The sequence below is a fragment of the Bacteroides sp. D2 genome (genome assembly GCF_025147085.1).
GTDB lineage: Bacteria > Bacteroidota > Bacteroidia > Bacteroidales > Bacteroidaceae > Bacteroides.
Genome location: NZ_CP102261.1, coordinates 6,228,253 through 6,285,923 on the forward strand (window position 1 = coordinate 6,228,253; position 57,671 = coordinate 6,285,923).

Consider the following 57,671-nt stretch of genomic DNA (forward strand, 5'->3'; position numbering starts at 1 on the left):
CGGCCGTTTTGTTCGTACCGTAGCCAGTTTCGAATCTGTTTTGAAATGATGCGAAACTCCGGGTTCGGCAAAAACAGCAAGTCGGTCATTAATCTTATAGTTGATTCCAATACCGGCAGTCACTGCCAGCTGGATAGGTTCTTCTTTAAAACTGTTGTCCGGTGCACCGGCAATACATTTATCGGCTACTCCTCCTACAGTAGCGTAAAGGTCGATTTTTTTCGTATCTACCAACGTCACGTTCACTTTAACGGGGATTCCCAGATAGTGCAAGTGCTGCCCTGCAGAACGGAGGTTCGAATAGAGCAATCCAGTTTCTATGCCAAGAAAATCGTTCAACTTACGCTCTACCGTCACCCCTGCGGAAACCGGCATTTTATAAGTACCGTTATCTGCCGGAAGTGCTGTACCCACTTGAACTTTCATCGCCCAGCGATGCTTTTTCACTGCTTTGGGTTGAGACATATCGACATTCGACTGTTCTTCCGAAGCGACAGATGATCCTGTATTACCGTTTGTTGCCTGCCAATAACCATTATGCCCCTGATTACCATATCTGTTGCCATTTCCCGTAGAAGTAGTGGAAGAAAAAGAAAACGACATAGAGAAAGTGATAGAAAGAGAATCTTCTTCCTCCGTATATTGCGACAGCATACCGTAAGATTTCGGAGCCGGTTTCGGCAACACCGGTTCTACCGGCAACGGCAACTGATTGACGCGTATTCCATCTCCATCCATCTGTCCTCCATTCGTCACGGCTATCTTTGTAAATGCTTCTTCCATTTCCTCCTTTGGAGAGAAATACAAGAAAGTAGCCGACGAGGCTGCCAAAACAAGCAATACAGATGCCGCAGCCGCTACACGGAAGAGCAGAATCCGACGACGATGCTGGCAAGCCACAGGAATTTCCTGCGAGAGCTCTTCCCAAAAGCCATCCCGTACACTCATCCCGGCATCAGCGAGACGCGTGCGAAACAGATCGGTTATTTCATCATTTTCTTTCTTCATGATTTCTATACTCTTTAATTCTTTTTGCTAACAAATATTTGGCCCGGTGCAGCTGCGAAGTAGATGAATGCTCTTTAATATGAAGCATCTTGGCTATCTCCTTGTGCGATTTCTCTTCAAACACATAAAGGTTGAAAACGGTTCGGCAACCATCCGGCAATTCGGCAATAAAAGCCATCAACTGCTCTTCGGAGATTCCAGCCCCTCCTCCCGAATCCGATATATCCGGTATATCGGGAAGCTGCTCTTCATGCACTACCAACTGGCTGACTCGCTTCTCCCGTCGCAGGAAATCGAGTGATTGAGTAACCATCACCCGGGTAATCCATGTACAAAGTGAAGACTCACCCCGGAACGAAAAGTTGGTAAAAATCTTGATGAAACCGTCATGCAGTACATCGTGCGCCGCATCCATATCGCCCGTATAGCGGAAACATACCGCCAGCATCTGCTTGGAATAGAGAGTGTAAAGTTCCTTTCGGGCTGAATCCTTTCCTGCCCGACAGCCCTTTATAAGTTCTATCTCGTTTTCCAAAGTCAATTACTTTTTTTAAAATCGAACGTATGTCTGCGTCGTTTGCTCATTAGACGCGAGAGTTTGAGGAATGCTGCAAGGAATATTGCTAAAAGAAGTTAAAGGATAGAAATAATAAACGGGAAAGAAAAAACGGTGAACGATAAACGGTAAATGATGAACAAAGCTGCGCATAATCATGCTACAAAATATCCACCGTTTACTGTTTATCGTTCACCGCTTACAGTTCACCGCTTATTATACTATCAGCATGCTTTGAAACTCATGTCCAGTCCTTTCACTGAATGAGTCAAAGCTCCTACAGAGATGAAGTCTACGCCACATTCGGCATACTCACGAAGAGTATCAAAGGTGATACCACCCGAAGATTCGGTTTCGTATTTGCCTGCTACCATCTCTACTGCTTTCTTTGTCATTTCGGGAGTGAAGTTATCAAACATGATACGGTCTACTCCGCCGAGATCAAGAACTTGCTGCAGTTCGTCGAAGCTGCGGACTTCTATTTCTATTTTCAGGTCTTTACCTTTTTCCTTGCAATATTCTTTGGCACGAGTGATTGCTTTGTCGATACCTCCGGCAAAGTCCACATGATTGTCTTTCAGAAGAATCATGTCGAACAGACCAATACGATGGTTTACTCCGCCACCGATTTTCACTGCCATTTTTTCGAGGATACGCATACCGGGAGTTGTTTTGCGGGTATCAAGCACACGGGTATTTGTTCCTTCCAATACCTTTGCATATTTACGCGTCATTGTTGCAATACCGCTCATACGCTGCATCACGTTCAACATCAGGCGTTCGGTTTGAAGTAAAGATTGCACTTTTCCTTCCACTACCATTGCTACATCACCCGGTTTCACTTCTGTTCCGTCATTAATAAACACTTCCACTTTCATGGTAGGATCAAAACGGTTGAAGATTTCTTTAGCTACTTCGATGCCAGCCAACACACCGGCTTCTTTGATAAGCAATTTTGATTTTCCCATTGCCGTAGCGGGAATACATGAAAGGGTGGTATGATCGCCATCACCTATATCTTCTGCAAAAGCAAGATCGATCAACTTGTCGATCAGTTCTTTTTCCTTATTCATTGATCTTGTCAATTCTTATTTGATGTATTAAATATTGATTCTGTACTTTCTTCAGGAAGCAGTTCACACGAAAGTTCCCATTAGTAGTAGCCAACGTACCGATAACGAAACTCGATTCGTCTCGTTTTCCCTGATGGTTCACGTTAAATCCGCTGACTTTATTCTCCGTAAAGAATTCCTGCATCATAGCTGTTGCTTTCTGCTTGTCAACGCTTGTCGAGCGACCTTGGAGCACCAGATTTACCTTGTCCCCCATATACTTACTTAGCTCTTGCGAGCTTCCTCTTTTAAATGCCGTTATCACTCCTGCCGGTATCTCTTGTGCCATCAGCAACGAGAGAGAAAGAAGCAAAGTGGCCATTCCTACGAGCACTCGTTTTTTCATAAATACAAGCTTTTAAGTTGTAGTTTAAAGGCTTAAACTTTCAACTAATGATAGGCAAAGGTAAGCATTAATTGCAGAATAACATAAAAAATGCCTATTTTTGTGCAATAATCAGAATTGTAGACGTATGAAAACAACCTTGCTCGTCGTAGGACGAACCGTAGAACAACACTATATAACTGCCATCAATGACTATATCCAGCGCACCAAACGGTCTATCACTTTTGATATGGAAGTGATTCCCGAACTGAAAAACACCAAGAGTCTTTCAATGGAAGTGCAGAAAGAAAAGGAAGGGGAACTGATATTAAAAGCTCTCCAACCGGGCGACGTGGTGGTATTGCTCGATGAGCACGGAAAAGAAATGCGTTCTCTGGAGTTTGCCGAATATATGAAGCGAAAAATGAACACGGTCAACAAACGACTGGTATTCATTATCGGAGGGCCTTATGGCTTTTCAGAAAAGGTTTATCAAGCGGCACACGAAAAGATTTCAATGTCGAAGATGACTTTCTCTCATCAGATGATCCGGCTGATATTCGTTGAGCAGATTTATCGGGCGATGACTATATTGAATGGAGGGCCGTATCATCATGAATAAACTACATCCACAAAGATGCACCGTGAAAAATGAATTATACAATAAAGAAGATGGATATCATTATCCATTCTTCTCTTCTATATAAAGTTTATTAAATACCTGCCGGAGTTCGTCTTCATTAGTAATCAAATTCCGAAGTTCTGCCAACCGTCCGGCATTATCCGATTGGGGTATCCATAACTTCAGATACCCTCCTTCTGCATATTTTTCAGTTAGATGTTTCCGAAAACGGGCATATTGCTCTTCTTTATCCATCTCCGGATAATGAGACAGCCCATATTGTACGGTACGACGTAAAGTAACTTCGGGATCAATAATTCGGTCAGCCTCGGCAACAATCATTCCATAGATTGTTCTGGGAGCCTGTTTATTGGAAGCCCGATGATCTTCTATCGCCTCTTTCATCTGCAACAGCTGCTCATCCGTAAACCAACGCCGCAAAGTTTCGTCGGCTAGCAACACTTTGCCGGAGGTTATATGATGAAATTCACGTCCTTCATACAACCCCAGGTCATGATAAGCAGCGATGACATAAACCATCGAATAATCGACTTCATAATGCGTCGCTAATTTCAGACTTTCCTCAATTACCTTTTCTACATGGTCAATTTGATGCGCTTTATCAAAGTTAGCGTATTGAGGAATAATACTTTGCCGAACATAGTTTTGTAATTCAGCAGGCACATGATGAGTCATATTCGATCTTTTTAGCTAGTGAATTCTTTTATTTATATTATTCCCGATTCATCAAACGATGTTCTGCCATCTGTTCGAACTTTGTTCCCGGACGACCATAATTGGCATACGGATAAATGGAAATACCACCACGAGGAGTAAATATTCCCGTTACTTCTATGTATTTGGGACTCATCAATCGGATAAGATCTTTCATTATGATATTCACACAATCTTCATGAAAGGCTCCATGACTGCGGAAACTGAAAAGATAGAGTTTCAAACTCTTACTTTCTACCATTTTTATATCAGGAATGTAGCTGATACGTATTTCGGCAAAGTCCGGCTGTCCGGTAATAGGACACAGACTTGTGAACTCCGGGCAGTTGAAACGTACCCAGTAATCATTTTCAGGATGCTTATTATCAAAGGCTTCCAGTACTTCAGGAGCATAATCTTGTTTATACTCGGTTTTTCTTCCTAATAAGGAAAGTTGGTCTTTTAATTCTGTCATTGCACTCATTAACTACAACCTCTACTCTAAACAAAAAAACGCATTTCTTCTTTCACCTATCACCGTCCTGCCTCAAACGCCTTATTCATCGAGGTTTTAGTGGTGAAGGATTCATTTCACAACCTATCACCGCATCTATCACCTATCACCATCAACTCTTATCCTACGTTTGCTTTCTCCTCATCTTACTTGTTACGGTGTGTTTCATTGCCTGAAACAATGTGTTTCCCGCCTTGAAACAAAGTGTTTCATTACTTGGAACAAACTGTTTCAAGTCTTGGAACTTATAGTTTCAAGCGTTAGAAACTTTAGTTTCCTACCGTTGAAACTTTAGTTTCTCACTGATGAAACAACAGTTTCAAGCTGTTGAAACTAATCTAAGCCAATACATTCCGGACAGAAACTACTATCATTTATTAATTAGAACTTACCGGTGACAATAGATGTGACGGCAAAATGTCAAATTTAGCTGCTGTCACTACTTGCTGTCACAAACTAGAAATCTTATAATCAAACATTTATCTACAACAATGTGACAGATGACAGCAAAAAAACGCATTTTAATCTCTATGTAGAGATATTATTGATTCTTACTTTTTAAATACTTTTCCAATCCTTCCCGACGCAATGTACAAGCCGGGCAATGTCCGCAACCATCTCCCTGAACGCCATTATAACAGGTCAAAGTCTCGGTGCGAATCAGTTCCAATACCCCCAGTTCGTCGGCCAATGCCCATGTTTCTGCCTTATCAATCCACATCAAAGGGGTATGAATCACAAATTGTTCATCCATAGCCAGATTGAGAGTTACATTAAGAGATTTGATAAAGGCATCACGGCAATCGGGATAACCGCTGAAATCTGTTTGAGAAACTCCCGTTACCAAATGATTAATACCACGTTCACGGGCATATACTGCTGCGATACTTAGAAAAAACAGATTACGTCCCGGAACAAAGGTATTAGGAACGCTATCTGCAGGTTTTTCCTGATCCATCACCATCGTAGTATCGGTCAATGAATTATGACCTAACTGTCCGATAAAGGAAACATCCATCACATCAAATTCCACTTCCGCTTTCCGGGCTATCTCCCGTGCAAGCTCCACTTCTTTCTGATGCTTCTGACCATAAAGAAAACTCAAGGCATATACTTTCTTAAAGTTGCGTTTTGCCCAAAACAAACAAGTGGTAGAATCCTGCCCACCACTAAACACAACCAATGCTGCTTCTCTATTCATATTCTATATTAAATATCTTTGACTTTCAATACATTATAAGAGATATTGGTGTCGTAAACATCGCTACCGTCTATTTTCTTGATTGCTTTCACCACACGAATTGTCACCGGAAGGATAATAACTTCATACATGGATTTCAGCACAATCTGAATCCCCATCATGATAAGCAGTTCTTTCCAGGCAATAACTCCACCAAAAGCTACCGGGAAGAAAATCAATGAATCGGCAGTCTCACCTACAACAGTCGACCAGATGGCACGGGCCGAAAAGTTACGCCCCTGACTGGCTACTTTCATCTTACTCATCACATACGCATTGAGAAATGAGCCTACCAGAAAAGCCATCAGACTGGCAGCCACAATACGGGGAGCCATGCCGAACACAAAATTGAAATGTTCCTCGCCCTCCCAGAAAGGAGCAGCCGGAATGGCAACAGCTATCAACCCAAGAGCAACCACGAAGAAGTTCATGGCAAAACCGCTCCAAATGATGAGCCGCGCTTTCTTGAATCCCCAAACCTCGGCGATACAATCATTAATAATATAAGAAATAGGAAAAACCAATAATCCGGCTGTCACGGTCAGACTACCTACCTGAATTACTTTTGTTTCAAGAAGATTGGCTGCAATGAGACAGACATTAAACAGAATGCCCAGCAGCATAAAGGGTACAGATACTTTTTCTTTCATAATTCCTGTTTTTTACGTGGTGTTCTAGAATACACGACCGCTATTCACGGCATCATACATTTTTTATTCTTTCGGAGTGCAAAGGTAAAAAATAAAACTGGAATTATCACATTCATCTTACCAGAATCTGTCTTCCCGATAATTGAAGAAAAAATAAGCCTCCCTGTCAGTCGTCGTATTCTGACAGGAAGGCTCATCACTTTGACCTTAAAAACACATCACTCAATCAGGCATCCGCATCAAGAGGAGAAGTCTTTCAATTCCTCTTTCAACCGCTTACGGATGAAAAACAAACGGCTCTTTACCGTTCCCATCGGCAAGCCTAATTTTTCGGCAATTTCTCTATACTTAAATCCGGCTACAAACATCTGAAAAGGCACTTTCATCTCTTCCGGTATGGAATGTATCACCCGGTACAACTGTTTCATATCATACGTAAACTCGAATCTATCAGCATCTTCATCTTCTATCAGATGTTGTTGATTGATGGAGTAACTATCATCAATCAGGTTCATTTCACGAACTGTGCGACGGTAGTTGTTCACGAAAATATTACGCATAAGCGTATACATCCATCCCTTCAGATTTTTGCTATACGTAAACTTCTCCTGATTATCTAATGCCTGCAACAAACAATCCTGAACCAAATCATTAGCAGATTCGCGGTCTGCCGTCAATTTATATGCGAAGCGATGCAAATCCGGTTGTATCGCTAATATTCCTTGAGTAAAATCAACTTTTTCCATCGTCGTATTTCCTTTATCTAATTAGTACGATACAAAGGTCCGTTTTTTTAGAATCATTATAAATAGCAATTCTTCCGATTAGTTTGGCAATTTTTCCTTTGCCCCTCTCAACCATTTCTTTTTTTAGTTGTTCATTGGGCATTCACCTAAAACTTAACTGATAATGAAAACAAGCTTTAAAATGGTAGCTATGCTACTGGGGATAGGAATTTTCCCCCTCTGTGCCTATGCACAACAGAAGGTAGTCATCGAAGATGAAGAACCGAATTCTATCATGTTTGTTTCGAAAAACAAAGCAGGAGATGAAATCATCCGAATCATGAACGACCGTTCGCAGATGCGTTTCCACGACCCGAATGCTCCCCGTTTCCTGCTAACCGACCAGAAAGGGAAATTTGCCCTGGGTATCGGAGGATATGTTCGTGCAACAGCAGAGTATGACTTTAACGGTATCGTAAATGATGTCGATTTCTATCCGGCATTGATTCCACAACGCGGAAGCGGCAATTTTGCCAAGAATCAATTCCAGATGGACATCACCACTTCTACCCTATTCCTCAAACTGGTAGGACGTACGAAACATCTGGGAGACTTCGTTGTCTACACAGCCGGAAACTTCCGGGGTGACGGAAAAACCTTTGAATTGCAGAATGCTTATGCGCAATTCCTCGGTTTCACGATCGGATACAGCTACGGTTCGTTCATGGACCTCTCCGCACTGCCTCCTACCATCGACTTTGCAGGTCCTAACGGATCAGCCTTTTACCGCACTACGCAATTGAGCTATATGTGCGATAAGTTGAAAAACTGGAAATTCGGTGTTTCGATGGAAATGCCTTCAGTAGACGGTACAACCAACAATGACTTGTCTATCAACACCCAACGAATGCCGGACTTTGCCACTTCCGTACAGTATAACTGGAATAGTAGCAGTCACGTTAAATTAGGTGCCATTGTCCGTAGTATGACCTACTCAAGTAATGTACATGAGAAAGCCTATTCCGCCACCGGCTTCGGTCTGCAAGCATCTACAACTTTCAATATTACGAAGAAATTACAGGCATTCGGACAGTTTAATTATGGAAAAGGTATCGGATCTTACCTGAACGATTTAAGTAATCTGAACGTAGATATCGTTCCCGATCCTGATAATGAGGGAAAAATGCAGGTTCTCCCAATGCTGGGATGGTATGCAGGGTTGCAATACAACCTTTGTCCGAGCATCTTTATATCCGGTACATATAGTTTATCCAGACTTTATTCTGAAAACGGATATCCAAGTGAAAATCCGGAATCCTATCGCAAAGGACAATACCTGGTAGCTAATGCTTTCTGGAATGTAAGCAGTAACCTGCAAGTCGGTGTTGAATATTTAAGAGGATGGCGCACTGATTTCAGTTCCGCAACTCGTCACGCTAACCGGTTGAATATGCTGGTACAGTATTCTTTCTAAATAAACATAGAACAGTAAAACAAAAAAGCCGTCTCAACATCATGTCCGAGACGGCTTTTCTATACATATAAAGGATTAGAAATTTAGAACTTGTAGTTCACGCTCACGCCAAATACTTTATTGGTACGGCTATAAACGTCTTTATCTACTAATGATGCCATTGATTCAGGCAAACCACCCCGTCGTGGATTTTCTTTGGTATAATCACTGTATGTAGTCCAAAAATAAGCAACATCAAGGCTCAATGCCTGTGTGAAATTAATGCGACCTCCGAAACCTACAGAATAAGAATCACAAGAGAAACTTGTATCTGATTGAAAAGCATCGCTCAATCCGTAGTCTGTTTTCTGATAACCTCCACTGACTGTGAACAGTTTATTGATATCCCATTCAACACCGGCCAAGTACTCGTGTGTACCATGTTTCAGTGTCTTCTGTTTGCCATCCGCCATACCGGCATTCTTATCATCAAAGAAATGGTATTCTACCGACGCTCTCAACGATGGCAAAAATTCATAACTTGCTGCTACAGAAAGCATAGAAGGAAGGTCGCTCGGCGTGTTCACACCATTCGCATAAGGTGCCATAAAATCCGCAGCTGCATCCGGAAACTCACGCGTATGCGTATCATTTTCAATATTCATATTAGCCTTAAATTCGTACTTCGCTGCCAAATTCAACTTTCCGAATTTAGCATCTACACCGATAATAGGCGTCAATCCCCAACCTGTCTGGTCACAATCAAGCTCAATCTTTGTATCATCCAGTTTTTGAAGCAAAGGACCCGATTGTGCCTGAGCTGCCAGAGTTGCTTGTTCCAAACTCATACCAGGATTAGCAGCCATGATTTGTTGTACTATAGCAGCACCCAACTGTTGAGCCACACCCTCTTTCAGACTAATATTTAAGTGCCCCTTATATCCACCAGTAAAATAATTCATACGCGCACCAGCAAAAACAGAGAAGTGTTCATTAATCTTATAACTTGCTCCTAACTGAAAACCATAGATGTACTGACGACCTTCCATAGCCGAATTAATATTGTACATATTAGGTTTCAGCATCCCTCCACTCGCAGAATTTGCCAAACTAATAGCAGCCGCATCAAACATAGGCAATCCTGTGTTGAAAGAAGCTTTTCCACCACCACCTACAATGGCAAAGCTACCGGAAAACGCCCAATCACCTTTTTTATAGACAGCATGTATGGAAGGAATAACGGGAGCAGAAGCCGTCCCTTCATAATTACGCACAGTAGTCTGTCCATCCATGGTCCATAAAGGACTTGTTGCAGCAATATCACGGGTCTGATATGCACTTTGAATAGTAAGTGCTACTTGAAGACCATCTTTGGGAAGAAATGCCAGTCCGGCAGGATTACTATAAACTCCATCAACATCGATGGAAGCGCCGCGGGCTATCATGCGTAAGAAAGCAGCATTCTGATTCGTATTGGTTAGATAATCTCCGGCAAAAGTTGGAATTGAAACGATCAACATTGCAAGACCAATCAACGAAATTTTTCTCATCTAAATCTTTTTTAAAATTATTTCGGCGCAAAGATATAACAATATTGCACAGGGAGCACATATTTGTGCACTTATTTTCATTTATCCGCCATTTTAATTGAAAAATCAAACTGTTTCTAATGAAACAATCTATTTTTCGAATGATGGATTGATTAAACAAATTCACCTGTTCCAACGTTTAATATTATATAATTTATAGAATAATATTATGGCCTATACAATTGCATTTTTCGGCACAAAGCCTTATGATGAGTCCTCTTTCAATGACAAAAACAAAGAGTTCGGATTTGAGATACGCTACTACAAAGGGCATCTGAATAAGAACAACGTACTACTGACACAAGGAGTGGATGCTGTCTGCATCTTTGTGAACGACGTTGCCGACGCAGAAGTAATCCGTGTGATGGCAGCCAACGGAGTAAAACTATTGGCACTACGCTGTGCCGGATTTAATAATGTAGATTTAGATGCTGCCGCCGCTGCCGGAATTACCGTAGTACGGGTTCCTGCCTACTCTCCTTATGCCGTTGCAGAGTACACCGTAGCTCTTATGCTATCGCTAAACCGGAAAATTCCCCGTGCTTCCTGGCGTACCAAAGATGGTAATTTCTCCCTGCACGGTCTGATGGGATTCGATATGCACGGAAAAACAGCAGGCATCATCGGTACAGGAAAAATCGCGAAAATACTGATTCACATCTTAAAAGGGTTTGGAATGAACATATTGGCTTACGACCTCTATCCGGACCATAACTTCGCCCGTGAAGAACAAATAGTTTATACTTCACTGGACGAACTATATCACAATTCGGATATCATCTCTTTGCATTGCCCGCTCACCGAAGCGACCAAGTATCTGATTAACGACTACTCTATCAGCAAAATGAAAGACGGAGTTATGATTATCAATACCGGCCGTGGACAGCTGATTCATACCAATGCATTGATTGAAGGGTTGAAGAACAAGAAAATAGGTTCCGCAGGACTGGACGTATATGAGGAAGAAAGCGAATACTTTTATGAAGATCAATCCGACCGCATCATCGACGATGATGTACTCGCCCGCTTACTTTCATTCAACAATGTGATAGTCACTTCTCATCAAGCTTTTTTCACACATGAAGCGATGGAGAATATTGCGGCGACCACCCTGCAAAACATAAAAGATTTTATCAATCATAAGCCTTTGCTAAATGAAGTGAAGAAATAAAACTTTTAAGCTCCTTTCTTTGTTTACAAAACATATAAACAAATAAGAGAAAGGACAGATTTTATGAAAAAAGTAATACATAAAGCAGATACAAGAGGACATTCCCAGTACGATTGGTTGGATAGTTACCATACTTTTAGTTTTGACGAATACTTCGACTCCAATCGTATCAACTTTGGTGCCCTTCGCGTATTGAATGATGACAAAGTTGCACCCGGAGAAGGTTTTCAGACTCACCCGCATAAGAATATGGAAATCATCTCCATCCCTCTGAAAGGACATCTGCAACATGGAGACAGCAAGAAGAACAGCCGCATCATTACTGTTGGAGAAATTCAGACAATGAGTGCCGGAACGGGAATCTTCCACAGTGAAGTGAATGCAAGCCCTGTAGAACCGGTAGAATTCCTGCAAATCTGGATTATGCCAAGAGAACGGAACACCCGTCCCGTTTATCAGGATTTCAGTATCACAGAGTTGGAACGTCCGAATGAACTGGCAGTCATCGTATCTCCCGACGGCAGTACACCTGCTTCCCTTTTGCAAGACACCTGGTTCTCAATCGGTAAAGTAGAAGCCGGAAAGAAACTGGGTTATCACATGCATCAAAGTCATGCAGGCGTCTATATTTTCCTCATTGAAGGAGAAATTGTAGTAGATGGCGAAGTGTTGAAACGCCGGGACGGTATGGGTGTTTACGATACCAACAGTTTCGAACTGGAGACACTGAAAGATTCACATATTCTATTAATAGAAGTACCTATGTGATTCCATCATTAGAAATTAAGAACTAAAACTGCCAGATAATCTTATGGCGAAATTAAACATAGCAGATATCCGACAGGAATATACGAAAGGCGGGTTGCGGGAAAATGAACTTCCGGGCGACCCGCTTTCGCTTTTCAACCGTTGGCTACAAGAAGCAATTGACGCAGAGGTGGATGAACCAACTGCTGTCATTGTAGGAACCGTATCCCCTGAAGGGAGACCGTCCACGCGTACCGTATTATTAAAAGGGCTCCATGATGGAAAATTTGTCTTCTATACCAATTATGAAAGCCGTAAAGGCAGGCAATTGGCACAAAATCCGTATATCTCCCTCTCTTTTGTGTGGCACGCCCTCGAAAGACAAATACATATAGAGGGAATAGCGACGAAAGTTCCTCCGGAAGAATCGGATGAATATTTCCGGAAACGTCCTTATAAAAGTCGGGTCGGTGCACGAATTTCTCCCCAAAGTCAACCTATAACAAGCCGAATGCAATTAATACGGTCTTTTGTCAGGGAGGCAGCCCGGTGGATCGGAAAAGAAGTGGAGAGGCCCGATAATTGGGGCGGATATGCCGTTACCCCTACAAGGATTGAATTCTGGCAAGGACGCCCCAACCGTCTGCATGACCGTTTTCTATATACCCTGCAACCGGACGGGGAATGGAAAATCAGTCGTCTTGCTCCTTGATTTCGTCGATTTTTCTTGGCAACTCCAACTAGAATACGTAATATTGCAATTATAAAATAGTCAGCTTATGACACTGGATTATATTTATCACAGCGGTTTCGCCATCGAAATGGAAGGTGTAACCGTTATCATCGATTACTACAAAGATTCTTCCGAAACGGAACATAACCGGGGAATCGTACATGATTATCTCCTGCAAAGGCCGGGTAAACTATATGTATTGGCCACCCATTTCCATCCCGACCACTTTAACCGTGAGATATTGACCTGGAAAGAACAACGCCCCGACATTCAATATATTTTCTCCAAAGATATCTTGAAATCCCATCGTGCCAAAGCCGAAGATGCTTTCTATATTAAAAAAGGAGAAACATACGAAGACGAGACAATTCGTATCGATGCTTTCGGCTCAACGGATGTCGGCAGTTCGTTCCTGCTTCACCTGCAAGATTGGAGTATTTTCCATGCCGGCGACTTGAACAACTGGCATTGGAGTGAGGAATCTACTGAAGAAGAGATCCGAAAAGCCAATGGTGATTTCCTTGCAGAAGTTAAATATTTAAAAGAAAAAGCGCCAAACATCGATTTAGTACTATTCCCGGTGGATCGGAGAATGGGAAAAGATTACATGAAAGGGGCAAAACAGTTCATCGAACAAATAAAAACTACTATATTTGTGCCCATGCACTTCAGTGAAGATTATGAGGGGGGGAATGCGCTTTGTAGTTTTGCTGAAAATGCCGGATGCCGTTTTATCAGCATCACCCATCGGGGCGAAAGTTTTGAGATTACCAAATAAACACATGATAATTATGAATAAATTTACGATTCTGTTTCTTACCCTGTTCCTTGCATTGCCGATGGCGATGAAGGCAGATTCTGCAAAAGAGAAGAAAGATGACACCAGGTACCTTGTAGGAGCTGTTCCTGAAGTAGATGGTAAAGTAGTATTTTCCAAAGAGTTCCAGATTCCCGGAATGAGTCAGGCACAAATCTACGACACAATGACAAAGTGGATGAACGAACGTCTGAAAGAAAATAAAAATATTGATAGCCGCATTGTTTTCTCTGACGAAGCAAAGGGAACAATTGCCGGTGTTGGAGAAGAATGGATTGTTTTCAGTTCCAGTGCTCTGTCATTAGACCGTACACTGGTCAACTATCAGATTACCGTTACCTGTAAACCCGGCAACTGCCTAGTAGAGCTTGAGAAAATCCGTTTCACTTATCGCGAAACAGAGAAATACAAAGCGGAAGAATGGATTACTGATAAATATGCGCTCAATAAAGCAAAGACCAAATTAGTGCGCGGCCTGGCTAAATGGCGTAGAAAAACTGTAGACTTCGCAGATGATATGTTTATGGATGTAGCAGTAGCTTTCGGAGCACCTGATACTCGTCCGAAGACAGAGAAAAAGAAGAAAGAAGAAGAGCAACAAACTCCATCAATCGTTGCAGCCGCAGGCCCGATTATCATTGGTGGCACAGATAAAAAGACTGATATTAAAGTGACGACCGCCGAACCCGTTCAAACTACAGTTCCTGCTGCGACTCTCACTCCTGCTACTCCAGTAGGCAAAGCTTCCACAGATATGCCGGGTTATACAGAAATTGATTTGAAACAAATTCCGGGCGAAGTATATGCCTTAATGGGAAGTGGTAAATTAGTAATCAGTATTGGAAAAGATGAGTTCAACATGACCAATATGACTGCAAATGCAGGTGGTGCATTAGGTTATCAATCAGGAAAAGCTGTTGCGTATTGCACACTTTCACCCGACCAACCTTATGAGGCAATAGAAAAGGCAGACAGCTATACACTGAAATTGTATGCCCCGAACCAGACAACTCCTTCAGCTGTTATCGAATGTAAGAAAATGCCTTCACAGACAACTCCGCAAGCCGGACAACCCCGTACCTATGTTGGAGAAATTGTGAAACTCTTAATGAAAAAATAAGGAAAATTGCAACAATGGAAATAAAAAGTAAATTTGACCATTTTAATATCAACGTTACAAATCTGGAGCGGAGTATCGCTTTTTATGAGAAAGCACTCGGCTTAAAAGAACATCATCGGAAAGAAGCATCCGACGGTTCATTCACACTAGTTTACCTGACAGATAATGAAACAGGTTTCCTATTGGAATTGACATGGCTCAAAGATCATACTGCTCCATACGAACTGGGGGAAAACGAAAGTCACCTATGTTTTCGTGTAGCCGGTGATTACGATGCAATCAGGGCCTATCACAAAGAAATGAATTGTGTATGTTTTGAGAACACTGCCATGGGGCTTTATTTCATTAATGACCCGGATGATTACTGGATTGAAATACTCCCACAGAAGTGATTTTATATAAAAAGTGGGGGCAGGATAATTATCCTGCCCCCACTTTTTATGTAGAATATATGATCTATCAAACACATAGTATATATACCTAAAACAACAAATACTATAAATATGTATCCGAAAATAAACACCACCTTGCCAGTTGCTTAATCAGAAAAAAGCCACTCCTCAATGACTAAAAGGCAACCGGATTGATGATCCGTTTATTGCTACAGCCTTTATTTTTTATGTCGGCTAGCTCTTTTCTTCCGGATATCTGCTTTCATCTTCGCTGCACCCGAACCATGTTGTCCACGAATATACGTCGCTTTTTTCGCTTTCGTTTTCACCTTTTCCTCTTCTTTGGGCTTATCTTTCTTACCTTTAAAAACGATGCCACCCATGATTGCTTCTTCTATACTCATATAATCATTTATTAGTATTCAACATTTCCGATGGCAAAGATAACCCTTTTCTACGGATTTATTTATCTTTGCAAAGTTAACAATCGTAACCACCAATGGCAATAACAATTCTTTCTGCAGAAAAGGACCCGATGGGAGCCGCTATTTCTGACTATTTCAACCATCATAGAGCTGATCGTTTGCGGGTATTTTCTTCTCAATTCGAAGAAGATGAAATTCCCGTCAAAGAACTGTTTCGTCGTATACAGTCTATGCCTGTACTAGAGCGCACCGCCCTGCAAATGGCTACTGGACGGATTTTGGATGTAGGTGCCGGAAGTGGTTGCCATGCGCTCGCACTTCAGGAAATGGGAAAAGACGTATGCGCCATTGATATTTCTCCTTTATCTGTCGAAGTAATGAAACAACGTGGAGTGAACGATCCTCGTCTCATCAACCTTTTTGATGAAACATTTTCCGAAACATTCGATACGATCCTAATGCTCATGAATGGTTCCGGAATCATCGGACGGCTGAATAATATGCCCGAATTTTTCCAACGGATGAAACGTATTCTCCGCCCCGGTGGATGCATATTTATGGATTCCAGTGATTTGCGTTATCTTTTTGAAGAGGAAGACGGTAGCATAGTCATCGATCTGGCCGGAGATTACTACGGAGAGATCGACTTCCAAATGCAATATAAAGATGTAAAAGGAGACACATTCGACTGGTTATATGTAGATTTCCAGACTCTTAGCTTATATGCTTCCGAATGTGGTTTTAAGGCAGAATTGATAAAAGAAGGAAAGCATTACGATTACCTGGTCAAACTTAGCATTGCTTGAAAATGCATCATCATATAGTGACGGTATGTACTCCGGATAGCGTCACTATATAACCAAAATAGTAACGCCATCACATCAGGATAGCGTTACTATTTTTATATACTCATATATGTTCCGTTGGAAACATCTGATGAAGGTTCTCTTTTATTTCAGCATTTCATTAATTGCCTGCACAAGAGAAGCAAACTCTTCCTCATTATATAAACGAGTCAGCTTTACAATTTTTCCTTCCTTATCAATCAACACGTTTCTCGTTATTCCGGATTCACGTAATGCATATTTCGCAAAGATATCAGCTCCCGGATCCAGTCCTAACGGATAAGTGACTCCGGTAGATTTTGCAAAAGCCAGTACTTTGTCAAGCGGTTCGTCACGGTCAATGCCAATCAGAGCAAAGTCTGCATTATTTTTATGCTTCAACCAAATATCCTTCTCGATAAACGGCATTTCTTTACGGCAAACTCCACACCAGCTTGCAGTGAACTGCAACATGACAACTTTACCACGAAGGGAAGATAAACTCACTTGCTTCCCATCTGTCAAGGTAATTGTGAAATCCGGAGCCATCTCTCCTACCCGAACAATATATCCTGTACTATCTGCCTGAACTGATTTTGCATCCGCAGTTACTTCTACACTATCTGTTGCAACTTCAACATTCGCCGTTCCTTTCTTCTGTCCGGAACAAGCCCATATACCTATGGCTAAAAGCGCCACACTACATACATTCATAATTTTCATTTTCATCTAATCATTGGTAACTTTGCAAATATAAAAAAAGTATGCGATGTATTTGCATTTTTAAAAGAAATTCATACCTTTGCACCCGCAAAAGAAAAACGCCTCTTTAGCTCAGTTGGCCAGAGCACGTGATTTGTAATCTCGGGGTCGTTGGTTCGAATCCGACAAGAGGCTCTCCAGAATGAATGCTGTTTATCACATCAGATAAGCAGCATTTTTTATTAATATCTTCTTTAAGATTTTTGCTTACGAAATACTACCATACCCACAGCCAACAAAATCAAAAGAATTCCAATAACACTATTCAGGGTAAACAGTTCTTTAAAAACAAAGACACCGATCACAACGGCTGTCAGTGGTTCCATCGCACCTAAAATAGAAGTCAGTGTAGGTCCCGCATACTTAATTGCCCGTACCAAAGTTATATTGGAAATAGCCGTAGCCGGCAATGCAAGTCCTAAAATAATCAGCCATATATAACCGTCTGTCACCAGATGAAGCCCGAAAGTTGCCATAGCTCCTATCAGATAGAGAACAGCTCCCATCCCCATAACATAACATGTCAGTACAGTGGAATTGATTTGAGCGGCTCGTGTTGTTCGAACCCCAATGATGTATCCTCCGTAAGAAAAGACAGAAATACAAGCCGCCACCAATCCTACTATTGTATCACAACTTTTCGCCTCCAACTCTCCCGATGACAGTAAAGCAGCACCAAACAAAGACATTAAAACAGCAAGCATCACCAAAAGAGATTTCTTTTCATGAAAGAAAAACATCATTGCCAATGATACAGCCAACGGATACATAAAATGAATAGTCGATGCTACCCCCGTGGCTATATTCTGATAGGCAATGAGCAAACTGAATGAGGTGGTTGCCCGCAACAAACTTAATAAAAAAAACGACTAACAAATCTTTCTTTGCCAGCCGGAAATTACATCCCGAACACCATCCAAACAGTGTCAATACAATAGCAGCCACTCCCCAACGATAAGAAAGCACCTCGAAAGCCGAAAAACCAGCTAACAACAGAGTTATAGAAAAAAACGGAGCCAGCCCAAAAGTGGAGGAGGATACCGCCGCATAAAGTATACCTTTAATACGATTCATCGATATATTCAACTAATTCCAGATATTCACAATGCAAAGATTATAAATATTTCTTTAATGCCACCATTAATTTCATTTTTTCAAGCGGCTTAACCAGATATTCATTACAGCCGACCTTTATTGCAGCAATCCGGTCAGAATCGAAAGCATGGGCGGTAAGTGCGACGATAGGTAAGCTAGCATTAAACTTACGTATTTCAGCTGTAGCCTTCAATCCATCCAGTACAGGCATTTTCATATCCATCAACAACAAATCGACATGTTGGCTACGCGCTATTTCCACTGCCTTTTGCCCATTCTCCGCATGCAGTAAATCATAATGATCCTTCAGGATAGTAGACACCAGCTGATAATTACTTTGTATATCTTCAGCTATGAGAATTGTTTTCCGACCGGCACTCTTCTCCATCACTTCGTCATTCGCACCAAACTCTCCTCCGGAGATATTCTCTTCTTTCTTCTCTTCTACCATAGAAAGTGTATCGACTTCACAAGGTAAAAATGCCCAAAACAGCGATCCTTCATTGTGTACCGATTCAAAGCCGACTTTACCTCCCATAGCTTCTGCAATTGCCTTGCAAATAGAAAGTCCAAGTCCGGTACCTTGGGCAAACTCATCAAGTTTCTCAAAACGCTGGAATACTTTTCCTTTTTTATCATCAGCTATACCAATACCGGTATCTTTCACATAAAAATAGACGCCTCCATCCTTACATGCATATCCCATTTTAATAGAACCTTTTGAAGTATATTTGATAGCATTAGTGACATAATTCGTTATAATTTGTGCCACGCGATTACGGTCCAGAGTTACCTGACAACAGTGATAAGGATTGATTTCAGTTAACACGATATCCGGATTCTTCAGGCGCTGCTTCATGGAAGTAAACATGTTTTCAAAATGTTCGGATAAGTCGAACGGTTCGTATTTCAGTTCTACCGAACCGGCTTCCAGCTTGGATAAATCAAGTATATCATTTATCAGTTTTAGCAATAACTCATTATTACTATTAATAATCTGGATATAGTCCGCCTTTTCTTCTTCTCCGGCATAAGCCATCAACTCCGAAAAACCTACAATAGCATTCAAGGGAGTACGGATTTCATGACTCATATTCGCCAGGAACGCAGATTTCAATTTATCAGACTGCTCTGCCTGATGTTTGGCTTCCTGCAATTCCTTAATCATTTTTTCACGCTCCGTTACATCATCCACGCGAATTACAACACCATCCACAGATCCATCTTCAAGAACTACGGGAGTGGCAAACACTTCAACGGTATGCGCACTGTCCAACGAAAACTTCATCTGTTCCGTCTGTAATGAAACAAAAGCACGTTGCATCACACAATTTTCACAGGGAGAAGTACGATTATATGTACTTTTATAGCAAAGTTCACCTTTTTTGTAGGCTTCAAAAGAAAGACTTTTTGAACATAACGAAATATTTTCCCATTGAACCATATATTCCTTCGTGATGTAGGCCAACCCTGAATTCGTATTGTTAAGAACCAGTTCATTCTGTCGTACCAAAGCGTCCTGTATTTCTTTATTCTTTAGTAAGGTCAATTCAGTCTGCTTATAGGAATCGATATTTTGCGTCATACCGAACAAATACTTATAAGGAGCATCGTTCAAAGTTGTGGTTTCAACAAGGCCACGCGTTTCCCACCATTGATACATGCCATCTCCTTTAAAGTCAATGCGATATTCCACATCCCATACACCGCTTCCTAGTTCTACCGCCTTTTGCAAAGTTTCAGCAAACTTTTGTCGGTCATCAGGATGTACGAGAGTCAGATATTTCTCGACCGAATTAATTTCTGATGCCTTCTTCCCATTTTTATCAAAACCTTCACCGAAACTCACCCTGTTCTTAGCCGGCTCAAAAAACCAGGTGAAGGCATTCATCGCTTCCATAGTGACAGTTAACAGCTGTGCACGACGCTTCAGTTCATTTTGTAAACTCTGATCCCAGCGGGTATTTAACAGAAAGCGTTTGCCATCATCTTCAATTATACTTTTGCGAACAATAGTATCATAGCTGCGTCCATCCTTCAGTATAATACGTTCCATGCCGAAATAAGGGTTCCCAGTATTGTATACCTCTAAATCAGTCTTCTGAATACGCTCTACTTCTTCTTCACTCAGCACATCATAAGTAGTTTTATCTTCGCTGGTACCAAACATGAGCTTACTCTCTTCATTGCAAAAAACATAGCGGAAATCATTCTCTACATCTTTGATATGAACAGATAACGGAAGATTATTTAATATATTATAGAAGAACTGCTCCTTTTTCTGCACCTCCGTATTATTCTTTCGGGTACCAACATATTTCAATACCTTCTTATTAGAATCAAATTCATAAGGAGCACCGCTTATCGTACAAAATTGCCAGGTTGAGCTATCCGGTAACATAACCCTGCTATCAAAAGAAAAAGAAAAATCTTCCCCATTGCTCATTCTTTCCATTACTTCAGTAACCTGACTACGGTCATCCGGATGCAAAGTCTCCAGATATAGTGCCATACTAACTGGCTTAGACTGATCGTATCCATTCAGCGGTTCATTATCACTATAAAATAATTTGGGCACTGCATCAAATTCCCAAAACATGATGTTGGCTGCCTTCATAGCAAGCTCCGTTTTCCGGCGACTTTGACGGAGTACCTCTTCACTTTTCACCGTTTCTGTAATATCTTCAAAGATAAAAATGTAATTAACAAACTTGCCATCATTATCATAAAGAGGATTACCATTACATTTCAAATAGCAGGTCCGGGTACGCGTAGAGAAAAAACGTTTATCGGTTCTCTGTTTATCGAAATCATACAAAAAACTCATCTGTACCGGAACACAACGACGAACTGCTTCCTTCACCACGTCAGGAACCACAGAATTTTCATTTATGTTGAGTTTATTACCAAGAAGCGTTTGCGAGTCAGCGCCAAAAATTCGGCAGAAGCTTTCATTGCATCTTACCAGAGTGCCATCGGCTGTGAAGAAACCTATTCCAACAGGAAGTGAATTAAATACAGTTAGTAATTGTTTGTGTTCCATTTCTTTATCCTTGAATAACTTAGAAATAAATATTTTATCTCCGCACTATGCAAATATATACACTTTTACGATTATAATATGATTTTATAGCGAACATATTATTGCCAGGTTATAACATACAATAAGGGGCTATCCACGATATTGTGAATAACCCCTATCTCAAATGACATCCCATATATTATCATTTTAAAAAGTACATTTTAATACTCCTCAATGACTGTATTTCCAAAAATATCCTTTTTAATAATTTTCCCATGACCGTTACCATATTCAATTATTTCGTTTCCAAAAATATCTTTTTTAATAGTTGTTCTATTCCCCTTATCATCCTCGATAATAGTATTCCCAAAGATATCTTTTGTAATCGTCTTTCTATTACCTTTGTCATCGCGAATAATAGTATTTCCCAGAATATCTTTCTCTATAGTTTTTCTATTACCCTTATCGTCCCGGATAATGGTATTTCCTAGAATATCTTCTTCAATAGTCTTTCTATTACCTTTATCATCACGAACAATGAAATTTCCTAAAATATCCTCTTCGATAGTCGTTCTATTGCCTCTATCATCACGGATAATGATGTTCCCCAAAATATCCTTTTCAATAGTCTTTCTATTGCCTTTATCATCACGAATGATGATATTCCCTAAGATATCCTTTTCAATAGTCTTTCTATTACCATTATCATCACGGATAATGATATTACCTAAAATATCCTTTTCAACAGTCTCTCTCCCTTGGTCAACTCCCGAATACTCATAATTATCTTCAACAAGATTTGCACCATAGCCCTTTATTATATAAGGAGCCAAAATAAACTGGGCAACAAACAGGATAAATAAAATCTTTTTCATGGCGTTTTTCTTTTGGTTTAGAACAAAAGTAACGCAGGAAAATCAGAATTAATAAGTGAATTCCATAATTGTCAGTAGGGAAAAACCTAAAATAAAAAGGATTAGCGCATGCAGTAACGGTATATCCATAATATACTACCTAATTGGTCCCCAGAATGGTCCCCCCAAAAAGAAATTCCTTGAAAGTACTTGACTTTCAAGGAATTCAAAGTGTTACTTGAGGTTCCTGGCGGATTCGAACCGCCGTACACGGTTTTGCAGACCGCTGACTAAGCCACTCATCCAAGGAACCATTATTTCTCGTTTGCGGTTGCAAAGGTAGTACAAATTTTGAAACTACCAACTATCCGCAGCAATTTTTCTTTGTACTTTTTTTCTTTACATCGCACTCTCCGCGTTTCTTATCCATCATATCCTTTAGTTCACAGCCACTTACACAGCTGTCACAAGGATTCTGATTTTCTCGCGTACGACGAAAAAAACGAAATATTCCATATATGACGCGGGCAATGCAGAGTACAACCAGTACTCCGACTACCCAATCTTGCCAATTATTCATACAAACAATCCTCCAATCTGATAAACAGCAAATGATACAAGCCAAGCCAATCCCGTTGTGTAACAAGCAGCAAAAAGCGCCCATTTCCAACTACCCGATTCCTGTTTTATAGCCGCTATCGCCGCAATACACGGGAAGTAAATCAATACAAACAACATATAACAGAAAGCAACCAATGGAGTAATCGGAATTCGTTCTGCCAAACTTACTGAATCAGCATCCGGATCATCTGCATATAAGACACCTAATGTACTTACTACCAATTCTTTCGCTCCCACACCGGAAAGCAAGCCAATACCTAGTTTCCAATCAAATCCCAGTGGTTTTATAACTGGCTCTATACCACGTCCCAACTGGCCGATATAAGAATTTTCCTGCTGCTCGGCAACTGTTTCATAAGCATCATGATTCGGATAATACCCCAAGAACCAGATTATAATAGAAGCAATCATAATAATGCCTCCCATCTTTTTCAAATACTGCGCTCCCTTTTCCCATGTGTGACGGAAGATCGATTTTGCTGTCGGCATCCGGTAAGGTGGAAGTTCCATCACAAATGGAGTATCATCACCCTTCACCAGAAACTTGCTAAACAAGCGGGCCATTACCACAGCCAGTACAATACCAATCACATAAATACTTAACAACACCAGACTTGCATTGTTCGGGAAGAAAGCACCCACCAACAATAAATAAATTGGCAGACGCGCACTGCAAGACATCAAAGGATTTACCAACATTGTAATAAGACGGCTCTTCCGGTTCTCAATAGTACGGGAAGCTATAATAGCAGGTACATTGCATCCAAATCCCATAATCAAAGGAATGAATGATTTTCCGTGCAATCCCATTTTATGCATGATTTTATCCATGATAAAAGCTGCACGAGCCATATAACCCGAATCTTCCATAAGAGAAATGCAGAAATACAAAATCAAGATATTCGGCAAAAAGACAATAACCGCTCCTACCCCACCAATAATTCCATCAATCAGCAAATCTTTAAATGGACCTTCCGCCATATTATTGCGTAACAAGTCACCAATCTGCTCGACAAGCCATTCAATCCCCATCATCGGATATTCTCCAATGACAAACGTACCCTCAAACATCAGATACATAAAAAGGAAGAAAATAGGAAATCCCCAGACACGGTGAGTTACGATCGAATCCAGCACTTTTGTTGTCTGCGCCTGCTCCAAGTGATTATCTGTGAATGTCTCCTTCAGTGCACCACTGATAAATCCATATTTAGCATCCGTAATAGCCGATTCACAATCCTCATTCATTGTGTCCTGAACACGCTTCGACATCTTATCACGGACATGGAATATCTCATCCGCATTTGGTAATGTCCGCACAATGCGCTCAATGTCAGGATCATTCTCCAACAATTTAATGGATAGGAAACGGGTAGAATATTTATGACGGATAAATTCGTTTTTGGACACTTCACTTTTTACAGCTTCAATCGCTTTTTCGATATCAGGACCATGATTGATATGAATATGCCGGAAGACACGCCCCGTCTTTTTATGTTCACGTACATAATCTTCCAAATGCTCTTCCTCGTGGTTCTTACGATCTTCCAGAGAATCATGCCATTCGGTCAAATCCTTAAGAACTTCCGGATTCATATTTCCCTGTTTATCAAAGAAGTCTACTCCTTCATACAGATTGATAACAACATGAAACAAGGTATCCAATCCACGATTTTTCTTACTGACAGTAGGCAACATCGGCACCCCGAACAACTTACTCAACAGATGATAATCCAATGTATTTCCACTGGCTTCCAACTCATCATAAATATTCAGAGCTACCACCATGCGGACATTCATATCTATCAATTGAGTAGTCAGATATAAGTTTCGCTCCAGATTAGAGGAATCGACTACATTAATAATCACGTCCGGAGTTTCATCGATAATATGACGACGCACATAGATTTCTTCCGGCGTATAAGCAGACAAAGAATAAGTTCCCGGCAAATCGACAATACGGAAATGATAGCCTTCGAAATCAAAATAACCTTCTTTGGCATCCACGGTTACGCCGCTGTAGTTTCCAACATGCTCATGAGCACCGGATGCAAGATTAAATAAAGAAGTCTTGCCACTGTTCGGGTTTCCGACCAAAGCAACATTAATGGTACGGCGTTTACCTAACGCCAACCGTTTCATATCTTCTTCTTTTACTGAAAGGTCTTCAGGCAATCCTTCATGATAAACGGTCTTCTCGGCCAGTTTCTTTGCTTCCTCTTCGCTGATAACTTCGATCATTTCAGCTTCCTGACGACGAAGAGAAATTTCATAACCTAAAACTTTATATTTTATGGGATCTTTTAGCGGAGCATTCAACAGCACTTCAACCGTTTTACCTTTAATGAAGCCCATCTCCACAATACGTTTACGAAAACCACCGTGCCCCAATACCTTTACAATAACACCTTTTTCTCCTGTTTTTAATTCGGACAAACGCATAACTCTCAAAATTTTTGGCAAAGATAATTCATAACTTCGGAGCATGCAAATTATTTAGAATGTTTTTAAATAACAGTTTTTTTCATCCTCTAAAAGATTCAGAAAAAATAAAAAAACTTATTGATAAACTCGTATCTTTGCAGGTATGATACAACAACGCGTTACAAAATATATAGAAAAGGAACATTTATTCTCACCGGATGATAAAATCCTGGTCGCATTGAGTGGTGGTGCCGACTCGGTGGCATTACTATATATTCTGCATACAGCAGGCTATCATTGCGAAGCCGCACATTGTAATTTCCACCTGCGAGGCAAAGAGTCAGACCGGGACGAGTTATTTGTCCGCCAACTTTGCGAAAGAATGGAAATCCATTTACATACCATTGATTTCAACACGACCCAATATGCAACGGAAAAACATATTTCGATTGAAATGGCCGCACGGGAACTCCGCTACCAATGGTTCGAGAAAATTAGAAAAGAATGTCAGGCAGATGTTGTCGCTGTGGCCCATCACCAGGATGATAGCATAGAAACTATACTACTTAACCTGATTCGGGGAACAGGAATTACCGGTCTGTTAGGAATCCGCCCCCGTAATGGAACCATCGTACGCCCTCTGCTTTGTATCAACCGGGAAGAGATAATTCGTTACCTGCAAAACATCGGACAAGATTATGTGACAGACAGCACCAATCTGGAAGACGAATATACCCGTAATAAAATCCGACTCAACCTCCTTCCCCTCATGCAGGAAATTAATCCGTCAGTCAAAAACACTCTGATAGATACGAGTAATTATCTGAATGATGTAGCCACTATATATAATAAATGTATAGAGGAAACTAAAAAGAAAATCATTACAGCAGAAGGTATCCGAATCAGTGATTTAGTAAAGGAACCGGCACCCGAAGCCATCTTATTCGAAGTCCTGCATCCTCTAGGATTCAATTCCGCACAAATCAAAGATATCACCCATTCGCTTCATAGCCAACCGGGCAAGCAATTCTGTAGCAAAGAATGGAGAGTGATAAAAGACAGAGAATTCCTATTAATAGAAACAGCTGAATCTGAAAATGAGACTCTTCCTCCTTTTCAAATTATCAAAGAAGAAAAAGAATACACCCCGGATTTTCTCATTCCACGTGAAAAGGAAATTGCCTGTTTTGATGCCGACAAACTGAATGGAGAAATTCATTACCGGAAATGGCAGCCGGGAGACACTTTTATTCCTTTTGGAATGAAAGGAAAGAAAAAAATAAGCGATTATCTGACCGACCGTAAATTTTCTATCAGCCAAAAAGAACGCCAATGGGTACTCTGCTGTGGAGAACACATCGCATGGCTGATAGGCGAACGAACAGACAACCGCTTTCGTATTGATGAAACGACTAAGCGCGTCGTGATTTACAAAATAGTCTGAGGCAACTTCTGTTTCTTGAAACAATCTGATAACAAAGCTGCAAAAGGAGTTTCATACACCCTTGCTTTCCTAACGCAAGCTTTTACACAAGCGCAACATTTGATACATTTAGCCTCATCCGTATGTAGCTCATCCCCTTTCGTTATAGCCCCTGCCGGACAACGGACCACACATAACCCGCAATGGGTACACAAATCCTCATCTTCCACCCAAGGAACGCGGGGAAGCGGTGTACCACTTTTACGTAACTTGATGACTTTCCTCAAAAAACGGAACAAAGGAAAGAATGGCTGACTCGGACGTTTGATAGCACGTACATCCACCGGATAAAGGGTATCCATACTATCAGCTGTCTGTATTTTTTCCATGATTTTCTTCCCAAACTCCGCAGCAAAAGCTAAATCCGATTCATCTGGACGTCCCACTGCAATCGGGTATTTGTCGGTACTATATGAATGTTCTCCAATAAAAGTTGCCCCGGCAATTACTTTAAATCCATGAGGAATAGCAAAAGCATCCAATTCCATTAAAGCTTTTTCATAAGCGCGATTTCCGTAAACCACTACCAAAACGGTAGAAGTATCCACTCCACGGATATACTGTAAACGTTCCATTGCCAAAGGAGCGACATGTCCTCCATACACAGGCACTACAATAATAGCCAAAGAAGATGTAGGAATCACAATTTCATCCGCAATCTGCTGCGTCACATTAATAGGAAAAATATTTTTTATGCCCGTCCCGTGAACAATCGCCTCCGCAACTTGTTTAGATGTGTGTGTAGGCGAAAAATAAATTAAATGAGCTTCATTTACTGTCATACTATTTTCTTTTATGTAGCAAAGATACACTTTTACGTGGAAAAAAATGTTTGATTGTTCATGAAACCAAAAAAAATTATTATCTTTGCCCCGTTGAAACATTCTACGATTCAACATATACATCCCTAATTCAGAATAAAAAACAAAACGTATGCTCGCATATCTGTAGCCATGAGCTGTAGTAATGCTGTCCATAATTCAGCAAAAAAAAGAAATATTAATAACTTACCATACTATATGTATAACATTATCCAATTAAACGACAAAAATCTGTCGGAACTTCAAGTTATTGCCAAAGAGTTAGGCATAAAAAAAGCAGACTCATACAAAAAAGAAGACCTTGTTTATAAAATACTCGATGAACAGGCCATTGTAGGAGCTACAAAGAAAGTTGCCGCAGATAAGCTAAAAGAAGAACGCAAAAATGAAGAACAAAAGAAAAAGCGTTCACGGGTAGCTCCTACCAAAAAAGAAGACAAAGTGGTTTCCGCAACAAAGAGTGAAGAGGCTAACAAGACAAAAGAGACCGCTCCTGTAAAAGCTGCACCACAACCTTCCAAGAAAGAAGAAAGTACAAACAAAGAAAAAGAAACTGTTGTTGTAGAAGCTAAAGCGGAAAACACTGCTACTCCCAAGCGTAAAGTAGGCCGTCCTCGTAAGAGCTCTGATGCAGAAGAGAAAAAAGAAGTAGAAAATGCAAAACCGGCAGCACCCAAAGTAGTGGAACCTAAACCTGTTGTTGCAGAGAAAGCTACTGGTGCTACGGAAAAGCCAGCTCCGGTACAACAGCAAACAGCTGAGAAGAAAGCAAAAAACAAACCAGCTGCAGAAGCAAATAAACCTGTTGCAGAAACAAATAAACCGGCTACTGAACCTAACAAACCTGTTGTAGAGAAAAAGGTAATAGATAAACCACAAAAGAAAGCTACACCCGTTATCGACGAGGAAAGTAATATCTTATCCAGCGTTGACGACGATGATTTTATTCCAATCGAAGATCTGCCTTCTGAAAAAATAGAGCTTCCTACCGAATTATTCGGAAAATTCGAAGCTACTAAAACAGAATCAGCACAGACAGCACCGGAACAGCCATCTCATCCTCAACAGCAACAACAATCTCAACAGCAGCAGTCCCAGCAGCAACGTCCGCGTATTGTTCGCTCACGCGACAATAACAACGGTAATAACAATGCTAACAACAATGGAAATAATGGCAATAACGCCAATAATAATTTCCAGCGTAACAACAATAACCAGAATCAGGTTCAGAACCCAAATCAAAATCAGAATCAGAACCAGAACCAACAACGCTTACCGATGCCACGTGCCGCTCAGCAGAACAATGCGGGTGAAAATCTTCCGGTACAACAGCAGCAGGAACGTAAGGTTATTGAACGCGAAAAGCCTTATGAATTCGACGATATTCTCAACGGAGTAGGTGTTCTGGAAATTATGCAGGATGGATACGGATTCCTCCGTTCTTCCGACTATAACTACCTTTCTTCTCCGGACGATATTTACGTATCACAGTCTCAAATCAAACTATTTGGTCTGAAAACCGGTGATGTAGTAGAAGGAGTTATCCGTCCACCCAAAGAAGGAGAAAAATATTTCCCATTGGTAAAGGTTTCGAAGATCAACGGACGTGATGCAGCTTTCGTTCGCGACCGTGTTCCTTTCGAACATCTGACACCTCTCTTCCCGGATGAAAAGTTTAAACTTTGCAAAGGCGGTTATTCAGACTCTATGTCTGCCCGTGTCGTCGATCTTTTCGCTCCTATCGGTAAAGGCCAGCGTGCATTGATCGTTGCCCAGCCAAAGACAGGTAAGACCATCTTAATGAAAGATATCGCAAACGCTATCGCAGCCAACCACCCGGAAGTTTACATGATTATGCTGCTGATTGACGAACGCCCGGAAGAAGTAACAGACATGGCGCGCAGCGTTAATGCAGAAGTAATTGCTTCTACTTTCGACGAACCGGCAGAACGCCACGTAAAAATTGCAGGTATCGTATTGGAAAAGGCAAAACGTCTGGTAGAATGTGGTCACGACGTAGTTATCTTCCTTGATTCTATCACCCGTCTGGCTCGTGCATACAATACAGTATCTCCTGCATCCGGCAAAGTCCTTTCCGGTGGTGTGGACGCAAATGCACTTCATAAACCTAAACGCTTCTTCGGTGCTGCCCGTAATATTGAAAACGGTGGTTCACTGACCATTATTGCTACCGCATTGATTGATACCGGTTCTAAAATGGACGAAGTTATCTTCGAAGAATTCAAAGGTACAGGTAATATGGAGTTACAGCTCGACCGTAACCTGTCCAACAAACGTATCTTCCCGGCGGTCAACATTACCGCATCCAGCACTCGTCGCGACGACCTGTTGCTTGATAAAACAACCCTTGACCGCATGTGGATATTACGCAAATATCTTGCCGACATGAATCCGATCGAAGCAATGGACTTTGTTAAAGACCGTCTGGAAAAAACCAGAGACAACGACGAATTCCTGATGAGCATGAACAGCTAATCAACAGCAAACTTATAAATGAACGGTGAACAAACTGCGCCATAACAAGTGCAGTTTATTCACCGTTTTCTTTTTCGGTAACCCATTTTATGACTTATCACCTGCCGTTTATCACTTATCATTCAACTCCCATCACCGATAGTTACCCCTAACCGCTTGCCACACCTTTCATTTTTGTACAAAATACTTTCATTTGCGTCCAAAACTACTACCTCGCCCTTTTTTACGTTTCCTTTTTTCCTACTTTTGCTTCCAAATCAAATATTACTTAATTCTAACCAGTAATGAAAACTATTTATCCATTCATGGGATTAGCCCTGTGCAGCGTGACAGCGCAGGCCCAAGAAAAGCCCAATTTCCTGATTATCCAGTGCGACCATCTGACACAACGCGTTGTGGGAGCTTACGGACAAACACAAGGCTGCACCCTCCCTATTGACGAAGTCGCTTCACGAGGAGTTATCTTCTCCAATGCTTATGTAGGCTGCCCTCTCAGCCAACCCTCACGCGCTGCTTTATGGAGTGGCATGATGCCTCATCAAACCAATGTACGTTCCAACTCCAGCGAACCTATCAACCCACGTATTCCCGAAAATGTACCGACATTAGGAAGTCTTTTTTCTGAAAACGGTTACGAAGCCGTACACTTCGGAAAAACGCATGACATGGGTTCACTTAGAGGATTCAAGCATAAAGAACCAGTAGCCAAGCCATTCACTGATCCGGAATTCCCGGTCAATAACGACAGCTTCCTGGATGTAGGAACATGCGAAGACGCTGTTGCTTATCTAAGTAATCCGCCGGAAGAACCATTCATCTGTATCGCAGATTTTCAGAACCCTCACAATATCTGTGGATTTGTAGGAGCGAACGAAGGAGTACATACCGACCGCACCATTAGCGGAACCCTTCCGGAACTACCAGCCAATTTCAATGTAGAAGACTGGAGCAATATCCCTAAACCTGTACAATACATCTGCTGCAGTCATCGCCGCATGACCCAGGCCTCTCATTGGAATGAAGAGAATTACCGTCATTACATTGCTGCTTTCCAACACTATACCAAGATGGTTTCCAAGCAAGTAGACAGCGTATTGAAAGCACTTTACTCCACTCCTGCCGGAAAAAACACAATCGTTATTATCATGGCTGACCATGGTGATGGGATGGCTTCACACCGCATGGTGACCAAACACATCAGCTTCTACGATGAAATGACCAACGTACCGTTTATCTTTGCAGGTCCCGGCATCAAACAACAGAAAAAGCCCATAGACCAAGTATTGACACAGCCTACACTGGATCTTCTGCCTACCCTTTGTGATTTGGCAGGAATTCCTGTTCCGGCCGAAAAACCGGGAATCAGCCTTGCACCTATATTAAAAGGAGAGAAACAGAAAAAAACTCACCCTTATGTCGTTTCCGAATGGCATAGCGAATATGAATATGTCGTTACTCCCGGACGTATGGTACGCGGACCGAGATACAAGTACACTCACTATCTGGAAGGTAACGGAGAAGAGCTATATGATATGAAAAAGGATCCGGGAGAACGCAAGAATCTCGCCAAAGACCCTAAATACAGTAAAGTCCTCGCCGAACACCGTGCCATGCTTGATGATTACATCGCCCGCACCAAAGACGATTACCGGAGTTTGAAAGTAGATGCCGATCCACGATGCAGAAACCATACTCCCGGCTACCCCAACCACGAGGGCCCTGGGGTACGAGAGATACTCAAAAGAAAATAAATTATAAAAAAGAGTGAAGATTTCTTTGTAATCTTCACTCTTTTTAGTTCTTTTGCAGATAAACTTACAAGCAAGCAATTCTTATATCAGGTGAAAAAACACAGACGTCATATAATTGCAATAGTCGTAACCGCATTAATATCGGTCACCTTATATGCTGCACGTACAAATTCAGATCGTCTTTCTTTATTACAACCTTTACTTGAATACAATCATCCATTTAGTCCGGACGCCCCTGTCGACAGCATCATTGCCTGGGAAAAACTTTTAGAACCGGAATTACAAAAGGAACAACAATACCCACTCCTATTCCAGATAAATCTGCTGACCGTTCAAGCCTTAATCACAGAAGGCAACATCAGTCTCGCCATCAACCAGGCCAATCAGATGTACCAGAAAGCCAGAGAAATGGACTATCCTTTGGGAACAGCACTCGCATTACACGCCATTGGAAATACCTATTTAAGTTCGTCAACACCACAAGTTGCCATCAAATCGTATAAGGAAGCATTAGAAATCATTCAGAAACTCCCTCATGCCAACCAATATATCAAAACGATCTTGTCCCAATTTATCCTGACGAAGCTCAACTATCACCAAATGACAGATATAGAAGACAATATCCGGGAACTCGAATCTGTTATCAACAAGGATACGAATCCCCAAGACGATTTCCACCTTGTTTATTGTCAGGCATTCTATCGCATCCAGATGCATCATCTTCCGGAAGCATTAAACTATATACGACAAACCGAACAAATCAGCCGGCAACACCAGTACCCATATTTTCATTTAATGATTAAATACCTGTATTCACGCTACTACACTGAATCCAAAGAATACACGCAGGCACTAACCACACTTGACGAATTACTTTCGCATACCAAAGCAGCCAACTCATACAGATCCCTGCAAGTACTGAAAGATCGTACACACATACTTACACTAATGGGAAACAGCAAGGAAGCATGTGAAGCTTATGAAATATTCAATACGTACAAAGACTCTTTGGACGCAATGAATTATATTCGCCAAATCAATGAATTGCACACCCTCTACCAAATAGATAAAAATGAACTGGACAACTTAAACAGACAGAAGACAATCCTCTACTGGAGCTGGTTCACCATCCTATTCATAGTCATACTGATTGTATTTTTCATCCTTTTGGTCAGACGAGGAAATAAAAAACTGCGCCAATCACAGCAGGAACTGGAAAAAGTGAAAAAGCAAGAAGAAAATTCCATCCGGACAAAGAGCCTTTTCCTTTCCAACATGAGCCATGAAATTCGCACGCCGCTCAATGCGTTGTCCGGCTTCTCCTCCATCCTGACGGAAGAATCCATCGACAACGAGACCCGGAAACAGTGTAGCGATATTATTCAGCAAAATTCAGAACTGTTACTCAAGCTGATTAACGACGTAATCGACTTGTCCAGTCTCGAAGTAGGCAAGATGAAATTCAAATATGAGCGATGTGATGCAGTGGCAATATGCAGAAACGTTATCGACATGGTTGAGAAAATAAAACAAACGAATGCTAACGTCCGTTTTTCGACCTCTCTCCATTCATTAGAATTGACGACAGACAATGCAAGGTTACAACAATTATTAATCAACCTTCTCATCAATGCAACCAAATTTACTCCGCAAGGTTCCATCACCATGGAACTGGAAAAACAGACAGAAGACATAGCACTGTTTTCCGTGACCGACACCGGTTGCGGTATCTCTCCGGAGAATCAGAATAAAATATTCAACCGTTTTGAGAAACTGAATGAAAATGCTCAAGGGACAGGACTCGGTCTGTCTATCTGCCAACTCATTATCGAGCAGCTGGGCGGCAAAATATGGATTGACTCCAATTATGAGGAAGGAGCCCGTTTCCTGTTCACACACCCCATTTACCATGAGCAACAAGGAAAGGAGGAAGCCAAATGAAACAAGTCCTGCTCCTGATCCTTCTATTATGCTGCACCCTCACCGGAAAAGCCAGCACCGAGATTGTTTTGGAATCCGACAGCCTGATAAAGGTGTTGGAAACATTACCGTACGATACGACACGGCTGAATGTTCTCAATCAAATCATCAGAATAGAACAAAACAACCAGCAATGTATCCAATATTCAGATGCATTAATGAAAGAAGCATTGCAACTGGGAAATGACAAATATGCCGGTCTGGCTGCTTACTACCATATTTTATACTATTACAATCGTAATAATCAAGACAGTGTAGCCAAATGGCTCACCATAATGGAGCCTCATGCCCGGAAATCAGATTTATGGAATTACTTCTTTGATGCCAAACGTTTCCAGATAGACCTGTACACATTCAACGAACAATACGAACTTGCTATCAACGAATCTCAAAAGATGCAACAGCAAGCCTCCCAAATGAATAGTAACCGGGGTAGTATGGCTGCCTATCAATGCTTGAGTAATGCATATATCGGCAGCCAGCGCTGGGATAAAGGAATAGAAGCACTGGAGGCTGCCTACCAGCTACTCACTCCGACAGAAAATCCGGTGGTCCGTATCTCGGTATTGTCACAGTTAGTATCCGTTGTCAAAGAAAAGAAGGATAATAAAAAACTACTCAAATATTTGCAGGAACTGGAAAACACTCTTCATAACCACATCAGTGCAAACCCATCCTTAAAAGCGGGATTTGCCGATGTATACCTGTTCAATGAACTGTTCTACAGCTATTATTACCTGAATACCCATCAGCCGCAACAAGCCTATGAACATCTCGTAAAATCTAAAGAATATCTGGACGAGAATACTTATTTCATGTATAAAGTACTCTATTTCGACACATTTGCCAAATATTACCAGGCAATTGGAGCCTACCAACAGGCATCGGATTATATCGACACGACACTGACGATGTTGAAGAAAGACTTCACAAGCGACTATGCCGAACAGCTACTCGAAAAGGCCAGAATATGGAAACAGGCAGGGCAAAGCGGAAAAGCCATCCCCCTGTATGAGCAGGCACTTGCCATCAAAGACTCGACAGCCACTGTACTCTCAAACAATCAGATGGCACAGATACAAAGCAAATACAATATCGAAAAAACAGAACTGGATCAAAAAAGGGAAAACAACCGGATCCAGCTCACCTATCTGATCTTTATATTTGTTATCCTGATTCTGCTTTTTATCTTTATGGCACGACTCTTTATGGTACGGAAGGCACTCAAATACGCGGAAAACGAAATCCGGAAAACAACAGAAAACGTGCGGAAGACCAATGAAATAAAAAATCGCTTCCTGTCCAACATGAGCTATAACATCCGTACCCCACTCAACAATGTGGTCGGTTTCTCACAACTCATAGCCAGCGAACCCAATATAGACAAGGAAATAAGGCAAGAATACTCAAACATCATCCACAAAAGTTCGGAGAAGTTAATGAGACTTGTCAATGACGTTCTCGACTTATCCCGTTTGGAAGCTCAGATGATGAAGTTCCAGTTGCAAGACTATGATGCCACTACCCTATGCAAGGAAGCATGCAGCATGGCGCAGATGAGGAACGAAGAAACTGGTATCCAGATTGAATTTTCCAGCGAAACGGACGCCCAAATTCATACCGATATAATGCGACTGACACAGGCCTTGATTAGCGTACTGGTGTACCCACAAGAACACCGGCAAGCACGAATCATCCGGTTCACATTAAGCCAGAATGAAGACATGCTTTGTTTCCGGATCACTAATTCACCTTTGGCAGACCATGCATTCGTATCACAGGAAACCATCATCCGGCATGATATCAACCTGTTGTTACTAAAACATTTCGGAGGAAACTATCTCGTCAACGATAAAACTCCCGAAGGTCCGGAAATTGTTTTCATCTACCCCATCGTTTCCGAATCGAAATAAAGCACTATCTTTGCAAAGTGTAAACTTAAACACTTAATTATGTACACCAACAAACAGATTTGGAGTGTCAGTTATCCGATACTACTAAGCTTGCTGGCACAAAATGTCATCAATGTCACCGACACAGCATTCCTCGGACACGTGAGTGAAGTAGCCCTTGGAGCATCAGCTATGGGCGGGTTATTCTATATATGCGTATTCACCATCGCATTCGGATTCAGTACCGGTTCGCAGATAGTCATCGCACGACGCAATGGCGAAGGACGCTATTCGGATGTCGGTCCCGTCATGATTCAAGGAATCATGTTCCTGTTCGTCATGGCCCTGCTGCTATTCGGATTCACCAAAGCATTCGGTGGAAACATCATGCGTTTGCTGGTTTCTTCAGAATCCATCTACGAAGGAACAATGGAGTTTCTGAACTGGCGTATTTACGGATTCTTTTTCTCTTTTATCAATGTCATGTTCCGGGCATTGTACATCGGCATTACACGCACTAAAGTGCTAACCATCAATGCTATTGTCATGGCATTAACTAATGTCGTACTGGACTATGCATTAATCTTCGGAAAGTTCGGTTTGCCGGAAATGGGTATCAAAGGGGCTGCTATTGCTTCCGTATTGGCAGAAGCCTCCTCCATTCTCTTTTTCGTCATCTATACGTATGCCACGGTCGATTTAAAGAAATACGGTATGAACCGCCTGCGCACATTCGATCCTGCATTGCTGATGCGGATTCTTAGTATCTCCTGCTTCACCATGCTGCAATATTTCCTGTCGATGGCTACCTGGTTTGTTTTCTTCGTAGCCGTAGAACGGTTGGGACAACGGGAACTGGCAATTGCCAATATCGTCCGAAGTATTTATGTCGTATTGTTGATTCCGGTCAACGCACTGGCTACGACTACCAACAGTCTTGTCAGCAATGCTATTGGTGCAGGAGGCATCCAGCACGTGATGCCGCTCATTAATAAAATTGCGCGTTTCTCCTTTTTCATCATGCTGGGGTTAGTAGCGGTATCGGCACTGTTTCCGCAGTTCCTGCTCTCTATCTACACCAGTGAAGCCGCACTCATTACGGAGTCCGTACCTTCGGTATATGTAATTTGTTTTGCCATGCTTATCGCATCCGTAGCCAATGTAGTGTTCAACGGTATCTCCGGAACAGGAAATACACAGGCAGCCCTGTTGCTCGAAACGATTACAATTATCATCTACGGATCATACATCATTTTCATCGGAATGTGGCTGAAAGCACCGATCGAAATTTGCTTTACGATTGAGATTGTGTATTATAGCTTGCTGTTGATAACAAGTTATATTTATCTCAAAAAAGCAAAATGGCAGAATAAAAAGATATAAATACAAGAGATTTTTGTACATTTGCAAGCTCAAATAAAGAGTAGACGGAAAAGTCCCTCTTTCGCCCAAGTAAATTGTAATTAGTAATTCGTAATTAAATAACTATGTTCGATAATTTAAGTGAAAGACTAGAACGGTCATTCAAGATTCTGAAAGGTGAAGGCAAAATCACCGAAATCAACGTGGCGGAGACGCTGAAAGACGTACGTAAAGCACTTCTCGACGCCGACGTAAACTACAAGGTGGCAAAGAATTTCACGGATACAGTGAAAGAAAAAGCTCTTGGCCAGAACGTGCTTACGGCTGTGAAGCCAAGCCAGTTGATGGTGAAAATCGTACATGATGAACTTACGCAGTTGATGGGTGGAGAGACAGCCGAGATCAATATCGACGCCCGTCCGGCAGTCATCCTGATGTCAGGTTTGCAAGGTTCGGGTAAGACCACCTTCTCCGGTAAGTTGGCACGGATGCTGAAAACCAAGAAAAACCGTAAGCCATTACTGGTGGCTTGTGACGTTTACCGTCCGGCAGCTATCGAACAGTTGCGCGTATTGGCAGAACAAATCGAAGTACCGATGTACTGCGAACTGGACAGCAAGAATCCGGTAGAAATCGCACAACACGCTATTCAGGAAGCTAAAGCCAAAGGATATGACCTCGTTATCGTCGATACAGCCGGACGTCTGGCAGTAGACGAACAGATGATGAACGAGATCGCCGCTATCAAAGAAGCAATCAACCCGAACGAAATTCTGTTCGTGGTAGACTCCATGACCGGTCAGGATGCTGTAAACACGGCTAAAGAATTCAACGAACGTCTGGACTTCAACGGTGTGGTACTGACCAAACTTGATGGTGATACCCGCGGTGGTGCGGCTCTTTCTATCCGTTCGGTAGTGAACAAACCGATCAAATTTGTTGGTACAGGTGAAAAGCTGGAAGCAATCGACCAATTCCACCCTGCCCGTATGGCCGACCGTATTCTTGGTATGGGTGACATCGTTTCATTGGTAGAACGTGCACAGGAACAATATGATGAAGAAGAGGCTAAACGTTTACAGAAGAAAATTGCCAAGAACCAATTCGACTTCAATGACTTCCTTAGCCAGATTGCACAAATCAAGAAAATGGGTAATCTGAAAGACCTTGCCTCCATGATTCCGGGAGTAGGAAAGGCAATCAAAGATATTGATATTGACGACAATGCTTTCAAAAGCATCGAAGCTATCATCTACTCCATGACTCCGGCAGAACGTTCCAACCCGGAAATACTGAACGGATCACGTCGTACACGTATCGCCAAAGGTAGCGGAACGACTATTCAGGAAGTAAACCGCCTGCTGAAACAGTTCGACCAGACTCGCAAAATGATGAAGATGGTAACTAGCAGCAAGATGGGTAAGATGATGCCTAAAATGAAAAGATAATCATTCAATAGATCCAAACTGATTATAACAAAAAAGAGGAAGTTTCGACTTCCTCTTTTTTGTATCCGGAAGCCTACGGTAGAAAGTAGTTTCTCCACTAACAAACTGATAATATACTGCTCATCTCCTGACAAAAATTCCAATCCTTTTGGAGAGTTCAGTTATTTATTTTACTTTTGCCCATCACCAATAAATACTCTGAAAATATGACTCTGATAGACGGAAAAGCCATTTCCGAACAAGTGAAACAAGAGATTGCAGCCGAAGTAGCCGAAATTGTGGCTCGTGGCGGAAAACGCCCGCATCTGGCGGCTATCCTTGTTGGACACGATGGTGGTAGCGAAACGTATGTAGCTGCCAAAGTAAAAGCCTGTGAAGTATGTGGATTCAAGTCCTCCCTCATCCGTTATGAAAGTGACGTGACCGAAGAAGAACTGCTTGCCAAAGTACGCGAACTGAATGAAGACGACGATGTAGACGGCTTTATCGTACAACTTCCCTTACCTAAACATATCTCCGAACAGAAAGTAATCGAAACGATTGATTACCGTAAAGATGTAGACGGCTTCCACCCGATCAACGTAGGCCGTATGTCCATCGGACTTCCGTGTTATGTATCCGCTACTCCCAACGGCATCCTCGAATTGTTGAAACGTTATAACATAGAAACTTCCGGAAAAAAGTGCGTCGTACTCGGACGCAGCAATATTGTCGGCAAACCGATGGCTGCCCTGATGATGCAGAAAGCCTATCCGGGCGATGCCACAGTAACCGTATGCCACAGCCGTAGCAGAGACCTGGTAAAAGAATGTCAGGAAGCTGATATTATTATCGCTGCTTTGGGACAACCGAACTTTGTAAAAGCCGAAATGGTGAAAGAAGGCGCGGTAGTTATTGACGTAGGTACTACCCGTGTGCCGGATGCAACCAAGAAATCAGGTTTTAAACTGACCGGCGACGTGAAGTTTGACGAAGTTGCACCGAAATGCTCATTCATCACTCCCGTACCGGGCGGTGTTGGACCAATGACGATTGTATCGTTAATGAAAAATACACTCTTAGCTGGTAAGAAAGCTATTTATCAATGAGACATACCCTGTTTCTGATGATTTTGCTTCTCTCTTTGTCCTGCACCTCCCGGTCGCAGGCAAAGAGAGATTCTATCATTGACACCCTGTCGGACAGCCTTTCCGACAGCATCTTCTCCACCGACACCCTACGCCTCCTTTTCGTAGGTGACCTCATGCAACATCAGGGACAAATCAACGCTGCACGAACATCAACCGGCTATGATTACTCCACATGTTTCACGTATGTCAAAGAAGAAATAAAGAAAGCCGACCTCTCCATCGCCAACCTGGAAGTGACATTAGGAGGCAAACCTTACAAAGGTTATCCTGCTTTCAGCGCGCCGGACGAATTTCTGACCGCAATTCACGATGCAGGTTTCAATGTTTTAGTGACTGCCAACAACCACAGTCTCGATCGTGGTAAATCCGGACTGGAGAGAACCATTCAATTAATAGACTCTTTAAAGGTTCCACACGCAGGCACGTATATCAACGCTGATGAACGCGAAAAGAAATATCCTCTTTTATTAGAAAAGAACGGATTCCGCATCGCCCTGCTCAACTACACGTATGGAACAAACGGCATCCCCGTTACCCCTCCTAATATCGTGAACTATATCGATACAGCCATCATCGCCAAAGATATTGAAGAGAGTAAAGCAATGAAGCCGGATGCCATCATAGCTTGTATGCATTGGGGAATCGAATACCAGTCACTCCCGGACAAAGAGCAAAAATTCCTCGCCGACTGGCTGATTGAAAAAGGAGTAAACCATATCATCGGCTCCCATCCTCACGTAGTTCAGCCCATCGAAGTTCGCACAGACAGCCTGACGAATGACAAACATCTCGTAGTCTATTCGCTGGGAAATTATATTTCCAATATGTCCGCCCACCGCACTGACGGAGGACTGATGGTAAGAATGGAATTAGTAAAAGACAGCACTGTCCGCCTCAATAATTGTGATTATAGTTTGGTATGGACAGCCCGTCCCATTCAATCAGGAAAAAAAAATCATCAATTGCTCCCAGTCAATTTGCCGATTGATTCAATTCCTTTACAAGCACGTAACTCTCTGAAAATCTTTGTAAATGATGCGCGAACCCTTTTCAGCAAGCACAATCGGGGAATAAAAGAATATACTTTTTTCGAAAAAAAATAGCAGAATCTTTTGGAGATTAGAAGATAATATCTATCTTTGCACCGCGTTAGAGAAACGCAAACATGGTGGATGTAGTTCAGTTGGTTAGAGCGTCAGATTGTGGTTCTGAATGTCGCCGGTTCGAGTCCGGTCTTCCACCCAACAAAAACCCTTGTAAGTTAAATACTTATGAGGGTTTTCTGCTTTCAGGAGGTGGGCATTCAGGTGCTAAATTTGGCTCAAAAAGACTACTTTATGAGGTATTTGTTGGTCTATTGTTGTTCCCAAGAAAACCAATATAACATGCTGACTATCAAAGCTGAAATACTAAAAACTAAGCAGAAAGTTGATAACACCTACAATCTAAAGATAAGACTAACCTACAACAGAGAAGTAAGGAGGTTAGCTACACATATCTTTGTGAGAACAGAAGACCTGACTAAGGGCTTCAAGTTAAAGAACCCAAAGTATATCAAGGAAGCTGATAGACTAGTCAGATACTATCAGGAGCTATGCACCAGCCTACCCTTGGAATCTTCCAAGTTAACCATTAGTGATATACTTGACTATATCCAGAAAGAAAAAGAGAAGAACACTCCTATAGACTTTCTCCAGTTCTGTAATGAATGGTTGGAAACTACAAAAGTTAAGGGTAAAGTCAACTATAAATCAGCCCTTAATACATTCAAGACCTTCTTAGGAAAGGATAAGTTGAACACAAGTCAAGTTACCAAATTGCTGATGATGGAGTTCATGGATTATCTCCAGAAGAAGAGAGCTAAACATGTTGCAGAACTCCAGAAAAAAGGCAAGAGGATACCTTCCAATAGAATGGTCTCTCTGTATATGGGTAGTATCAGACACCTGTTTTATGAGGCTAAGAAAAAGTACAATGACTATGATAGGAATGTCATTAGGATACCCAACTCTCCTTTTGAGAACTTGGAGATACCCAAACAGGAAGCTACAAGAAAGAGAGCTGTGTCACCAGAGCTAATAAAGAAGATATGGGAAATACCCTATATCATCAATGCTAATGGCAGGGAAAGATTGTGTCCTTTCAATCTTGCTAAGGATTGCTTTATACTATCCTTCTGTTTAATTGGAATGAATTCAGCAGACTTGTATAACTGCACTGAATTGGAAGAGGATTCTATTACTTACTATAGAACTAAGACAGCAGATAGGAGGCTTGATAAAGCAAAGATGAGAGTTGATGTTCTTCCAATCTTACTACCTCTGATAAAGAAGTATGAAGATTACACTCACCAGAAGGTCTTTTGCTTCTATCATCTTTACTCAACCTATAAGAACTTCAACAGAGCCATCAATCTGGGGTTAAAGCAGATTGGCAAGATACTAAAAGTAGATGACTTGGAGTACTATGCTGCAAGGCATTCATGGGCTACTATTGCTGTCAACAAAGTAGGTATAGATAAGTATACAGTTCATGCTGCATTGAATCATATTGATGAGGCTATGAAGGTCACGGACATCTACATTGAAAGGGACTTCAAGATTGAGAATGAAGCAAACAAGAAGGTAGTAGAATATGTGTTTGGTAACCAAGGTGAGCTGTCCAGTCCAGAAGTGGAGTAGATTTATAAATAAAAGAACCTCTGTAGTTGATTGAACTATGGGGGTTCTTTAGTATATTTGCTCACTTACTTGTTATATCTATACTTAAAGCTAACTGCGAGATGGAAAATACTAAGCAACACAATCAAGTCATTTACAACACCTTTGCAGATGTAATAGACTGGGATGACCTAACAGAGAAAGACCACCAAGTAGTAGAGGATCTAAAGGAGAATGGGATAAACATAACTCCTACTACTATAATCAAAGACTTATCAGGCTTTCCTATAGGTCAAGCTACTTATGCAGGAAAAGGTATATTTGCTAGCAAGAGATACCTCCTGTCTGACTATTTATCCAAGACACCCCACGGGTTAATAGACAAGAAGGTAACTGGAATTGGAGCTACTACTCTTGAAATAAATTCAAAAAGAAACTCTATTATAGTTCTGCCTACTAAAGCACTTGCATCAGCTAAGTGCAATAAACACCTTAATACACTTTACGTAGGTAGTGAGATTAAAGGTGAAAGAGAAAGAACCACAGACAATATGATTCAAGAGTACTTAAGTAGAGATGGCTATAAGAAACTCTTAGTGGTAGCAGACAGTTTAAGAAGAGTACTTAAGTATATCTCTCCAGAAGAATTAAAAAACTACTTCTTGATGGTTGATGAGATAGATGTACTCCAGTCTGACAACAGTTTCAGACCTCAACTAGAAGATGTAATTGACTACTATTTCATGTTTCCACCTAAGAACAGATGTATGGTAACTGCTACTATGAAAGAGTTTAGCAATCCACTACTGAAAACTGAATGTAAGTTCTCCGTACCATGGTTATGCAATACAGCCAGAACCATTAGACTACTGTACACTAATAACATCACACAAGTAGTTGTAGACGAGTTACACTCCCACCCTACAGAGAAAATACTCATAGCTTACAACTCCATACTTCAAATACAGAACATCATATCAACCTTAGATGAGAAGTCCAGAAGTGAGTGTGCTATCCTATGCAGTGAGGCTTCTACTAAGGAAGCAGGAGATTACTTTGCTCCTAAACTAGGAGATAATGACACATTGCCTGCCAGAATCAACTTTGCCACTTGTTGCTACTTCACTGGCATAGATATAGATGATAGCTATCACCTGATTACAGTTTCAGATACGAGAAGAAGCCACTCTATGTTAGGTATTGATAGAATAATACAGATACATGGCAGATGCAGGAAAGTCACTGGAGTACTTAGTGATACAATAGTATTCAACATAACTAAGCAACACTCTGGAAAGAGCATGGACACCTATCCAAAGATACTATTAAACAAAGCCAGTAAAGTCCTCAAGGTTATAGAGGCAGCAAATGACATAACACAAGATGACTACACTTTAGATAATCTATTCTCTATCATTGCAGAGGCTATACAGGAGAAAGCACAAGAAAAGAGTATAGGAGGTGAATTAATAAACCTTGTAAGAAAGAATATACAAGGAGAATATGTTCCTGCATACCTCAACATTGACTATCTCACAGAGAGATTAGAGCTACATGATGAGCTTTATTCACATCCAGAAACCATCAAGAAAGCCTTAAGTAAACTAGGTAATATCATTAGCTACAGTACACTGTCTTACAATACAACATCACAGCAGAATGATATAGAGCAAAGCAACAAAGCCATTCAAGAGCAACTGATAGACAAGTACATCCAAAATGCCATTGTTGAAACCAGAGGACTAGCAGCTACTAAGCAACTGAATGATAACACCTTGATTATGTACATAAGACATAGCAGAAGCAAAGTGAAGATATTCTATGAAAGGTTCTTGAGACTATATAAGTATGTTGACTTGGAGAGCTTGTTGAATCAATTATGGGAAATAAGAGCAGATAACAATGCAGCTTTCAAGAACCTCAACAATGCTGTCATGTATTGGGCACTAGATGAAGAGCACCCTTTCAAAGTTGCTGTAAGAAGCAGTTTTACTTTGAATAGAGCCTACTCTGCAAATGAGATACAAGAGTTATTGACCCCTATAGTCCAATATCATCTACACAAGGTACTAAAACCAAGAAAGTACATAAGTCTGCTGAATGTGATATATCAGACTATGAGACCCAAGAACAACTACATCATTAAAGAGGAAAACCCAATGCAGCTAAAGGAGCATGGTATCAGGATAAGTTGTGAAGATAATAACATGCTAAGGTATTTTATGTTTTAAAATGTTAAGGATGAGTATATTACTAGCTGAAGATGTTGCATAAACCAACTATTTTTCATACCTTTGCATCTGATAATCAAAGAGATACATATCATTCTCACCTCTTTGGTTTCTTAAATGCAACCTATACAAATTGTGGTCAATAACACCTCTATACTAATTACTAAAGCCCTTTATACCATACTATTATCATAGTAGGTAGTTAGTATAGTAGTAATATTGACCATTCTAATCTTTAATATATGACAACCATTAAAGAATATACCATATTCCCCGTTAAAGCTTGTATATACTTCAAGCAGAGAGACCTCTACCTATTGGCAGGTCTATATATCAATGCCCATTACCAAAAAGGTGTTGATTATATAACAACAGACACTACCTACAAACAACTTTCAGAGTTGACTGGAGTCCCTGTTTATTATATCAAAGAGTCATTTGTACCTAAGCTTAGAGCCAGTGAATATATTCAGGTTAGAACTGTACAAGTAGAACCAGAAGTTAAGAGAAATACCTATTACCTACCTAATCCCAATATAAACTTTAGGTATATCTGGAAAGAGTTATTTGATGATAAAACACTTACCCCTGATGAAAAGGGTTTTATGATAGGCTTATACTGTATGTGTGCAAACAATGAGTTCAGAATAGACCTTTCAGATATTGAAGTCTATAGACATTGGAATATAGCAAAGAACACCTATGTTAAATACAGGAATCTGTTGATAAATAAAAAGGTTATCTGGTCTTCCTATGATGTACCTATGGCACTCACTTGGACTGAACATATGGATGCCAAAGTTATCTTATACCCTCACTTAGGTCATACTACATGGATAGATAAAGTTACATCACACACACCTGATGATGATGAGATAAAGGATTACCTTGATACTATTAAAGATGAATGAATATGTACATTAATTAACCTGATACCCCCTGTCTTCATTCCAGAAAGCAGGGGATTACTATATAAATACATCCGTAATGCATAACTCTTCTTACTGCAAGTATTCTTTCTATCATTTCAAATTTTCTTCTAATTTTTTCAGCTACTCTATTGGTATGAGTGTGCTCTAATTCACTTAAACACCCACCCCCTACTTTAGAAGTGGGATAGCCCCCTGTGTCAATTGTGGGCTCATTACATTATAATGGGCTTATTACACTTAAGCTCATTACCCCTTCTTAGTAGCTGAATCAACAGCAGCAGAATAGTCTACTGCACAACAATAAAATTACAAGATTATGGAAAGATTAAAGTTCTTAGAGACAATGACAGTTAATGAGTTCAAGGCTCAAAAGGGTGTTAACAAGATTGAAGTAAAGCAGAATCCACATACAGGTAAGTGCTTCTTTGTGTATGGTTGTGAGACTGGTGCTGTCAGTGATAAGTTTGTTAATGGTGAAGTGACAGTTCCTGTTATATCCCAAGTATGCTCACCTGATACTGGTGACATGTTCTACATGTTGCATCAGAAAGGTGAAGGTGGTGCTATGACAGTGGCTACCTTATAAGGTGAGTCTGTAAAGTCCTCAGTGGTAGTTAGTCTATTAAAGACTAGCTACCTTTTTTGTTTACTAATTACTAACAACTAAATACCATCTAATATGTTGAATTTAAGAGTTTCATCCAAGAAGCAAGCTAAGATTAAATTAGCTCTGCAAGGTTGTGCTGGTTCAGGTAAGACCTATTCAGCATTGCTGTTAGCTTATGGACTGTGCAGTGACTGGTCTAAAGTAGCTATCATTGATAGTGAGAATGGTTCAGCAGACCTTTATGCTCACTTAGGTGCTTATAATGTATTAAATCTAAGTGAGAACTTTACTCCTGAAACCTATATACAGGCTATTGAAGTCTGTGAAAGTGCAGGTATGGAAGTTATCATCATTGACAGTATCTCCCAGTGCTGGGATACCTTGCTAGAGTATCATGCCAGTTTACAAGGTAACAGCTTCACTAATTGGCAAAAGGTCACTCCAAGGATTAATGCTTTCATGCAGAAGATTCTACAGTCCTCAAGGCATATTATCTGCACTATGAGGTGTAAGCAAGATTATGTTCTAAGTGAGAAGAATGGCAAGATGATACCAGAGAAAGTAGGACTAAAAGCAGTTATGAGAGATGGCATAGATTATGAGTTTACCATAGTCTTTGACATCAATATAAAGCACCAAGCCATTGCATCTAAGGACAGGACTAACCTTTTCATGAATAAACCTGATTTCACTATTACACCTACTACAGGACAGATCATATTAGATTGGTGTAATGATGGAGTTAATCTGGAGATGATAAGAAGCAAGATTAACAGCAGTAAAACTGTTGAAGAGCTTACAGCCATTTACCATCAATACCCAGAGTGGTATCAACAACTTACATCAGACTTCATGCAAAAGAAAACATCCCTTCTGGAGCAGAAGAACCAACCTATTATTAATTACACACCCAGTTTTATTCAATATGGAAGCAACCCACACACTACAATTAACCCCAGTACAAAGAACTAACAGTATGTTCCAAGTACCAAGTCAGCCTAGCTTAAAAGTAACACTACCTCTAAGCACTGTAAACACAGCTACTACAACTAAGAACTCTATGATAACAGAGTCTGTAAATACAAGCCCTGTAAGCACAGTAGCTGTACCAACAGAGCCTGTATCAACAGAACTTTTAGAGGTGGAAACTGTTCAGTCCAGAGTAGGACATAAATTACCTTTCATTGAAGCTAACACCAAAGAGGTTACCATGCAGTACCTTAAAGCGGAATGTGTTGTACCAGTGTTTAGCAAGGATAATGAGGTTACTATCAGTCATCCGAACTTCATAGAAGCTATATGGGACGCAGCTAATCAGGTATTTCCCAATGAAAGAATTGAAGAACCTGCTATTAGAGTCAGCCATGTTATTAAAGGCAGAGTACCAGAAGCCATTCATAAACCTGTGAATCAGTTACTGGAGTCAGACAGAACCCAGTACTTTGAAAGAATGATGTTCTGCTTTGAGATACCTACTATCTATGAGGATATATCAGGCAACAGGCTTAACCTGACTATTGGAGGGGTGAGAGCTTATAACCATGAGAACCTGTACAGTAGGAAAGGTGCAGAGAAGTTCAAGGTATTCATTGGATTCAAGAATCTGGTCTGCTGTAACATGTGTGTATCAACAGATGGTTACAGATCAGAATTAAAGGTTATGAGCACTACAGACTTATTCAATTCAGTGATGAGGCTATTTCAGGAGTACAACATAGCTAAGCATCTGTACTATATGTCAGCTTATAAAGACAGCTACATGACAGAGAAGCAGTTTGCAATGTTCTTAGGAAAGAGTAGGCTGTATCAGTTTCTACCTACTGATAGAAAGAAGAAGTTACCACAGATGTTAATGACAGACACCCAAATAGGTTTAGTTGCTAAAGCATACTATAATGATGATAACTTTAGCACTCTTCTGGACAGTAGAGAAATCAGTATGTGGAATGTGTACAACTTGCTAACTGGAGCTAATAAGAGCAGCTACATTGATAACTTCTTGGATAGGTCACTTAATGCCACCCAATTGGCAGAAGGACTTAATAAGGCTTTATATGGTGAAAATGAATATAGTTGGTTCATTAATTAGTGCATCTTATGGACAGTATAATGAATGTAGCAGAGGTTCAGTTAAGCTATAGAAGCTGTGTTAAATCATCAACCAGATACAAGATAAATAGCTCACAAGATAGCTATGAACTGCTAATTAAGTACTTCCCTGATGATACAATAGGCTACAGGGAAAGCTTTAAAGTAGTGCTACTTAATCAGTCTAACAGAGTATTGGGTATAGTACCTATTTCAGAAGGTGGAATATCTGCAACTTATGTAGATGTAAGGCTGATATTACAAGCTGCATTACTGGCTAATGCAACACAGGTAATATTGGCACACAATCACCCTTCTGGTAGTATGAAACCCAGCACTTTGGATGATACTCTAACTGAAAGAGTTAAGAAGGCAGCTGAACTCATGGAGATTCATATAGCAGACCATGTAATCCTAAGCCCAGAGAATGAATACTACTCATACTATGATGAAAGCAAACTATAAATCCATACATATTCAACCCTACCAATAACCTATCACTCTCTACTAACACTCTCTCCCTACCATTTCTTTCCATTATGATGGGAAATAATGTTAGTCTCACTTGGTTGATGGTATATATTTATAGAGTAAGTGAGATTGCACAGTGTACTCACTTTTAATTCTAATTATAGAGAAAGTGAGTACAAACTATCATCTTGTTTAGGATATGCTATATTGGTTGAGGCTTTAGAGGTGTTGATTGAAATGGGTACGGATGTTACCTGTACTTCAAAATATCCTTCTGAGGACTGTTAGAGAAAGCTGAATAAGAATAATGTTATAACAAACTAAATTATTATGAAAGATGCAGTAACAGAGCTAGCCATGATTGTAGTATTCTCTATTATCATGAGCTTATTTATAAAGGACTAGGAGTTTAAGACCTCTTATTATGTGTTTTATTGTTGTTTCAAGCCCCAGTCTGCAATAGGATTGGGGCTTTTAAACCTATTAGAATGGAAGCTTTATATTTATTAGTGCAATGGGGTGAAGTACTTATTGCAGGTACTTTATTTGTTTATTGGGCATACAAGAAGTAAGGTTAAAACCTACCTTTGTATGCAGTTAAGATATAGCCCACACCTATGGTACTGATATGGCTTTAAACCTATTAAAAGTAGCTCTCTAATGATGAAGTATTGCTGAAAAGTTCTAACTTTGCAACATGAACTAATTAAATGAGAATTAATGAAATAGAAGTTTAACTAAGACATATTAGAAGAAGAAGTGTTTGCTTCTTGCTTGATGTTATCAGAGAAATCGCCAATTTCAATCAGATATAACCATCAAAAGCAGGTTAGTGAATGCTCATACCTATATAGGTGTGGGCTTTCCTTGTTTGCGTGGTTATAGGTGTTTGGCGATACCTTCTGATAAGCATCAAGGCTAGGCTCACACCTTCTTTTTGTAGTATGGCTACAAAAAGTAATAATTATGGGAATATTAAATTTATTCAGAAAAAGGATTAAAGACCCTGAACTATGCAGGCTACGAGACCTACTGGCAATAGTCTACGCTAGTGGAGAAATGACCACCAAAGAGAGAACTACTATTCTTGAAATAGCAGCAAAGCACAACATTAGTAGTAGTAAGTTTCATCAAATGCTTGAAATAGATCCTGATAGTGTACAAGATATATACCCTACCAGTGAAGAAGACAGGTATCAGTATCTGTATGAGTTGATATATCTAATGACAGTTAACAGAAAACACAGTACACGAGCAATAGACTATATTAGATTTATTGCTGCAAAGATGGGATACAGCCCTAAAGATGTATATGAAATGACTGAAATAATAGATTCAAGCCCCTTTACCCCCTCTACAAAACAGAAGATTACACCTACTAAATGGACTATTAAGTTTGAAAGGGACTTTAATCAGGAAGAGGTTGCAGCAGTTGAGCAGGCAGTTGTGGTATCATCAGAGTATGGTAACTCTATTCAGTTCACTTTGAGGTCTGGTGGTATGACCTACATACCTTTAGACCATAATAGTGATTTGGGTACTGGTGAGATTATTGACATAACTAAAGCCAAACTTATTTGTTTAGAGAAGTCTGGTGAGTCTGACATCTACAGAGTAGGGTATCAAGAATCACCTTGGTAACATACTAATGAGATCACTTGTTAATCCAAATAACTACATTAGTACTAAACACATTCTAATGAATATGAGAAACAACTTACTGAATGGAAAATAGATGCTCTATTATCTATGGACTAGAGCATACCAGACTTCCACTAATCCCAGTTGAAGTTAAGGATAAATACCTTAGTTTCATCTTAGACACTGGAAGTACCTGTAGTCTAATAGACAGCACTGTAGTAGAATATTTCAAGGATATAGTAAAGCCTATTGGTGAGTATTGTATCAGTGGAATAGAAGGAACTAAGCACAAGGTAGAAATGATTACTCTACCTTTCACTTTTGAAGGTCAGGTTTATAAGCCTAAGTTCTGTGTTAAGCCTTTACTTAATACCTTTATAGGTATTGAAGATGAAAGTGGAATACAGATACATGGTCTACTTGGGACTGACTTCTTACTGGAAAACCAGTGGGTAATTGATTTTAAAGAACATATAATACACTACTAAATGCTATCACTTGCTTTATTATTAATCACATTCTATGGAATTCACTTATTCTTAAAGTGGTTTTTAAGTAATAAAAGAGGGAGATGGGCAACTATTGTCTTGTTTATTCTCCATAGAGCTATGTACCTTATGATATACCTTTTCAATTGGTTCATAATCATAAATGCTATACCTAGAAAGACAGAATTACTTATAGCATTAGTCTTTACTTTTCCAATGGCTTGGTATATGGGAAAAGTGTGCCTCCATGATATAGATATGCCTCAAAGGATACAATGGTACCCTTTCTTTGGAAGGTATTTCATCCTCTTTAAATGGAAGATTATTAAATGGGAATACAAAGATAAAGATGATTACACAATATATTAGAAGATAACTATGAGATATGAACCTCACGGACAAGTAGACTTGGAAGACCAGTGGATTAATCCTTGGTTCAATTTGATAGGATGGTTGGTCATCATCCTGTGTGTATGGTATAATCAAAGCTATTCTATAAAGAAGATGACCTATAAGCAGTCTGAAAATGAATGGGAAAAGCCTGTAAAGATAGAGATGTCATGGAGTAAAAGATGTATAGTTATCTTTAAATGTCTAGCCATTGATGTTAAGAATAACCCTCGCTATACTCTTGGATGCTGTGCTCTCTTGATATACCTACTAATCAGATGCTTCTTATAGCCATCACATATAGTGAAGTCATAAAACGAAGTATCTATTAGTTTTGAAAATAAACAATTAACATAACCTATTAAACTCCAACATTATGCCTAATCCACAAAACAACAAATGGTCTGGTATCATATTACTCATAGGAGCAATCATGCTTATCATCATTATGATTATCCTAACAGTCAAAGCCAGTTCAAACATATAGTGCAATGACATTAGAGCAGTATGCCTACCTTCATTAAAATGAAAAAGATATTTGATGAATCAAATAGATTTGCTACATTTGCATTAACCACTTTAACAGATTTAATTATGAAACACAAGAAAGAAGTTTAGCACCTCTAAGTGCTATTGGTAGCATGACACTAGCAAAATAGTATCACTACCATTGTTGGTCTATAGTTGTCCTATAGACTATTACAGAGACTGTAAAAAAGACTAACAATTACACATATCATAGAAGTTTATTTTCCAGTTTGTGGTTCTGAATGTCGCCGGTTCGAGTCCGGTCTTCCACCCTTAGGTAAGTCCTTGTAAGTTAGATACTTATGAGGACTTTTTCTTTGGTAGTGGGGTATCATTCAGGTGCTAAATCTGGCATAAAATAACCTGTTTAAGTCCAATTGTTGGCTAATTGTTGGTGGAAAAATACAATACCTAACATGCTGACATTCAAGGTAGAAATCAGAAAGAATGAGATGAAAGTTGGTGGAACTTTCAATGTGAAGATTAGAGTAACCTATAACAGAGAGGTTAAGAGGTTGGCTACTCATATCTTTGTAAGAACAGAAGACCTGACTAAGGACTTCAAGTTAAAGAATCCAAAGTACATCAAGGAAGCTGACAAATTGGTCAGATACTATGAAGAGTTATGCATGGGGCTTCCATTAGAGGCTTCCAATTTAACCTTAAGTGATGTACTTGATTATATCCAGAAAGAGAAGGAAAAGAATACTCCTATTGACTTTATCCAGTTCTGCAAAGACTGGTTAACAACTACAGAGGTCAAAGGTAAGAGGAATTATCAAACTGCCCTTAATACCTTTATTGCCTTCCTAGGAAAGGATAAACTGAATACCAACCAAGTTACCAAATTGTTGATGATGGAGTTCATGGAATACCTTCACAAGAAAAGGGCTAAACAGGTGGCAGAACTCCAGAGGAAAGGCAAGAGAATACCTTCCAATAGAATGGTATCTTTATACATGGGGAGTATCAGGCATCTATTCAATGAAGCCAAGAAGAAGTATAATGACTATGACAGGAATGTCATTAGAATACCAAATTCACCTTTTGAGAATTTGGAGATACCAAAGCAAGAAGCAACTAGGAAGAGAGCATTATCAGTAGAGTTAATCAAGAAGATATGGGAACTGCCTTATATCATCAATACCAATGGCAAGGAAAGGTTGTGCCCTTTTAACTTAGCCAAGGATTGTTTCATTCTCTCCTTCTGCCTAATAGGGATGAACTCTGCTGACTTGTACAACTGTACTGAAATGGAAGGTGGTTCAATTACTTATTACAGGACTAAGACTACAGACAGGAGACTTGACAAGGCTAAGATGAAAGTAGATGTTCTTCCTATCCTGTTACCTTTAATGAAGAAATATGAAGATTACACCCAGAAGAAGGTGTTCTGCTTCTATCACCTCTATTCTACTTTCAAGAACTTCAACAGAGCCATCAATCTTGGGCTAAAGCAGATTGGCAAGATACTAAAAATTGATGATTTGGAGTACTATGCTGCAAGGCACTCATGGGCTACATTAGCTGTTAACAAGGTAGGCATTGATAAGTACACTGTTCATGCTGCATTGAATCATATTGATGAGGCTATGAGAGTTACTGACATATACATTGAAAGGGACTTCAAGATAGAGAATGAAGCTAACAAGAAGGTGGTTGAGTATGTATTTAGCAACCATAATGAGTAGTCTTGTCCAAAAGTGAAATAAGTTTAACACAAAAGAACCTCTGTAATTGATTGAATTATGGAGGCTCTTTAGTATATTTGTTCACTTACAATCTATATACTAACTACAAACTAAGTGAGATATGAGCAAAGAAGATGAACTGGCAAAGGAAATAGCAGGACTTGATACTAGCTTCATGGATGAGTTGTATAATCTCCAGATTTCTGATGAGAAGACCAACCAGTCAGAAGTTATAACATTAGGCACTACTCCTGTATCAGAAGAGCACTCTAAAGAGGTTAAATCTTCCATAGTTGAAAACCAAATAGAAGAGACAGTACCTAATACTTATGGTGACTTACATGATGCATCTGTAGAGCACATTGAGATATTGTCCTCTGGGAAAGTAGGAGAAACTAAAACCATACCTCAAGATACAGTAATAACTAGTTTGGATAACTTGCTATTTGGCAGACCACCAGAAGTAATAAGAAAAGAAGTTGATGCCTCCTTCTGGAATCTGGCTGACTTCATAGATAAGATGCCTCATGGTATTGTAGACAAGAAGATACCAGGTATTGGAGCTACTACACTTGAAATAAACTCAAAGAGAAACTCAATCATAGTCTTTCCTACTAAGGCTCTGGCTTATGGTAAACACTCTAAGCATCCTAATACATTATATGTAGGTAGTGAGATTAAAGGTGAAAAGGAAAAGGTAACTAATCAGCAGATTGAGGAATACTTGGCTAAAGATGGATACAAGAAACTTCTAGTAGTTGCAGACAGTCTAGGTAGAGTATTAGGTATCATAGGAAAAAACTACAAGGACTACTTCCTTATGATTGATGAGGTTGATGTTCTCCAGACTGACAACAACTTTAGACCTCAATTGGAGAATGTGATTGACTACTACCTTATGTTCCCATCAAAGAACAGATGTATGGTAACAGCTACTATGAAGGAGTTCAGCAATCCACACTTAAAGACTGAATGTAGATTTCCTATAACATGGCAATACAATACCCATAGAAATATAGACTTACTACATACAGACAATATCACACAGGCTGTCATAGAAAAGGTTATCTCTCATCCTACAGAGAAGATATTCATTGCCTATAACTCCATACTCCAGATAAGGAACATTATAGCATCACTAGATGAAGAAACCAGAAAGGAATGTGCTATCCTATGTAGTGAGGCATCCATAAAGGAAGCAGGAGAATACTTTGCACCCAAATTAGGAGACAATGATACCTTACCTGCTAGGATTAACTTTGCCACTTGTTGCTACTTCACTGGTATAGATATAGAGGATAGTTACCATCTAATCACTGTATCAGATGTAAGAAGAAGCCACTCAATGTTGACCTTAGATAGAATGACACAAATACATGGTAGATGCAGAAAGATTAATGGAATACTTAATGAAACTATCATATATAATACCTTAGGATATGTATCAATAATGGAGAGTATGGAAAGCTACACTACCACCCTCTTAAATAAAGCTAAGAAGGTGCTCAAAGTAATAGATTCAGCAGATGATATTATGCAAGGTGACTATACCTTGATTGACCTATTTGCAATGGTTAAAGAAGCCATAAGAGAGAAAGCACAAGAAAGAATTGCAGGGAATGAGTTAATTAATCTAATTAGACAGAATGTGGATGGAGAATATGTACCTGCCTACCTCAACATAGACTACATCATTGAAAGAACCGAGTTATATGCCACATACTTCATGCCTGAAACACTGAAAGAAGTACTAAGTAAACAGGTTAAAATCATTAGCTACAAATCCCTGAACTATAATGTATCCCCAGAGCAAAACAACATAGAGAAGACTAATAAGGATGCACAGAATAAACTAACAGACAGCAATATCCAAGATGCCATAAAATACATCAAAACATTATCAACCACAGGGCAGTTGAATGATAATACCTTGTACTCATATACTAGACATTGCAGAAGTAAAACTAAGATATTCTTAGAGAGATTCATCAAGCTATATAGGTATGTTGACCTTGATAGTCTGCTACATCAACTATGGGAAAGTAGAACAAGTAACAGTGTAGTCTTCAAGAACCTCAATAATACAGTCATGTACTGGGCACTAGATGAAGAGCATCCTTTCAAAGTTGCTATAAGAAGAAGTCTCACCTTAAATAAGAGCTATTCAGCAAGTGAGATACAAGAGATATTAGCTCCTATAGTTCAGTATCATCTACATAAGGTACTGAAACCAAGAAAGTATGTAGCCTTATTGAAGGCAGTATATACCACTAGCAGAACATCTAGGAATAAATACACCATCAGAGGAGAGAATCCTAGAGGATTTAAAGAACATACTGGCAGGATAGCTACTAAGGAAAATAATTTGTTAAAGTTATTTATTTTATAAATTTCCCATCATAATGGATATAAGTATGAGTAATTTGAATTGGAATGAGTTTGAAATAGTTTGGGAAGGATTTAAACAAGAGTTGCTTAGGGTAATTGCTTCTCAACCTTCTGGTAAGAGAATAGGTTCAGCTTTGCCTATTAACATTAAACATAGTGGTTATTTTGCTCTCATACCAAAGAACTTTGACCTAGATGCACATTTAGAGCAATATCCTCTTACTGATTACAAGTTTGTTAATGACCACGGACACATTAGAACTGTTACCACCACTGGTACACTAGGTGCTTACTTTGACATAGAGAGGTTGATTTATATCATGGGATTAATTAGCTCTATTCCTTCTATCAAGAAGGATTCCATAGATGAAGAAGGTTATGTATCAATTAATGCAAAGTACCTTAGGCACTTCTTCAAAGACTATCTAAGCTATCTTGATTACCTTATAAAGACAGGAATACTAATCACTGACAACCAATATATCAAGGATGAGAAGTCTAAAGGTTACAAGTTTGCTCCTGCTTATGATAGTGTTCCTTTGGTCAAGTATGTATATCAGTCAGTTAGAGAGCAAGCAGTTCAAATAGAAGCTGTTCCTCAAGAAGTATTCAATGAGTCCTTAGGAAAGTTTACATCTAATCATCTACTGGAGTATCCTTATTTATCACATTGGTATGAGCAAAAGCAATTAACAATCAATGCATACTTAGCCAGACAATATGCTTATCAAATGATGACAGAGAAGTTCAATGGGGGATATGAGTCATGGGACTCCAACAGAGATAAATGGTGTAGGAGTAGAAATACCTTTTGCAAAAAGTATCCTAGAAGTCAGTATAATGCTGCAATACATAATATTGAATCTATAGCTTGCTATGATTACAAAGCTAAGATTGACAGCAATGTCCACAGGTTACATTCAGTTATCACCAACATACAGAAGGACTACAGGCACTTCCTCTTGTATGATGAACAACCTTTAGTAGGTATTGATATAGCTAATAGTCAACCTTATCTATTGTGTCTATTGTTCAATCCTATATTCTGGGAGAAAGACTCTAATACCACTTTGAACATAGGAACACTTCCAACTAATATCCAGTCCTTATTCCCTCAAGAACACTTTGTAGAGATTAGAGATTATGTAAGTTCATTGACAGCAGAAGCACTCCAAGAGTATAAACAAATAGCCTCTGAAGGTAGAGTATATGACCATATTATGAGTCTGATTAATAGCAGGAGAAATACCACATTGGACAAGAAGAATGTCAAAACCATGATGTTAATAGTATTCTTCTCAAAGAATAGATACTACCATCAACAAGGAGCAACCCTTAAAAGATTATTTGACAATACTTACCCCGAAATATATTCACTAATAGCATTAGCCAAAAGGGACAATCATGCTGCCTTAGCCTGCCTATTGCAATCAATAGAGAGTGAAATCATTCTCCACAGATGCTGTAAAAGGATATGGGAAGAAGGTAATCATCAAGTTCCTGTATTTACTATCCATGACTCCATTGCTACAACAACTGAACATGTTGAATGGGTGAAAGGTATCATGCAAGAGGAGTTAACCAATGCAATAGGGATTCCCCCAACTCTCAAGGAAGAGCAATGGAACTTAAGCCAAGTTGGACATCCTAAATACTTATACTAACTAAGACTCTAAGC

48 protein-coding genes, 3 tRNA genes and 1 pseudogene (1 of these 52 running past the window's edge) are annotated in these 57,671 nt (G+C 40.2%); 33 read left to right on the top strand and 19 right to left on the bottom strand.

What is annotated here, in order from left to right; translation table 11 throughout:
* The 4 genes from NQ505_RS23595 to NQ505_RS23610 all read right to left on the bottom strand — a co-directional run.
* Positions 1-1,008: the 5' portion of an outer membrane beta-barrel protein gene (locus NQ505_RS23595; RefSeq protein ID WP_008999890.1), read on the bottom strand. 42 nt of this gene lie to the left of the window's left edge; only the first 1,008 of its 1,050 coding nucleotides appear in the window; it begins with the start codon at positions 1,006-1,008; the stop codon falls past the left edge of the window.
* Positions 992-1,543 carry an RNA polymerase sigma factor gene (locus tag NQ505_RS23600; RefSeq protein ID WP_004300758.1) on the bottom strand — a complete coding sequence of 184 codons (552 nt, stop codon included), beginning with the start codon at positions 1,541-1,543 and terminating at the stop codon, positions 992-994. Before NQ505_RS23600 ends, NQ505_RS23595 begins: the two co-directional genes overlap by 17 nt.
* Before the next feature lie 245 nt (positions 1,544-1,788).
* Positions 1,789-2,637, bottom strand: coding sequence for a carboxylating nicotinate-nucleotide diphosphorylase (nadC, locus tag NQ505_RS23605; protein WP_004300759.1), 849 nt, complete (start codon positions 2,635-2,637; stop codon positions 1,789-1,791).
* Positions 2,630-3,022: a DUF4783 domain-containing protein gene (locus tag NQ505_RS23610; protein ID WP_004304257.1), complete on the bottom strand. Its 393-nt coding sequence runs from the start codon at positions 3,020-3,022 to the stop codon at positions 2,630-2,632. The genes nadC and NQ505_RS23610 overlap by 8 nt, the downstream gene beginning before the upstream one ends.
* A 127-nt stretch (positions 3,023-3,149) precedes the next feature.
* Between NQ505_RS23610 and rlmH the strand changes: the two genes are divergently transcribed.
* Complete coding sequence (gene rlmH / locus NQ505_RS23615) at positions 3,150-3,623, top strand: 23S rRNA (pseudouridine(1915)-N(3))-methyltransferase RlmH (RefSeq protein ID WP_032853686.1); 474 nt, start codon at positions 3,150-3,152, stop codon at positions 3,621-3,623.
* A 60-nt stretch (positions 3,624-3,683) separates the two neighbouring features.
* Here rlmH and NQ505_RS23620 read toward each other — a convergent pair whose 3' ends face one another.
* From NQ505_RS23620 to NQ505_RS23640, 5 genes are all read right to left on the bottom strand, one after another.
* Positions 3,684-4,319 (bottom strand): HD domain-containing protein, encoded by a 636-nt coding sequence (locus NQ505_RS23620; protein ID WP_004321440.1) that lies wholly within the window; start codon positions 4,317-4,319, stop codon positions 3,684-3,686.
* Positions 4,320-4,356: 37 nt separating this feature from the next.
* Positions 4,357-4,812 (bottom strand): preQ(1) synthase, encoded by a 456-nt coding sequence (gene queF, locus NQ505_RS23625; RefSeq protein ID WP_004321441.1) that lies wholly within the window; start codon positions 4,810-4,812, stop codon positions 4,357-4,359.
* Between the two features lie 580 nt (positions 4,813-5,392).
* Entirely contained in the window at positions 5,393-6,052 is a 660-nt protein-coding gene (queC, locus tag NQ505_RS23630; RefSeq protein WP_004300765.1) for a 7-cyano-7-deazaguanine synthase QueC, read from the bottom strand.
* Between the two features lie 8 nt (positions 6,053-6,060).
* Positions 6,061-6,741: a queuosine precursor transporter gene (locus NQ505_RS23635; protein WP_004321442.1), complete on the bottom strand. Its 681-nt coding sequence runs from the start codon at positions 6,739-6,741 to the stop codon at positions 6,061-6,063.
* A 239-nt stretch (positions 6,742-6,980) separates the two neighbouring features.
* Complete coding sequence (locus NQ505_RS23640; protein WP_004300768.1) at positions 6,981-7,487, bottom strand: RNA polymerase sigma factor; 507 nt, start codon at positions 7,485-7,487, stop codon at positions 6,981-6,983.
* Positions 7,488-7,650: 163 nt separating this feature from the next.
* Between NQ505_RS23640 and NQ505_RS23645 the strand changes: the two genes are divergently transcribed.
* Entirely contained in the window at positions 7,651-8,940 is a 1,290-nt protein-coding gene (locus NQ505_RS23645) for a DcaP family trimeric outer membrane transporter (RefSeq protein ID WP_004321443.1), read from the top strand.
* Between the two features lie 83 nt (positions 8,941-9,023).
* Here NQ505_RS23645 and NQ505_RS23650 read toward each other — a convergent pair whose 3' ends face one another.
* Positions 9,024-10,469: an OmpP1/FadL family transporter gene (locus NQ505_RS23650; protein WP_008648779.1), complete on the bottom strand. Its 1,446-nt coding sequence runs from the start codon at positions 10,467-10,469 to the stop codon at positions 9,024-9,026.
* A 208-nt stretch (positions 10,470-10,677) separates the two neighbouring features.
* On the opposite strand from NQ505_RS23650, the gene NQ505_RS23655 reads away from it, so the two are divergent.
* The 6 genes from NQ505_RS23655 to NQ505_RS23680 all read left to right on the top strand — a co-directional run bounded on the left by NQ505_RS23655 (position 10,678) and on the right by NQ505_RS23680 (position 15,488).
* On the top strand, positions 10,678-11,679 hold the full coding sequence (locus tag NQ505_RS23655) for a 2-hydroxyacid dehydrogenase (protein WP_004304300.1): 1,002 nt from the start codon (positions 10,678-10,680) through the stop codon (positions 11,677-11,679).
* Positions 11,680-11,742: 63 nt separating this feature from the next.
* Positions 11,743-12,447: a pirin family protein gene (locus tag NQ505_RS23660; RefSeq protein WP_004300773.1), complete on the top strand. Its 705-nt coding sequence runs from the start codon at positions 11,743-11,745 to the stop codon at positions 12,445-12,447.
* 43 nt (positions 12,448-12,490) lie between these two features.
* Positions 12,491-13,138: a pyridoxamine 5'-phosphate oxidase gene (pdxH, locus tag NQ505_RS23665; protein WP_004300774.1), complete on the top strand. Its 648-nt coding sequence runs from the start codon at positions 12,491-12,493 to the stop codon at positions 13,136-13,138.
* A 67-nt stretch (positions 13,139-13,205) separates the two neighbouring features.
* On the top strand, positions 13,206-13,937 hold the full coding sequence (locus tag NQ505_RS23670) for an MBL fold metallo-hydrolase (protein ID WP_008999889.1): 732 nt from the start codon (positions 13,206-13,208) through the stop codon (positions 13,935-13,937).
* Positions 13,938-13,950: 13 nt separating this feature from the next.
* The gene (locus NQ505_RS23675) at positions 13,951-15,096 is read left to right on the top strand and encodes a DUF4468 domain-containing protein (RefSeq protein ID WP_008999888.1); all 1,146 of its coding nucleotides are present in this window, start codon (positions 13,951-13,953) and stop codon (positions 15,094-15,096) included.
* Positions 15,097-15,110: 14 nt separating this feature from the next.
* Complete coding sequence (locus NQ505_RS23680) at positions 15,111-15,488, top strand: VOC family protein (protein ID WP_004304308.1); 378 nt, start codon at positions 15,111-15,113, stop codon at positions 15,486-15,488.
* Positions 15,489-15,706: 218 nt separating this feature from the next.
* Here NQ505_RS23680 and NQ505_RS23685 read toward each other — a convergent pair whose 3' ends face one another.
* Positions 15,707-15,892 carry a hypothetical protein gene (locus tag NQ505_RS23685; RefSeq protein ID WP_004300779.1) on the bottom strand — a complete coding sequence of 62 codons (186 nt, stop codon included), beginning with the start codon at positions 15,890-15,892 and terminating at the stop codon, positions 15,707-15,709.
* Between the two features lie 95 nt (positions 15,893-15,987).
* Here NQ505_RS23685 and NQ505_RS23690 point away from each other — a divergent pair, with 95 nt between their 5' ends.
* Positions 15,988-16,719, top strand: coding sequence for a class I SAM-dependent methyltransferase (locus NQ505_RS23690; RefSeq protein WP_004326523.1), 732 nt, complete (start codon positions 15,988-15,990; stop codon positions 16,717-16,719).
* 144 nt (positions 16,720-16,863) lie between these two features.
* Here NQ505_RS23690 and NQ505_RS23695 read toward each other — a convergent pair whose 3' ends face one another.
* Positions 16,864-17,466: a TlpA family protein disulfide reductase gene (locus tag NQ505_RS23695; protein ID WP_004300781.1), complete on the bottom strand. Its 603-nt coding sequence runs from the start codon at positions 17,464-17,466 to the stop codon at positions 16,864-16,866.
* A 94-nt stretch (positions 17,467-17,560) separates the two neighbouring features.
* On the opposite strand from NQ505_RS23695, the gene NQ505_RS23700 reads away from it, so the two are divergent.
* A tRNA-Thr gene (locus NQ505_RS23700) sits at positions 17,561-17,634 on the top strand.
* 59 nt (positions 17,635-17,693) lie between these two features.
* On the opposite strand, the pseudogene NQ505_RS23705 reads toward NQ505_RS23700, so the two are convergent.
* The 6 genes and pseudogenes from NQ505_RS23705 to feoB all read right to left on the bottom strand — a co-directional run bounded on the left by NQ505_RS23705 (position 17,694) and on the right by feoB (position 25,533).
* Positions 17,694-18,573: pseudogene (locus NQ505_RS23705) on the bottom strand (DMT family transporter).
* Positions 18,574-18,613: 40 nt separating this feature from the next.
* Positions 18,614-21,637 carry a PAS domain-containing protein gene (locus NQ505_RS23710; protein ID WP_008999887.1) on the bottom strand — a complete coding sequence of 1,008 codons (3,024 nt, stop codon included), beginning with the start codon at positions 21,635-21,637 and terminating at the stop codon, positions 18,614-18,616.
* Positions 21,638-21,837: 200 nt separating this feature from the next.
* The gene (locus NQ505_RS23715) at positions 21,838-22,491 is read right to left on the bottom strand and encodes a hypothetical protein (RefSeq protein WP_004300785.1); all 654 of its coding nucleotides are present in this window, start codon (positions 22,489-22,491) and stop codon (positions 21,838-21,840) included.
* 220 nt (positions 22,492-22,711) lie between these two features.
* Positions 22,712-22,783, bottom strand: a tRNA-Cys gene (locus NQ505_RS23720).
* A gap of 51 nt (positions 22,784-22,834) precedes the next feature.
* Positions 22,835-23,050 (bottom strand): hypothetical protein, encoded by a 216-nt coding sequence (locus tag NQ505_RS23725; protein ID WP_004300786.1) that lies wholly within the window; start codon positions 23,048-23,050, stop codon positions 22,835-22,837.
* On the bottom strand, positions 23,047-25,533 hold the full coding sequence (feoB, locus tag NQ505_RS23730; RefSeq protein WP_004311369.1) for a ferrous iron transport protein B: 2,487 nt from the start codon (positions 25,531-25,533) through the stop codon (positions 23,047-23,049). Before feoB ends, NQ505_RS23725 begins: the two co-directional genes overlap by 4 nt.
* 145 nt (positions 25,534-25,678) lie before the next feature.
* On the opposite strand from feoB, the gene tilS reads away from it, so the two are divergent.
* Entirely contained in the window at positions 25,679-26,959 is a 1,281-nt protein-coding gene (gene tilS, locus NQ505_RS23735) for a tRNA lysidine(34) synthetase TilS (protein WP_008999886.1), read from the top strand.
* On the opposite strand, the gene NQ505_RS23740 is transcribed toward tilS, so the two are convergent.
* Complete coding sequence (locus NQ505_RS23740; RefSeq protein ID WP_032853685.1) at positions 26,944-27,780, bottom strand: 4Fe-4S binding protein; 837 nt, start codon at positions 27,778-27,780, stop codon at positions 26,944-26,946. The genes tilS and NQ505_RS23740 overlap by 16 nt on opposite strands.
* Positions 27,781-28,017: 237 nt before the next feature.
* Here NQ505_RS23740 and rho point away from each other — a divergent pair, with 237 nt between their 5' ends.
* The 22 genes from rho to NQ505_RS23850 all read left to right on the top strand — a co-directional run bounded on the left by rho (position 28,018) and on the right by NQ505_RS23850 (position 57,657).
* Positions 28,018-30,315 carry a transcription termination factor Rho gene (gene rho, locus NQ505_RS23745; RefSeq protein ID WP_008999884.1) on the top strand — a complete coding sequence of 766 codons (2,298 nt, stop codon included), beginning with the start codon at positions 28,018-28,020 and terminating at the stop codon, positions 30,313-30,315.
* Positions 30,316-30,599: 284 nt separating this feature from the next.
* Positions 30,600-32,066, top strand: coding sequence for a sulfatase (locus tag NQ505_RS23750; RefSeq protein WP_008999883.1), 1,467 nt, complete (start codon positions 30,600-30,602; stop codon positions 32,064-32,066).
* A gap of 90 nt (positions 32,067-32,156) precedes the next feature.
* Positions 32,157-34,007: a sensor histidine kinase gene (locus NQ505_RS23755; protein ID WP_008999882.1), complete on the top strand. Its 1,851-nt coding sequence runs from the start codon at positions 32,157-32,159 to the stop codon at positions 34,005-34,007.
* On the top strand, positions 34,004-35,959 hold the full coding sequence (locus tag NQ505_RS23760; RefSeq protein ID WP_008999881.1) for a sensor histidine kinase: 1,956 nt from the start codon (positions 34,004-34,006) through the stop codon (positions 35,957-35,959). The genes NQ505_RS23755 and NQ505_RS23760 overlap by 4 nt, the downstream gene beginning before the upstream one ends.
* Positions 35,960-35,998: 39 nt before the next feature.
* Positions 35,999-37,321 (top strand): MATE family efflux transporter, encoded by a 1,323-nt coding sequence (locus NQ505_RS23765; protein WP_008999880.1) that lies wholly within the window; start codon positions 35,999-36,001, stop codon positions 37,319-37,321.
* A 104-nt stretch (positions 37,322-37,425) separates the two neighbouring features.
* Positions 37,426-38,748: a signal recognition particle protein gene (ffh, locus tag NQ505_RS23770; RefSeq protein WP_004312925.1), complete on the top strand. Its 1,323-nt coding sequence runs from the start codon at positions 37,426-37,428 to the stop codon at positions 38,746-38,748.
* Positions 38,749-38,954: 206 nt separating this feature from the next.
* The gene (folD, locus tag NQ505_RS23775) at positions 38,955-39,836 is read left to right on the top strand and encodes a bifunctional methylenetetrahydrofolate dehydrogenase/methenyltetrahydrofolate cyclohydrolase FolD (RefSeq protein WP_008999879.1); all 882 of its coding nucleotides are present in this window, start codon (positions 38,955-38,957) and stop codon (positions 39,834-39,836) included.
* Positions 39,833-40,981 carry a CapA family protein gene (locus NQ505_RS23780; RefSeq protein ID WP_008999878.1) on the top strand — a complete coding sequence of 383 codons (1,149 nt, stop codon included), beginning with the start codon at positions 39,833-39,835 and terminating at the stop codon, positions 40,979-40,981. Before folD ends, NQ505_RS23780 begins: the two co-directional genes overlap by 4 nt.
* A gap of 64 nt (positions 40,982-41,045) precedes the next feature.
* Positions 41,046-41,121 (top strand) — tRNA-His (locus tag NQ505_RS23785).
* A 142-nt stretch (positions 41,122-41,263) separates the two neighbouring features.
* The gene (locus NQ505_RS23790) at positions 41,264-42,559 is read left to right on the top strand and encodes a phage integrase SAM-like domain-containing protein (protein WP_032853684.1); all 1,296 of its coding nucleotides are present in this window, start codon (positions 41,264-41,266) and stop codon (positions 42,557-42,559) included.
* A 101-nt stretch (positions 42,560-42,660) separates the two neighbouring features.
* Positions 42,661-44,769: a DEAD/DEAH box helicase gene (locus tag NQ505_RS23795; RefSeq protein ID WP_008999876.1), complete on the top strand. Its 2,109-nt coding sequence runs from the start codon at positions 42,661-42,663 to the stop codon at positions 44,767-44,769.
* A 242-nt stretch (positions 44,770-45,011) separates the two neighbouring features.
* The gene (locus NQ505_RS23800) at positions 45,012-45,680 is read left to right on the top strand and encodes a hypothetical protein (protein ID WP_008999875.1); all 669 of its coding nucleotides are present in this window, start codon (positions 45,012-45,014) and stop codon (positions 45,678-45,680) included.
* A gap of 337 nt (positions 45,681-46,017) precedes the next feature.
* The gene (locus NQ505_RS23805) at positions 46,018-46,287 is read left to right on the top strand and encodes a hypothetical protein (RefSeq protein WP_008999874.1); all 270 of its coding nucleotides are present in this window, start codon (positions 46,018-46,020) and stop codon (positions 46,285-46,287) included.
* A gap of 93 nt (positions 46,288-46,380) precedes the next feature.
* Positions 46,381-47,280, top strand: a complete 900-nt coding sequence (locus NQ505_RS23810; RefSeq protein ID WP_008999873.1) for an AAA family ATPase — start codon at positions 46,381-46,383, stop codon at positions 47,278-47,280.
* A gap of 88 nt (positions 47,281-47,368) precedes the next feature.
* Positions 47,369-48,397, top strand: coding sequence for a DUF3871 family protein (locus NQ505_RS23815; protein WP_232293029.1), 1,029 nt, complete (start codon positions 47,369-47,371; stop codon positions 48,395-48,397).
* Between the two features lie 8 nt (positions 48,398-48,405).
* The gene (locus tag NQ505_RS23820) at positions 48,406-48,861 is read left to right on the top strand and encodes a JAB domain-containing protein (RefSeq protein WP_008999871.1); all 456 of its coding nucleotides are present in this window, start codon (positions 48,406-48,408) and stop codon (positions 48,859-48,861) included.
* A 972-nt stretch (positions 48,862-49,833) separates the two neighbouring features.
* Positions 49,834-50,508 (top strand): hypothetical protein, encoded by a 675-nt coding sequence (locus NQ505_RS23825; RefSeq protein WP_008999870.1) that lies wholly within the window; start codon positions 49,834-49,836, stop codon positions 50,506-50,508.
* An 83-nt stretch (positions 50,509-50,591) separates the two neighbouring features.
* A complete protein-coding gene (locus NQ505_RS23830; RefSeq protein ID WP_008999869.1) occupies positions 50,592-50,996 on the top strand; it encodes an aspartyl protease family protein in 405 nt (134 codons plus the stop codon).
* Positions 50,997-51,374: 378 nt separating this feature from the next.
* Complete coding sequence (locus NQ505_RS23835) at positions 51,375-51,677, top strand: hypothetical protein (protein WP_008999867.1); 303 nt, start codon at positions 51,375-51,377, stop codon at positions 51,675-51,677.
* 653 nt (positions 51,678-52,330) lie between these two features.
* Positions 52,331-53,605 carry a phage integrase SAM-like domain-containing protein gene (locus tag NQ505_RS23840; RefSeq protein WP_032853682.1) on the top strand — a complete coding sequence of 425 codons (1,275 nt, stop codon included), beginning with the start codon at positions 52,331-52,333 and terminating at the stop codon, positions 53,603-53,605.
* A gap of 121 nt (positions 53,606-53,726) precedes the next feature.
* Positions 53,727-55,994, top strand: a complete 2,268-nt coding sequence (locus tag NQ505_RS23845) for a DEAD/DEAH box helicase (protein ID WP_008999864.1) — start codon at positions 53,727-53,729, stop codon at positions 55,992-55,994.
* Positions 55,995-56,019: 25 nt separating this feature from the next.
* Complete coding sequence (locus NQ505_RS23850) at positions 56,020-57,657, top strand: hypothetical protein (RefSeq protein ID WP_232293028.1); 1,638 nt, start codon at positions 56,020-56,022, stop codon at positions 57,655-57,657.
* Positions 57,658-57,671: the final 14 nt, after the last annotated feature.

Bases quoted from the DNA above. Each gene is read 5' to 3' on its own strand.
- nadC (WP_004300759.1), bottom strand. From the start codon at position 2,637: ATGAATAAGGAAAAAGAACTGATCGACAAGTTGATCGATCTTGCTTTT.
- NQ505_RS23610 (WP_004304257.1), bottom strand. From the start codon at position 3,022: ATGAAAAAACGAGTGCTCGTAGGAATGGCCACTTTGCTTCTTTCTCTC.
- rlmH (WP_032853686.1), top strand. From the start codon at position 3,150: ATGAAAACAACCTTGCTCGTCGTAGGACGAACCGTAGAACAACACTAT.
- NQ505_RS23620 (WP_004321440.1), bottom strand. From the start codon at position 4,319: ATGACTCATCATGTGCCTGCTGAATTACAAAACTATGTTCGGCAAAGT.
- queF (WP_004321441.1), bottom strand. From the start codon at position 4,812: ATGACAGAATTAAAAGACCAACTTTCCTTATTAGGAAGAAAAACCGAG.
- queC (WP_004300765.1), bottom strand. From the start codon at position 6,052: ATGAATAGAGAAGCAGCATTGGTTGTGTTTAGTGGTGGGCAGGATTCT.
- NQ505_RS23635 (WP_004321442.1), bottom strand. From the start codon at position 6,741: ATGAAAGAAAAAGTATCTGTACCCTTTATGCTGCTGGGCATTCTGTTT.
- NQ505_RS23640 (WP_004300768.1), bottom strand. From the start codon at position 7,487: ATGGAAAAAGTTGATTTTACTCAAGGAATATTAGCGATACAACCGGAT.
- NQ505_RS23645 (WP_004321443.1), top strand. From the start codon at position 7,651: ATGAAAACAAGCTTTAAAATGGTAGCTATGCTACTGGGGATAGGAATT.
- NQ505_RS23650 (WP_008648779.1), bottom strand. From the start codon at position 10,469: ATGAGAAAAATTTCGTTGATTGGTCTTGCAATGTTGATCGTTTCAATT.
- NQ505_RS23655 (WP_004304300.1), top strand. From the start codon at position 10,678: ATGGCCTATACAATTGCATTTTTCGGCACAAAGCCTTATGATGAGTCC.
- NQ505_RS23660 (WP_004300773.1), top strand. From the start codon at position 11,743: ATGAAAAAAGTAATACATAAAGCAGATACAAGAGGACATTCCCAGTAC.
- pdxH (WP_004300774.1), top strand. From the start codon at position 12,491: ATGGCGAAATTAAACATAGCAGATATCCGACAGGAATATACGAAAGGC.
- NQ505_RS23670 (WP_008999889.1), top strand. From the start codon at position 13,206: ATGACACTGGATTATATTTATCACAGCGGTTTCGCCATCGAAATGGAA.
- NQ505_RS23675 (WP_008999888.1), top strand. From the start codon at position 13,951: ATGAATAAATTTACGATTCTGTTTCTTACCCTGTTCCTTGCATTGCCG.
- NQ505_RS23680 (WP_004304308.1), top strand. From the start codon at position 15,111: ATGGAAATAAAAAGTAAATTTGACCATTTTAATATCAACGTTACAAAT.
- NQ505_RS23685 (WP_004300779.1), bottom strand. From the start codon at position 15,892: ATGAGTATAGAAGAAGCAATCATGGGTGGCATCGTTTTTAAAGGTAAG.
- NQ505_RS23690 (WP_004326523.1), top strand. From the start codon at position 15,988: ATGGCAATAACAATTCTTTCTGCAGAAAAGGACCCGATGGGAGCCGCT.
- NQ505_RS23695 (WP_004300781.1), bottom strand. From the start codon at position 17,466: ATGAAAATGAAAATTATGAATGTATGTAGTGTGGCGCTTTTAGCCATA.
- NQ505_RS23710 (WP_008999887.1), bottom strand. From the start codon at position 21,637: ATGGAACACAAACAATTACTAACTGTATTTAATTCACTTCCTGTTGGA.
- NQ505_RS23715 (WP_004300785.1), bottom strand. From the start codon at position 22,491: ATGAAAAAGATTTTATTTATCCTGTTTGTTGCCCAGTTTATTTTGGCT.
- NQ505_RS23725 (WP_004300786.1), bottom strand. From the start codon at position 23,050: ATGAATAATTGGCAAGATTGGGTAGTCGGAGTACTGGTTGTACTCTGC.
- feoB (WP_004311369.1), bottom strand. From the start codon at position 25,533: ATGCGTTTGTCCGAATTAAAAACAGGAGAAAAAGGTGTTATTGTAAAG.
- tilS (WP_008999886.1), top strand. From the start codon at position 25,679: ATGATACAACAACGCGTTACAAAATATATAGAAAAGGAACATTTATTC.
- NQ505_RS23740 (WP_032853685.1), bottom strand. From the start codon at position 27,780: ATGACAGTAAATGAAGCTCATTTAATTTATTTTTCGCCTACACACACA.
- rho (WP_008999884.1), top strand. From the start codon at position 28,018: ATGTATAACATTATCCAATTAAACGACAAAAATCTGTCGGAACTTCAA.
- NQ505_RS23750 (WP_008999883.1), top strand. From the start codon at position 30,600: ATGAAAACTATTTATCCATTCATGGGATTAGCCCTGTGCAGCGTGACA.
- NQ505_RS23760 (WP_008999881.1), top strand. From the start codon at position 34,004: ATGAAACAAGTCCTGCTCCTGATCCTTCTATTATGCTGCACCCTCACC.
- NQ505_RS23765 (WP_008999880.1), top strand. From the start codon at position 35,999: ATGTACACCAACAAACAGATTTGGAGTGTCAGTTATCCGATACTACTA.
- ffh (WP_004312925.1), top strand. From the start codon at position 37,426: ATGTTCGATAATTTAAGTGAAAGACTAGAACGGTCATTCAAGATTCTG.
- folD (WP_008999879.1), top strand. From the start codon at position 38,955: ATGACTCTGATAGACGGAAAAGCCATTTCCGAACAAGTGAAACAAGAG.
- NQ505_RS23780 (WP_008999878.1), top strand. From the start codon at position 39,833: ATGAGACATACCCTGTTTCTGATGATTTTGCTTCTCTCTTTGTCCTGC.
- NQ505_RS23790 (WP_032853684.1), top strand. From the start codon at position 41,264: ATGCTGACTATCAAAGCTGAAATACTAAAAACTAAGCAGAAAGTTGAT.
- NQ505_RS23795 (WP_008999876.1), top strand. From the start codon at position 42,661: ATGGAAAATACTAAGCAACACAATCAAGTCATTTACAACACCTTTGCA.
- NQ505_RS23800 (WP_008999875.1), top strand. From the start codon at position 45,012: ATGACAACCATTAAAGAATATACCATATTCCCCGTTAAAGCTTGTATA.
- NQ505_RS23805 (WP_008999874.1), top strand. From the start codon at position 46,018: ATGGAAAGATTAAAGTTCTTAGAGACAATGACAGTTAATGAGTTCAAG.
- NQ505_RS23810 (WP_008999873.1), top strand. From the start codon at position 46,381: ATGTTGAATTTAAGAGTTTCATCCAAGAAGCAAGCTAAGATTAAATTA.
- NQ505_RS23815 (WP_232293029.1), top strand. From the start codon at position 47,369: ATGATAACAGAGTCTGTAAATACAAGCCCTGTAAGCACAGTAGCTGTA.
- NQ505_RS23820 (WP_008999871.1), top strand. From the start codon at position 48,406: ATGGACAGTATAATGAATGTAGCAGAGGTTCAGTTAAGCTATAGAAGC.
- NQ505_RS23825 (WP_008999870.1), top strand. From the start codon at position 49,834: ATGGGAATATTAAATTTATTCAGAAAAAGGATTAAAGACCCTGAACTA.
- NQ505_RS23830 (WP_008999869.1), top strand. From the start codon at position 50,592: ATGGAAAATAGATGCTCTATTATCTATGGACTAGAGCATACCAGACTT.
- NQ505_RS23835 (WP_008999867.1), top strand. From the start codon at position 51,375: ATGAGATATGAACCTCACGGACAAGTAGACTTGGAAGACCAGTGGATT.
- NQ505_RS23840 (WP_032853682.1), top strand. From the start codon at position 52,331: ATGCTGACATTCAAGGTAGAAATCAGAAAGAATGAGATGAAAGTTGGT.
- NQ505_RS23845 (WP_008999864.1), top strand. From the start codon at position 53,727: ATGAGCAAAGAAGATGAACTGGCAAAGGAAATAGCAGGACTTGATACT.
- NQ505_RS23850 (WP_232293028.1), top strand. From the start codon at position 56,020: ATGAGTAATTTGAATTGGAATGAGTTTGAAATAGTTTGGGAAGGATTT.